This is a genomic window from Mangrovicella endophytica (assembly GCF_002893625.1).
Taxonomy (GTDB): Bacteria; Pseudomonadota; Alphaproteobacteria; order Rhizobiales; family Rhizobiaceae; genus Mangrovicella; species Mangrovicella endophytica.
The window spans coordinates 111,971-168,315 of record NZ_PKMZ01000004.1 but is presented as its reverse complement, the minus strand read 5'-3'; the positions used below and the strand labels follow the sequence as shown (position 1 = coordinate 168,315).

Annotated in this window: 54 protein-coding genes (2 of these 54 running past the window's edge); 30 read left to right on the top strand and 24 right to left on the bottom strand. The window is 67.3% G+C overall.

What is annotated here, in order from left to right; all coding sequences use genetic code 11:
* Positions 1-196, bottom strand: partial view of an acetamidase/formamidase family protein gene (locus tag C0R46_RS12345; RefSeq protein WP_102959942.1) — the 5' end (the start) only. 1,253 nt of this gene lie to the left of the window's left edge; 196 of the gene's 1,449 nt are visible here — the first part of the coding sequence; the start codon lies at positions 194-196; its stop codon lies off the left edge, out of view.
* A gap of 280 nt (positions 197-476) precedes the next feature.
* Between C0R46_RS12345 and C0R46_RS12340 the strand changes: the two genes are divergently transcribed.
* Positions 477-2,840, top strand: coding sequence for an acetamidase/formamidase family protein (locus tag C0R46_RS12340; RefSeq protein WP_245413555.1), 2,364 nt, complete (start codon positions 477-479; stop codon positions 2,838-2,840).
* 134 nt (positions 2,841-2,974) lie between these two features.
* Here the strand turns inward: C0R46_RS12340 and C0R46_RS12335 are convergent, their stop codons facing one another.
* Positions 2,975-3,583, bottom strand: coding sequence for an NAD(P)-dependent oxidoreductase (locus tag C0R46_RS12335; RefSeq protein WP_198598317.1), 609 nt, complete (start codon positions 3,581-3,583; stop codon positions 2,975-2,977).
* Between the two features lie 53 nt (positions 3,584-3,636).
* On the opposite strand from C0R46_RS12335, the gene C0R46_RS12330 reads away from it, so the two are divergent.
* Positions 3,637-4,092, top strand: a complete 456-nt coding sequence (locus C0R46_RS12330; RefSeq protein ID WP_102959939.1) for a winged helix-turn-helix transcriptional regulator — start codon at positions 3,637-3,639, stop codon at positions 4,090-4,092.
* Positions 4,093-4,138: 46 nt separating this feature from the next.
* Here C0R46_RS12330 and C0R46_RS12325 read toward each other — a convergent pair whose 3' ends face one another.
* A complete protein-coding gene (locus C0R46_RS12325) occupies positions 4,139-5,071 on the bottom strand; it encodes a bifunctional helix-turn-helix transcriptional regulator/GNAT family N-acetyltransferase (RefSeq protein WP_102959938.1) in 933 nt (310 codons plus the stop codon).
* Between the two features lie 255 nt (positions 5,072-5,326).
* On the opposite strand from C0R46_RS12325, the gene C0R46_RS12320 reads away from it, so the two are divergent.
* Positions 5,327-6,274 carry a glycine--tRNA ligase subunit alpha gene (locus C0R46_RS12320; RefSeq protein ID WP_102959937.1) on the top strand — a complete coding sequence of 316 codons (948 nt, stop codon included), beginning with the start codon at positions 5,327-5,329 and terminating at the stop codon, positions 6,272-6,274.
* Positions 6,275-6,295: 21 nt separating this feature from the next.
* Here C0R46_RS12320 and C0R46_RS12315 read toward each other — a convergent pair whose 3' ends face one another.
* Both C0R46_RS12315 and C0R46_RS21285 read right to left on the bottom strand, forming a co-directional pair.
* Complete coding sequence (locus tag C0R46_RS12315) at positions 6,296-6,625, bottom strand: DUF5615 family PIN-like protein (RefSeq protein WP_102959936.1); 330 nt, start codon at positions 6,623-6,625, stop codon at positions 6,296-6,298.
* Between the two features lies 1 nt (position 6,626).
* Positions 6,627-6,872, bottom strand: coding sequence for a DUF433 domain-containing protein (locus tag C0R46_RS21285; protein ID WP_102960030.1), 246 nt, complete (start codon positions 6,870-6,872; stop codon positions 6,627-6,629).
* 140 nt (positions 6,873-7,012) lie between these two features.
* On the opposite strand from C0R46_RS21285, the gene ypfJ reads away from it, so the two are divergent.
* The 6 genes from ypfJ to C0R46_RS12280 all read left to right on the top strand — a co-directional run bounded on the left by ypfJ (position 7,013) and on the right by C0R46_RS12280 (position 15,429).
* Positions 7,013-7,900 (top strand): KPN_02809 family neutral zinc metallopeptidase, encoded by an 888-nt coding sequence (gene ypfJ, locus C0R46_RS12305; protein WP_102959935.1) that lies wholly within the window; start codon positions 7,013-7,015, stop codon positions 7,898-7,900.
* A 98-nt stretch (positions 7,901-7,998) separates the two neighbouring features.
* The gene (glyS, locus tag C0R46_RS12300) at positions 7,999-10,116 is read left to right on the top strand and encodes a glycine--tRNA ligase subunit beta (protein ID WP_102959934.1); all 2,118 of its coding nucleotides are present in this window, start codon (positions 7,999-8,001) and stop codon (positions 10,114-10,116) included.
* Between the two features lie 230 nt (positions 10,117-10,346).
* Positions 10,347-11,885, top strand: coding sequence for a glycoside hydrolase family 25 protein (locus tag C0R46_RS12295; protein WP_102959933.1), 1,539 nt, complete (start codon positions 10,347-10,349; stop codon positions 11,883-11,885).
* A gap of 353 nt (positions 11,886-12,238) precedes the next feature.
* The gene (locus C0R46_RS12290; protein WP_102959932.1) at positions 12,239-13,207 is read left to right on the top strand and encodes an L-threonylcarbamoyladenylate synthase; all 969 of its coding nucleotides are present in this window, start codon (positions 12,239-12,241) and stop codon (positions 13,205-13,207) included.
* 45 nt (positions 13,208-13,252) lie between these two features.
* Positions 13,253-14,683 carry an FAD-binding oxidoreductase gene (locus C0R46_RS12285; RefSeq protein ID WP_102959931.1) on the top strand — a complete coding sequence of 477 codons (1,431 nt, stop codon included), beginning with the start codon at positions 13,253-13,255 and terminating at the stop codon, positions 14,681-14,683.
* A 170-nt stretch (positions 14,684-14,853) separates the two neighbouring features.
* Positions 14,854-15,429 (top strand): DUF6101 family protein, encoded by a 576-nt coding sequence (locus C0R46_RS12280; protein WP_102959930.1) that lies wholly within the window; start codon positions 14,854-14,856, stop codon positions 15,427-15,429.
* Between the two features lie 20 nt (positions 15,430-15,449).
* On the opposite strand, the gene ubiA is transcribed toward C0R46_RS12280, so the two are convergent.
* Positions 15,450-16,454 (bottom strand): 4-hydroxybenzoate octaprenyltransferase, encoded by a 1,005-nt coding sequence (gene ubiA, locus C0R46_RS12275; RefSeq protein WP_102959929.1) that lies wholly within the window; start codon positions 16,452-16,454, stop codon positions 15,450-15,452.
* Positions 16,455-16,604: 150 nt separating this feature from the next.
* On the opposite strand from ubiA, the gene purD reads away from it, so the two are divergent.
* The 4 genes from purD to C0R46_RS12255 all read left to right on the top strand — a co-directional run bounded on the left by purD (position 16,605) and on the right by C0R46_RS12255 (position 23,624).
* Positions 16,605-17,867, top strand: a complete 1,263-nt coding sequence (gene purD / locus C0R46_RS12270) for a phosphoribosylamine--glycine ligase (protein WP_198598322.1) — start codon at positions 16,605-16,607, stop codon at positions 17,865-17,867.
* Positions 17,868-17,960: 93 nt separating this feature from the next.
* Positions 17,961-20,225, top strand: coding sequence for an acyl-CoA dehydrogenase (locus tag C0R46_RS12265; RefSeq protein WP_102959927.1), 2,265 nt, complete (start codon positions 17,961-17,963; stop codon positions 20,223-20,225).
* Positions 20,225-21,508 (top strand): acetyl-CoA C-acetyltransferase, encoded by a 1,284-nt coding sequence (locus C0R46_RS12260; protein ID WP_102959926.1) that lies wholly within the window; start codon positions 20,225-20,227, stop codon positions 21,506-21,508. Before C0R46_RS12265 ends, C0R46_RS12260 begins: the two co-directional genes overlap by 1 nt.
* 16 nt (positions 21,509-21,524) lie before the next feature.
* The gene (locus C0R46_RS12255; RefSeq protein ID WP_102959925.1) at positions 21,525-23,624 is read left to right on the top strand and encodes a 3-hydroxyacyl-CoA dehydrogenase NAD-binding domain-containing protein; all 2,100 of its coding nucleotides are present in this window, start codon (positions 21,525-21,527) and stop codon (positions 23,622-23,624) included.
* 71 nt (positions 23,625-23,695) lie between these two features.
* On the opposite strand, the gene C0R46_RS12250 is transcribed toward C0R46_RS12255, so the two are convergent.
* A complete protein-coding gene (locus tag C0R46_RS12250; RefSeq protein WP_342586509.1) occupies positions 23,696-24,352 on the bottom strand; it encodes a fumarylacetoacetate hydrolase family protein in 657 nt (218 codons plus the stop codon).
* A 335-nt stretch (positions 24,353-24,687) separates the two neighbouring features.
* Between C0R46_RS12250 and C0R46_RS12245 the strand changes: the two genes are divergently transcribed.
* On the top strand, positions 24,688-26,487 hold the full coding sequence (locus C0R46_RS12245) for an acyl-CoA dehydrogenase family protein (RefSeq protein WP_102959923.1): 1,800 nt from the start codon (positions 24,688-24,690) through the stop codon (positions 26,485-26,487).
* Positions 26,484-27,230, top strand: coding sequence for a crotonase/enoyl-CoA hydratase family protein (locus C0R46_RS12240; RefSeq protein ID WP_102959922.1), 747 nt, complete (start codon positions 26,484-26,486; stop codon positions 27,228-27,230). The genes C0R46_RS12245 and C0R46_RS12240 overlap by 4 nt, the downstream gene beginning before the upstream one ends.
* 40 nt (positions 27,231-27,270) lie before the next feature.
* Here the strand turns inward: C0R46_RS12240 and C0R46_RS12235 are convergent, their stop codons facing one another.
* From C0R46_RS12235 to C0R46_RS12205, 7 genes are all read right to left on the bottom strand, one after another.
* Complete coding sequence (locus C0R46_RS12235; RefSeq protein ID WP_102959921.1) at positions 27,271-27,921, bottom strand: DedA family protein; 651 nt, start codon at positions 27,919-27,921, stop codon at positions 27,271-27,273.
* Between the two features lie 61 nt (positions 27,922-27,982).
* Positions 27,983-29,212 carry a class I SAM-dependent RNA methyltransferase gene (locus tag C0R46_RS12230; protein ID WP_102959920.1) on the bottom strand — a complete coding sequence of 410 codons (1,230 nt, stop codon included), beginning with the start codon at positions 29,210-29,212 and terminating at the stop codon, positions 27,983-27,985.
* A 17-nt stretch (positions 29,213-29,229) separates the two neighbouring features.
* On the bottom strand, positions 29,230-30,003 hold the full coding sequence (locus C0R46_RS12225) for a TlyA family RNA methyltransferase (protein ID WP_102959919.1): 774 nt from the start codon (positions 30,001-30,003) through the stop codon (positions 29,230-29,232).
* Positions 30,004-30,076: 73 nt separating this feature from the next.
* Positions 30,077-31,993, bottom strand: coding sequence for a 1-deoxy-D-xylulose-5-phosphate synthase (dxs, locus tag C0R46_RS12220; protein WP_102959918.1), 1,917 nt, complete (start codon positions 31,991-31,993; stop codon positions 30,077-30,079).
* Between the two features lie 150 nt (positions 31,994-32,143).
* Entirely contained in the window at positions 32,144-32,416 is a 273-nt protein-coding gene (locus tag C0R46_RS12215) for an exodeoxyribonuclease VII small subunit (RefSeq protein ID WP_198598316.1), read from the bottom strand.
* A 37-nt stretch (positions 32,417-32,453) separates the two neighbouring features.
* A complete protein-coding gene (locus C0R46_RS12210; protein ID WP_102959917.1) occupies positions 32,454-33,380 on the bottom strand; it encodes a histone deacetylase family protein in 927 nt (308 codons plus the stop codon).
* Between the two features lie 113 nt (positions 33,381-33,493).
* Positions 33,494-34,393 carry a LysR family transcriptional regulator gene (locus C0R46_RS12205; RefSeq protein ID WP_102959916.1) on the bottom strand — a complete coding sequence of 300 codons (900 nt, stop codon included), beginning with the start codon at positions 34,391-34,393 and terminating at the stop codon, positions 33,494-33,496.
* A 101-nt stretch (positions 34,394-34,494) separates the two neighbouring features.
* Here C0R46_RS12205 and C0R46_RS12200 point away from each other — a divergent pair, with 101 nt between their 5' ends.
* Positions 34,495-35,598: an aldo/keto reductase gene (locus tag C0R46_RS12200; protein WP_102960028.1), complete on the top strand. Its 1,104-nt coding sequence runs from the start codon at positions 34,495-34,497 to the stop codon at positions 35,596-35,598.
* A 70-nt stretch (positions 35,599-35,668) separates the two neighbouring features.
* Here the strand turns inward: C0R46_RS12200 and C0R46_RS12195 are convergent, their stop codons facing one another.
* Positions 35,669-36,529, bottom strand: a complete 861-nt coding sequence (locus C0R46_RS12195; protein WP_102959915.1) for a DMT family transporter — start codon at positions 36,527-36,529, stop codon at positions 35,669-35,671.
* Positions 36,530-36,634: 105 nt separating this feature from the next.
* Here C0R46_RS12195 and C0R46_RS12190 point away from each other — a divergent pair, with 105 nt between their 5' ends.
* Entirely contained in the window at positions 36,635-38,029 is a 1,395-nt protein-coding gene (locus C0R46_RS12190) for an aminotransferase-like domain-containing protein (protein WP_245413554.1), read from the top strand.
* 67 nt (positions 38,030-38,096) lie between these two features.
* Here the strand turns inward: C0R46_RS12190 and aroC are convergent, their stop codons facing one another.
* Positions 38,097-39,191, bottom strand: coding sequence for a chorismate synthase (aroC, locus tag C0R46_RS12185; protein WP_102959914.1), 1,095 nt, complete (start codon positions 39,189-39,191; stop codon positions 38,097-38,099).
* Positions 39,192-39,440: 249 nt separating this feature from the next.
* On the opposite strand from aroC, the gene C0R46_RS12180 reads away from it, so the two are divergent.
* Positions 39,441-39,701: a DUF1344 domain-containing protein gene (locus C0R46_RS12180; RefSeq protein ID WP_102959913.1), complete on the top strand. Its 261-nt coding sequence runs from the start codon at positions 39,441-39,443 to the stop codon at positions 39,699-39,701.
* A 52-nt stretch (positions 39,702-39,753) separates the two neighbouring features.
* On the opposite strand, the gene C0R46_RS12175 is transcribed toward C0R46_RS12180, so the two are convergent.
* From C0R46_RS12175 to C0R46_RS12160, 4 genes are all read right to left on the bottom strand, one after another.
* Positions 39,754-40,347: a histidine phosphatase family protein gene (locus C0R46_RS12175; RefSeq protein ID WP_102959912.1), complete on the bottom strand. Its 594-nt coding sequence runs from the start codon at positions 40,345-40,347 to the stop codon at positions 39,754-39,756.
* A gap of 13 nt (positions 40,348-40,360) precedes the next feature.
* Entirely contained in the window at positions 40,361-41,179 is an 819-nt protein-coding gene (gene fabI, locus C0R46_RS12170) for an enoyl-ACP reductase FabI (RefSeq protein ID WP_102959910.1), read from the bottom strand.
* A gap of 105 nt (positions 41,180-41,284) precedes the next feature.
* Complete coding sequence (locus C0R46_RS12165) at positions 41,285-42,241, bottom strand: DnaJ C-terminal domain-containing protein (protein ID WP_102959909.1); 957 nt, start codon at positions 42,239-42,241, stop codon at positions 41,285-41,287.
* Between the two features lie 133 nt (positions 42,242-42,374).
* On the bottom strand, positions 42,375-42,707 hold the full coding sequence (locus C0R46_RS12160) for an RT0821/Lpp0805 family surface protein (protein WP_157944637.1): 333 nt from the start codon (positions 42,705-42,707) through the stop codon (positions 42,375-42,377).
* A gap of 148 nt (positions 42,708-42,855) precedes the next feature.
* Between C0R46_RS12160 and pdxH the strand changes: the two genes are divergently transcribed.
* Positions 42,856-43,476, top strand: coding sequence for a pyridoxamine 5'-phosphate oxidase (pdxH, locus tag C0R46_RS12155; RefSeq protein WP_102959907.1), 621 nt, complete (start codon positions 42,856-42,858; stop codon positions 43,474-43,476).
* Positions 43,477-43,529: 53 nt separating this feature from the next.
* Here pdxH and C0R46_RS12150 read toward each other — a convergent pair whose 3' ends face one another.
* The 3 genes from C0R46_RS12150 to C0R46_RS12140 form a co-directional block, all read right to left on the bottom strand.
* Complete coding sequence (locus C0R46_RS12150) at positions 43,530-44,243, bottom strand: YrbL family protein (protein ID WP_102959906.1); 714 nt, start codon at positions 44,241-44,243, stop codon at positions 43,530-43,532.
* Between the two features lie 211 nt (positions 44,244-44,454).
* Complete coding sequence (gene tldD, locus C0R46_RS12145) at positions 44,455-45,870, bottom strand: metalloprotease TldD (protein ID WP_102959905.1); 1,416 nt, start codon at positions 45,868-45,870, stop codon at positions 44,455-44,457.
* Positions 45,871-45,995: 125 nt separating this feature from the next.
* The gene (locus tag C0R46_RS12140) at positions 45,996-46,526 is read right to left on the bottom strand and encodes an invasion associated locus B family protein (protein ID WP_102959904.1); all 531 of its coding nucleotides are present in this window, start codon (positions 46,524-46,526) and stop codon (positions 45,996-45,998) included.
* Positions 46,527-46,898: 372 nt separating this feature from the next.
* Between C0R46_RS12140 and coxB the strand changes: the two genes are divergently transcribed.
* The 11 genes from coxB to rnhA all read left to right on the top strand — a co-directional run bounded on the left by coxB (position 46,899) and on the right by rnhA (position 56,017).
* Positions 46,899-47,804 carry a cytochrome c oxidase subunit II gene (gene coxB, locus C0R46_RS12135; protein ID WP_102959903.1) on the top strand — a complete coding sequence of 302 codons (906 nt, stop codon included), beginning with the start codon at positions 46,899-46,901 and terminating at the stop codon, positions 47,802-47,804.
* A 27-nt stretch (positions 47,805-47,831) separates the two neighbouring features.
* On the top strand, positions 47,832-49,433 hold the full coding sequence (ctaD, locus tag C0R46_RS12130) for a cytochrome c oxidase subunit I (RefSeq protein WP_102959902.1): 1,602 nt from the start codon (positions 47,832-47,834) through the stop codon (positions 49,431-49,433).
* Between the two features lie 124 nt (positions 49,434-49,557).
* Positions 49,558-50,502 (top strand): heme o synthase, encoded by a 945-nt coding sequence (gene cyoE, locus C0R46_RS12125; RefSeq protein WP_425349884.1) that lies wholly within the window; start codon positions 49,558-49,560, stop codon positions 50,500-50,502.
* Position 50,503: 1 nt separating this feature from the next.
* Complete coding sequence (locus C0R46_RS21280) at positions 50,504-50,638, top strand: hypothetical protein (protein ID WP_280953023.1); 135 nt, start codon at positions 50,504-50,506, stop codon at positions 50,636-50,638.
* A gap of 1 nt (position 50,639) precedes the next feature.
* Entirely contained in the window at positions 50,640-51,257 is a 618-nt protein-coding gene (locus C0R46_RS12120; RefSeq protein WP_245413553.1) for a cytochrome c oxidase assembly protein, read from the top strand.
* Between the two features lie 126 nt (positions 51,258-51,383).
* Positions 51,384-52,262 (top strand): cytochrome c oxidase subunit 3, encoded by an 879-nt coding sequence (locus tag C0R46_RS12115; RefSeq protein WP_102959901.1) that lies wholly within the window; start codon positions 51,384-51,386, stop codon positions 52,260-52,262.
* Between the two features lie 87 nt (positions 52,263-52,349).
* The gene (locus C0R46_RS12110) at positions 52,350-52,742 is read left to right on the top strand and encodes a DUF983 domain-containing protein (protein ID WP_102959900.1); all 393 of its coding nucleotides are present in this window, start codon (positions 52,350-52,352) and stop codon (positions 52,740-52,742) included.
* 76 nt (positions 52,743-52,818) lie between these two features.
* Positions 52,819-53,520 (top strand): SURF1 family protein, encoded by a 702-nt coding sequence (locus C0R46_RS12105; RefSeq protein ID WP_245413552.1) that lies wholly within the window; start codon positions 52,819-52,821, stop codon positions 53,518-53,520.
* Between the two features lie 14 nt (positions 53,521-53,534).
* Complete coding sequence (ispH, locus tag C0R46_RS12100) at positions 53,535-54,575, top strand: 4-hydroxy-3-methylbut-2-enyl diphosphate reductase (RefSeq protein WP_102959898.1); 1,041 nt, start codon at positions 53,535-53,537, stop codon at positions 54,573-54,575.
* A gap of 3 nt (positions 54,576-54,578) precedes the next feature.
* Positions 54,579-55,553 carry a homoserine kinase gene (locus C0R46_RS12095; protein ID WP_102959897.1) on the top strand — a complete coding sequence of 325 codons (975 nt, stop codon included), beginning with the start codon at positions 54,579-54,581 and terminating at the stop codon, positions 55,551-55,553.
* Complete coding sequence (gene rnhA / locus C0R46_RS12090) at positions 55,550-56,017, top strand: ribonuclease HI (RefSeq protein WP_102959896.1); 468 nt, start codon at positions 55,550-55,552, stop codon at positions 56,015-56,017. The genes C0R46_RS12095 and rnhA overlap by 4 nt, the downstream gene beginning before the upstream one ends.
* Positions 56,018-56,083: 66 nt before the next feature.
* Here the strand turns inward: rnhA and C0R46_RS12085 are convergent, their stop codons facing one another.
* Positions 56,084-56,345, bottom strand: partial view of a peroxiredoxin gene (locus C0R46_RS12085; protein ID WP_102959895.1) — the 3' portion only. Its footprint extends 224 nt past the window's final position; only the last 262 of its 486 coding nucleotides appear in the window; its start codon lies beyond the right edge, outside the window; its stop codon occupies positions 56,084-56,086.

The window sequence follows — 56,345 nt, the reverse complement described above, 5'->3', positions numbered from 1 at the left end:
CGGGCCGCTTGGCGGCAGAGGCCTGTGCCAGCGCGGGCGTGACCAGCGACAGGCCGCCGGCTGCCAATGCGGCGGCACCGCCGCCGGCGGCGAAGCTCGACTTCAGGAAGCTGCGCCGCTCGACGTTCAGTTCTTCCTTGAACATGCGGTAGTGGAGGCGGAATTCGGGACAGTTGACGTCGTTGCCCTGGCACATGCGGCGGCTCCTTGCTGGCATATCGCCGCAAGAGGCTACGGACGGGATGGTGGACCAGCAACAGGGTGTCTGCTCAATCGATGAGCAATGACAGACCGTGCAAAAGACGTTGGCAACGCCATGACATACGTTAAGGTCGGCACGGCAACGGCTGCAGCCGGAGAGATCGCCGCGGCGCCGAAACGGCTGACACGGCCAGGCAAAATTTTGGCCGTCTGGAAGCAAGTCACTGCGGTGCGGGTCGGTACGGTCGGCGGTGATGAGGTGGGGACAAAGCGCAGTGAAGCAGGGGGCGGCACGCACACTTCTGGACGCCTTCCCAGCGGCGTCGCGCGCTGCCGTCTGGAACGACGCGCTGGCGGGTGCGCTGCTGACTGCACGGGCGGTCGGAGCCTCCCTCGGCTCAGCCGAAGTCGCGGTCCGCCGCTCCGGATCGGGAGCGCGGCTGGCGCGCATCCGCGCTGGCGCCCAGACGCTGGCGCCGCTTGCGGGCCGCACCGTGCCGACGCTCGCCCTGGTCCTCGTACTCTCCGGCCGCGGCCGCATCGAGACCGGCGATCGCGGTACCGAGATCGTCGACAGCGATCTTGTAGTGCTCGACCTGACCGAAGACTGGACGATCGGCTGGCGAGCCGACTTCGATATCCTGCTGCTGCTGTTTCCCGGCCAGCGCCTGTTATCGCGTCTCGGCCGCGCGCCGGTGGCGTTGCCGACCGTGCTCGGCTCCAGCCGCGCCGCGGCGGCCGCGCGGCCGGTGATGCGCATGCTCGGCCCCGATATCGAGGCCGTGGACGATGCCGATCTTGCCAGCATGGAGAATGCACTGGTGGAACTGGTCGTCAGCGCACTGCTGGCGGAGGGACGCCGCGGCGAGGCGCCGGCGAGCAGCGTGCGCACCGCGCATATGCGCCGCGTCACCGCCGCTATCGGCGCAAGGCTCGGCGACGCCGACCTGTCCCTTGCCGACATCGCGCGCCAGGAGAGGCTCTCGGTCCGCTATCTTCAGCGGCTCTTCGAGGAAGCCGGCGAAGCCTTTTCCGACCATCTGCGGCGGCGGCGACTCGAGCGCTGTTGGACCGATCTCTGCGATCCGCGGCATGCGGCCGACGCCATCGCCGAGATCGCCTGGCGCTGGGGCTTTCGCGACCAGGCGCATTTCTCGCGCGCTTTCAGCGCCCAGTACGGTGTGTCGCCCCGCGAGGCGCGCCGGCAGGAGCGGGCGCAGGACGCGGTGCGCCTGAATCGCGGACGGCCGGCACGCACGCCCGCCGGATCGGTCGCGCGGCAGGCTGGGTTGCCCGCCGGTGCCCTATCCCTGCCGCACCCGCCGTCGCCGCTGCGCACTGCCGCGATCCCGCCGCGCGCCAGCGAACCGCCACAGGCTATGCATCATCTGCCCATTTCGCCATCCAGCGTGCATTGGGGATTTCTCAGCCGCAGCCTGCCGCCGGTGCTGCGCATCGGGCCCGGCGAAGCCGTTCGCGTGGAAACGCTGACGCAGCACGGCTGCGACGACTGGGAGCGGCTGATCAGGGGCGATCCTGCCGCGGAGGCCGTGTTCGCCTGGAGCAAGGACGGCAAGCGGATCGAGCGGCGCGGCGCCGGCCCGATGAACGCCTCGATCTTCGGGCGCGGTGCCGGCGAGGGGTTCGGGGTTCACATCCTCACCGGGCCGATCCATGTGGAGGGCGCCGAGCCCGGCGACGTGCTCGAGGTGGAGTTTCTCGATATCGCGCCGCGCCCGTGCGGCAATCCCGCATTTGCCGGCAAGGCCTTTGCCAGCAACGTCTCGGCCTGGTGGGGCTATCAGTATCACGACCCGCTGGAGAGCGGGCGGCGGCGCGAGGTGGTCACCCTCTACGAGATCGACCTCGGCGACCCGCGCGAGGCAAGGCCTCTCTACTCCTATGTCTGGACCCCGCAGACCGACCCCTTCGGCGTCCGGCACGAGACGATCGACTATCCCGGCATTCCCGTCGATCCCGCAACGGTCCAGCCAGTCGATGGCATCCTGAAGGGCGTCTCGGTCCCGGCACGGCCGCATTTCGGCTTCGTCGCCGTCGCACCGCGCGAATCCGAGCTCGTCGACACCATCCCGCCCGGCTACTTCGGCGGCAACATCGACAACTGGCGGGCCAGCGAGGGCTCGCGCCTGTTTCTGCCCGTAGCGGTTCCCGGCGCGCTTCTGTCGCTCGGCGACGGGCATTTCTCGCAAGGCGACGGCGAGATCAACGGGACCGGGCTCGAATGCTCGCTGACGGGGACGATCCGCGTGCGTCTGCACAAACGGAGCGAGGCCGGCAGCGGTGCGCTTGCCGGACTGACGGCGCCGCTGATCGAAACACACGACGCTTTCGTCGTGCAAGGCTTCAGCTACACCAACTATCTGAAGGAGCTCGGCCGCGCTGCGCAGTCGGAGGTCTATAGCCGCTCGACGCTCGATCTCGCCATGCGCAGCGCCTTCCGGCAGGCGCGCCGCTTCCTGATGGACGCCTACGGCCTCGCCGAGGACGAGGCGCTGAGCCTTATGTCCGTGGCTGTGGATTTCGCGGTGACGCAAGTCGCGGACGGCAATTTCGGTGTCCATGCGGTGATCCGCAAGGCGCTGTTCGCGCCTGCACACGGTACCGGGCTGCAAGGCTGAAGTCACCGGCGGCGCAGAAGCCCCGACGTGTCATGTCGAAGCGCTGACGCGCGCCGGCAACGGCGCCGCATCGTGCCGGCCTCCTGCTAGGCGGGGCGGCCGCGCCGCCCGGCAGAGCCGTCCTTCGCTCGTCCTCAGTACGCCGCGGTGAAGCGGGCGCGGCTGTGGCGGCGCTGCTCTAACTCATCGACCATAGCGATGGCGTAGTCGGCGAAGCTGATGCGGCTTTCGCCCTTCTCGTCGGTGACGAGCTGGTCGCCCCCGAGGCGGAACGCGCCGAGCCGCGGGCCCTCGAAGATGAAGGCGGCCGGCGAGAAGAAGGTCCAGTCGATCGCCTCTTCCTTCCGCAGGGCTTCCAGGAAGGTGATGCCGGCGCCGGCGATCTCCTTCCACTCCGCCGGAAACTCCGGCGTGTCGTAGAGGCGCTTGCCCGGCGCGACCTCGAGGCTGGCCGCACCGCCGGTGACGAGCAGGCGGCTGACACCGGCCTGCCGAAGCGCCACGAGCAGCGTCTCGGCCGGGATGTCGAAGTGGAGGGCGCTGATGACAGCGGGGACGCCGCGGATCAGCTCGGCGAGCGCTGCCGGGTCGGAGGCATCGCCCGCGACCTTCGTGACATGGGGCGCGTCCGGGATCGCGTCGGGCTTGCGCGCGATGGCGATGACCTCATGTCCGCGAGACGACAGCTCCTTGACGATTTCCGATCCGGCGCGACCGCTTGCGCCGAGAACCGCGACCTTCATGTGCATTCTCCTTCGGTTTCCGTTAGTGATCAAGTCTATTAAAGGAACTGGGAATGCAAGACGGCACCTTCACCTCACCTCGTCACCTCTGCGAAACTGCCTCGCAGCGCGGTAACGCCTTCTCGGCTGATTGCCCGACGCGGCAGATCCTCGATCGCATCGCCGACAAATGGAGCGTGCTCATCCTCATGATCCTCGGCGATGGCGCTATGCGCTTCAGCGGCCTAAAGCGTCGGATCGACGGCGTATCGCAGAAGATGCTGAGCCAGACCCTGCGCTCCCTGGAGCGCGACGGTCTCGTCTTGCGGCATGTGGAGCCGAGTGTTCCTGTCAGCGTCACCTATTCCATCACGCCGTTGGGGCAGGAGCTCGTCGCTTCGCTGCGGTCGATGATCGACTGGGCCGAGACCAGGATGAGCGACGTCCTCTCGGCACAGCGTGCCTATGACGGGCGCGACGGCGCATCGGAGGGCGGGATGGCGCTTCAGCGGTCTGCTGTCAGCGCCTGAGGAGCGCCGCATGGCAAGCTCCGTCGCCGCGTGAACAGCAGGCGCATCAGCCTAGTCGCAGATCGAGCAACCAGGTCTGGCCCACCAGATCCTTGCCGAAGGAGTGATGCGGCTCTTCTCGCGTCAGCCTGAAGCCGGCCCGTTCGTAGATCCGTCTCGCCGCGGTCAGGTTGCTGTTCGTCCAAAGCTCCAGTGCCTCGTAGCCGATGGCGCGTGCACGCTCTATGCAGGCCGACACAAGCGCCGAGCCGACGCCTTTGCCGCGGGTGTCCGGCTCGACATAAAGCAGCCGAAGCTTGCCGACTGCCGGTCTGTCGCTGCGCACGAGAAAGACCGAGCCGACGACACGCCCGTCGATCTCGGCGATCCATATGGCTTCGCAGGATGGATCGAAGCTCCGGGTGACGTCGGCCAGGATCCGTATAACCAGCACTTCGTAGTCGGCGTTCCAGCCGTGCTCCTCCGCGTACAGGACGGCTTGGCGATGCGTGATCCAGCCGAGATCGCCCGGCTTCGGCTCACGCAGAAGCAGTCCCGCCGTCCCTCCCTCGTCGAAGATCTGCGTGATCGATCTTGCCGCGGCGACGAGGCTCCTCCGCTTGTCCGGCGGCAGTGCCGTCAGCAGGTCGCCCACGGCGTTGTTCGTCTTCCCGACGAGGGCCGCGAAAGCCTGTCGGCCTGCTTCGGTCAGCCCGATGGACCGACGGCGGCCGCCGCCCGGATGCTCCGCCGTCTCGATCAAGTGCCGAGCGGCGAACCGCTTGAGGGTGCGACTGAGCTGCGCCCGGTCGAGATCGAGCGCCCGCATGACGTCCGCCGCCGTCGGCGCGTCGCGATGGGCGAGTTCGTAGAGGATGCGGGCTTCGCTCAGCGTGAACGGGCTGCCATCGAGATGGGCGTTCAAGAGGCCGAGCCGCTGCGTGTAGAGGCGGTTGAAGGCGCGCACGGCGTCGACGTCCGAAGTGGCGGCGTGCGGCATGGCGATCTCGCGGCCGGTTCTGTTGACTGAATCAACATCCTCCCAGGTGTTGTCTGAGTCAACATTATGGTGGCGTGCGGCGTGGATGGATGCCACGGCTGTACGGACTCGGCGGGTCAGGCCACAGGGCCGGGCACGAAATCCCGACGATGTCCCGGCATGCTCTCACCGCTTGACCCTCTTTGCCCCGCCGTGGCACTCGCGGGAGCAACGGGCGGCCGGCATGACGGCGGCCCACGGCCACACGAGACGCCCATGTCCGACATCGCCCCCCACATGGATCCCCGCCGTTCCTTCCAGGCGCTGATCCTGACGCTGCATCGCTACTGGGCCGACTACGGCTGCGTTGTGCTGCAGCCCTACGACATGGAGGTCGGCGCGGGCACCTTCCATCCCGCGACGACGCTGCGGGCGCTCGGTCCGAAGGGCTGGAACGCCGCCTATGTGCAGCCCTCGCGCCGCCCGAAGGACGGGCGCTACGGCGAGAACCCCAACCGCTTGCAGCACTACTATCAGTACCAGGTGATCCTGAAGCCGAACCCGTCGAACCTGCAGGAGCTCTATCTCGGCTCGCTGAAGGCGATCGGCGTCGATCCGCTGCTGCACGACATCCGCTTTGTCGAGGACGACTGGGAAAGCCCGACTCTCGGCGCCTGGGGGCTGGGCTGGGAATGCTGGTGCGACGGCATGGAAGTGTCGCAGTTCACCTACTTCCAGCAGGTCTGCGGCATCGAATGCGCGCCCGTCGCCGGCGAACTGACCTACGGGTTGGAGCGTCTGGCGATGTATGTCCAGAATGTCGACAACGTCTACGACCTCAACTTCAACGGTCGCGAAGGCGCGGAGAAGGTGACCTATGGCGACGTCTTCCTGCAGGCCGAGCAGGAATATTCCCGCCACAACTTCGAATTCGCCAACACCGCCATGCTGCTGAAGCATTTCGAGGACGCCGAGGCCGAGTGCCGGGCGCTGCTGGATGCCGGGGCACCCGGCGACAGAACCTCTCTCCACCGCTGCGTCTTCCCGGCCTATGACCAGACGATCAAGGCGAGCCACGTCTTCAACCTGCTGGATGCCCGCGGCGTCATCTCGGTCACCGAGCGCCAGAGCTACATCCTGCGCGTGCGAACGCTCGCCAAGGCATGCGGCGAGGCGTTCCTGCTGACGGAGGCGGGCGGGGCGGGTCTGTCCAAAGCCGCGTGAGGCGACATAGGCTTAGCGGCGTTATCTGATCTCGATCACCGCCTCGTTGGCTTCGATCGCTGCGGTTAACTCCTCAAGCGCGCAGGAGAAGGCGCGGCGGAGGACGGCGTTCGTAGCATTGCCGATCCGGACCCAGACGATCGGCGTCGGATGCGGGTCGGCTGCCGCGAGCGACAGGAAATCGGCATCCTTGGTGACGATGACCGCACGCACCGACCTGGCGTAAGCGTAAATTTCCGCGTCTGGCGCCTCACCGCGTCCGATGCGCGCCACATGCTCCGCACGGTGGCCTTGCTCTTCCAGGAAGGTCGCGAGTCCCGGTGGCAACTGGGCGTCCACCAGGAAGCGCATGTCAGGCCGCTCTGATCACGCGGTGGCCGACTTCCTTCGCCGCATAAGCCAGCGCGGCGCGGATGTCCGCCTGTGTGAGGTAGTCAAAATCGCCGAGGATGTCCTCCTGTGTGGCGCCATCGGCCAGCATATCGAGGATATCGGCAACCCGCATGCGCGTGCCGCGGATGACAGGACGGCCGCCGCAGACGGCCGGGTCGGAGATGATCCGGTCCGATGTTCCTTGAGGATTTGCGCTGTCGGCCATCATGGCTCCATTCACCAGACGATCATCGTGCGATCGATTGTAGCATAGTGCATAGGCAGACCAACCGAGCCCGCATCTTGCTGCGGCACCAAACGCCTTCGTCTGCGTTAGGCATCCACCAAATCCGGAGGGATGTAAGAATGCAGTGGCGCGGCCGCAGGGAAAGCAGCAACATCGAGGATCAGCGGGGCGGCGGCTTCGGCGGCGGCATGGGCGGCGGCGGCCTGCGCATCCCTGTGCGCGCCGGCGGTGGCGGCGGCATCGGCCTCATCATCCTGGCGCTGGTGCTCTGGCTCGGCTTCGGCATCAACCCGCTGCAGCTGCTCGGCATGGCCGATGGCGGCAGCGGCAGCTATCAGACCGCGCAGCGGCAGGGTCCGGGCGTCGGCCAGACCGCCGACGAGACCGACAACTTCGTCGCCACCGTCCTGGCGGACACCGAGGACGTCTGGACCAAGCGCTTTTCCGATGCCGGCGAAACATACACGGCGCCGCGCCTCGTCCTCTTCAGTGACCGCGTTGGCTCGGCCTGCGGCACGGCGAGCTCGGCCAGCGGCCCGTTCTACTGCCCGAATGACCAGAAGGTGTATCTCGATGTCGCCTTCTTCCGTCAGCTCCGCGATCAGCTGAACTCGCCGGGCGACTTCGCGCAGGCCTATGTGATCGCCCACGAGGTCGGCCACCACGTGCAGAACCTCACCGGCGTGCTGCCGCGCTTCAACGAGGCGCGCGCCTCGGCCAGCGAGAGCGAAGCAAATGCCATGTCGGTGCGCGTCGAGCTGCAGGCGGACTGCTATGCGGGCATCTGGGCGCATGACACGCAGACCGCCGGCTATATCGAGGCCGGCGACATCGACGAGGCGCTGAACGCGGCCGAGCAGATCGGCGACGACCGGCTGCAGGAGCGCTCGCAGGGGCAGGTGGTGCCGGACAGCTTCACCCACGGCTCCTCCGCCGAGCGTCAGCGCTGGTTCCGCCAGGGCTTCGAGAGCGGCGACATGGCCGCCTGCGACACCTCGCGCGGTTGAGTGCGGCAAGCGGCGGCTTGCCGGCCGCCGCTTGCATTCGCCAAGACGGCATGGTGCAAGGCGGCGACCCGACGACAAGCCCCGTGTGACCGCCGCCCATGCCCGACCTCCTTCTCGAACTCCGTTCCGAGGAAATTCCCGCCCGCATGCAGCGCAAGGCGGCGGGCGACCTCAAGAAGCTCGTCACCGACGGCCTCGTCGCCGCGGGCCTCACCTATGAAGGCGCGCGCGAATACTGGACGCCGCGCCGGCTGACGCTCGATATCCGCGGCCTGGAGGCGCGTTCGCGCGACGTGCATGAGGAGCGCAAGGGCCCGCGCACCGATGCGCCGGAAAAGGCCATCGAGGGATTTCTGAAAGGCGCAGGCCTTGCCTCGATAGCCGAGGCGCATGTCCATAGCGACCCGAAGAAGGGCGACTTCTACGTCGCGCATCTGACCAAGCCCGGGCGGCCGACCGAGGCGATCCTCGCCGAGATGATGCCGCAGATCATCCGCGACTTCCCCTGGCCGAAATCGATGCGCTGGGGCGCTGCCTCCAGTGCGCCGGGCAGCTTGCGCTGGGTGCGCCCACTGCAGTCGATCCTCTGCACCTTCGGACCGGAGACCGAGGAGCCGGTGGTCGTCGACTTCGAGGCGGGCGGCATCCGCTCCGGCAACCTCACCTATGGCCACCGCTTCCATGCGCCGGAGGCGATCCGCGTCCGCCGCTTCGACGATTATGTCGAGAAGCTGGAAAAGGCCTTCGTGGTGCTCGATGCCGAGCGGCGCAAGGAGATGATCCGGCACGATGCCGAGAACCTCGCCTTCGCCAAAGGGCTGGAGGTAGTGCCGGACGAGGCGCTGCTGGAGGAGGTGAGCGGCCTCGTGGAGTGGCCCGTCGTCCTGATGGGCGCCTTCGAGGAGGCGTTCCTGGCAATCCCGCCCGAGGTGGTGCAGCTCACCATCCGTGCCAACCAGAAGTGCTTCGTCACCCGCCGCCAGGGCGGGGAGGGCGGGCTGTCCAACAGCTTCATCCTCGTCTCCAACATCGAGGCCAGCGACGGCGGCGCCGAGATCGCGCGCGGCAACGGCAAGGTGGTGCGCGCCCGCCTCTCCGACGCGCTCTATTTTTGGCAGACCGACCAGGGCGACCTGCCGGACCTCGCCGGGCTGAAAGGCTCGGCCGAGTCGCTCGGCCTCGATCTGGCGAGGCCGCTCGACCAGCGCATGGCCAAGCTCGACGCCCTCGGCGTCACCTTCCATGCCAAGCTCGGCACGCAAGGCGAGCGCGTCCGGCGCATAGCCAAGCTCGCGGCCGAGATCGCTCCACGGGTCGGCGCCGATCCGGCGCTCGCGACACGCGCCGCGCTGCTCGCCAAGGCGGACCTCACCACCGAGGCGGTCGGCGAGTTCCCGGAGCTGCAGGGCCTGATGGGCCGCTATTATGCGGCGCTGCAGGGCGAGGATGCCGCGGTCCAGACGGCCATCGAGGAGCATTACAAGCCGCTTGGACCGTCCGACCGCGTGCCCTCCGATCCGGTGGCGATTGCGGTGGCACTCGCCGACAAGCTCGATACGCTGGTCGGCTTCTGGGCGATCGACGAGAAGCCGACGGGGTCGAAGGACCCCTACGCGCTCCGCCGCGCCGCGCTCGGCGTGATCCGGCTGGTGCTGGAGAACAGGCTGCGGCTGAGGCTCGGCCTGATGATGCCGGCGGGTGATCTCCTCGCCTTCTTCCACGATCGCCTGAAGGTGCAGCTGCGCGACTCGGGCGCCCGGCACGACCTCGTCGATGCCGTGCTGACGCCGGAGAGCGACGATCTTCTCGACGTCACCCGCCGTGTCGAGGCGCTGGCCGCGTTCCTCGCCACCGAGGACGGCCAGAACCTTCTCGCCGGTACGCGCCGGGCCGCCAACATCCTGGCCGCGGAGGAGAAGAAGGGCACGCATGTGGCCGTTGCCGTCGATCCCACGCTCCTGACCGAGCCGGAGGAGATCGCGCTAGCCGTGGCCATCGATCAGGCGGAGAGCGAGCTTGCGACGGCACTCGCCTCCGAGTCCTACGCAGCGGCGATGGCGGCGCTGGCGAAGCTGCGCGGCCCCGTCGACGCCTTCTTCGACAAGGTGCTGGTGAATGCCGAAGACGCCGCCGTACGTGCAAACCGTCTGGCGCTTCTGACGCGCATCCGCACTGCCACGGCAAAGGTCGCGGACTTTGCGCGCATAGCCGGCTGACGACTACGGCTGCCTACGGGTTACGGGAGCAAAGACCCTGCACGGCAGACACTGAAGCGAGGCCGTAAGCCCTTAAGGAAGCTTGCCTGAAGCTGCCTGATCACGTTTTTGTGATCGCTGTGCCTGGAACCTGCCCGATTGTGTGTGGATAACCGCCGCCAGCCGAGCGGACAGGGACGGGACCCTCCGCCCGGCGGCTGCTCCACAGCAATTCGAGGGGACACCAGCGAATGACGAAGATGAGCGCCGCGATTGCGGCTGCCCTACGCCTCGCCTGCGCCATTGCGACCGGAGCGGTCGCGCTGACAGCCACGACCGCGTCCGCGGACTGGAAGTCGCCCTGGAAGACCGAGGACAAGGCTCTCGTCGTCGACGCCTACGAGTTCAACCCGATCGACTGGAAGGAGCTGACCTCCGACAAGCGGATCGCCGGCTTCATCAACAAGGCCTCCGATGGCCTTGCGCCGGACTGGAATTGCGCCGGCAAGTCCGGCGACGACGAGAAGCTCTGCAAGAACCGGTGGTGGAAGTATTCCGTCACCAAAGAGCTCTACATGACCCGCCGCGAGATGGCGAAGACGCTCGGCCTCAAGTGGGGCGCCTATCACCTTGGCCGCCCTGGCAATCCGCGCGAACAGGCCGATCATTTCGTCGACTTCGCCGAGCCCGGCCCGGACGATCTGATCGCCCTCGACATCGAGGACAACACCTCCGAGTGGATGTCGCTCGCCGACGCCGAGATCTTTGCCAACCAGATCTTCATCCGCCTCGGCCGCTATCCCGTCCTCTACACCAACGGCTCCACCGCCAAGTGGGTGTCGGACTACAAGGACAAGTACCCGCTGCTCGCCCGCCTGCCGCTCTGGTATGCCCGCTACCGCGACGACATCACCGGCATGTTCCCGGAAGAGACCTGGCCCACCTACGCTCTGTGGCAGTTCTCCTCCATGCATAATTGCGGCGACACGGCCTGCCCGTACCGCGTGAAGGGCGCCCGCAGCGACATCGACGTCAACGTCTCGCCCCTCGGCGTCGCAGAGCTGCAGAAGGCCTGGCCATTCGACAACATGCTGCAGCCGGAGAAGCCGGCGGCAACGACGCTGATCGCCAAGGTCAGTGATACGGCAAAGGCCGAAGTTGCCAAGGTCGTCGCCTCGATCGCCGGCAAGCGCGAGGATGGCGGGAACGCTACCAAGGTGGCCGAAGTCGGCGGCAGCGCCATCGCATCGTCCATGGTCGCCGCCTATGGGCCGTCCGGCCGTCCGAAGATCGACCCGCTGAAGCTTCTGACGCAGGCCGCCTATGAGGAGCGTCATCCAGGTGAGCGTGAGGCCGTTGCCCGCCCGGTTGACGACAACGCGCCGACCCCGCTGGCCGCTGCTGCCGCATCGGCTGTCGCGCAGGTCCCGGCCAAGGATCCGATCGCTGCCGTGCAGGCGATCGTCGAGACCAAGGCTGCGAAGGGCGCCAAGGAGCTGGCGGCTCTGGCCCTCAGCCTTCCGGCTCCCGATGCTGCGGTGAAGGCGCGCCGCGCGGCGGAGATGACCGGCGAGCAGAAGTCGCGCTTCGCATCGATGATGAAGGCCGCCGAGATCCAGAAGGCGGCGGGAACGCTCGGTATGCCCGCCTATGTCCTGTCGCAGGCGCCGGTTGGCTCGTCGAGCCGCGGCCCGCGCCTCAGCACGGCCGCCAAGAAGGAGCCGACGCATCTCGCCGGCCTGACCGTTCTCGATCAGCGCATCGCCGGCGCCTTCGCTGCGACCCGTTGATCGAAACCGTTTCATTTAGAAACTTCTTAAGGCCCGGCAGTAGCTTGCCGGGCCTTTTTGCGTTTTGACGCCGAATTTTTTCGGAGAAGCTCGGAACCTTTCTTTGCGCTGCGGCTTATTGCTTCCGAATGCTGCGATGAACGACCCCCACAGTCGCCAGTTCAGGCCGCTCTCGAGCGTTGAGCCTGACTGACCGACACAGAGGTTCCGGTTTCCCCCTCTCCGGTCCCTCCCGTCCGCGGCTTCAGCATGACCCCCGCTCGGATCCCCTCCCGGGCGAATTAAAGGGCAGCGGTCACCCCCTCGGACCGCTGCCCTTTTTATTTTCGCTCCACGGTTCTAATCGTCGGCGCATGCAAACGAGGCTCATCCACGCCACTGCGCCAGGTGCGATCGACGAGGCCAGCGACTGCCTGGGGAATGGCGGGCTCGTCGGCCTGCCGACGGAGACGGTCTATGGCCTTGGTGCCGACGCGACCAATGGCACGGCCGTCGCCCGCATCTTCGAGGCCAAGGGCCGGCCACGCTTCAACCCGCTGATCTGCCATGTCGCCGATCTCACCATGGCACGCCAGCTCATCTCCTTGAGCCCCGTGGCGAGGAGGCTGGTGGACCGCTTCTGGCCGGGACCGCTGACCATCGTTGCGCCTATTGCCGAGGGCTGTCCGGTGCACCCGCTTAGCTGTGCCGGTCTGCCGACCCTGGCTGTGCGCATGCCGCACGGCGTTGCCAGGGAGGTTATCGCCCGGCTTGGCCGACCGGTGGCCGCGCCGAGCGCCAACCCGTCGGGCCGCGTCAGCCCGACGACCGCCGCAGCCGTCCTCGCCGGTCTGTCGGGTCGGATCGATCTGGTGCTCGATGGCGGGGACTGTGCCGTCGGGCTGGAATCCACCATCGTCCGGCCCCTGGAGGACCGCATCGTTCTGCTCCGTCCGGGCGGCGTTGGTCGCGACGCGCTGGCGGATGCCGCGGGATTGCCGGTCGTTGACCATGATGGCGCCGAGGGTATCGTCGCGCCGGGACAGCTGCGCTCGCACTATGCGCCCGCGGGCGCCGTACGCCTGAACGCCACTTCCGTCGAGCCGGGCGAACATCTCATCAAACTCGGCCCGGCCGAGGTGCCGGGGGAGGCGAGGGCGGTTCAGGTCATCAATCTCAGCCCGTCGGGAAGCCTTGTCGAAGCGGCTGCCAACCTCTTCGCGGCGTTGTCGGCCTTCGACGATCCAGCGATCGCGCGCATCGCAGTCACTGCGGTCCCGAAGACGGGCATCGGCGAGGCGATCAACGATCGTCTGATGCGCGCCGCCGCGCCGCGGGATTGAACGAGCCTCAGGCGGACAGACAGAAGTGACGATCCGGAGATTTGCATGAACGACGTGCCGCCGCTTCCGGATAGCCTCATCGAGCGTTTCGCCGCCATTGTCGGCCCAGCCAATGCCCTCAGCGATCCCGATCTGATCGCGCCCTATCTGACCGAGCCACGCGATCTCTTTGCCGGGCGCTCGCGGCTGGTGCTGCGGCCGGGATCTGTGGACGAGGTCGCCGCCATCCTGCGGCTCGCCAACGAGACGCGGACGCCGATCGTGCCGCAAGGCGGCAATACCGGTCTCGTCGGCGGACAGTCGCCCCGCTCCGATGCCGAGGTGGTACTGGCCCTCGGGAGGCTGAACCGCATCCGCAATGTCGACACCGCCGGCCGGACGCTGACGGCTGAGGCCGGTGTGGTGCTCTCGACCATTCAGGCCGCCGCCGACGACGCCGGCCTGCTCTTCCCGCTTTCGCTGGGGTCGCAAGGCTCCTGTCAGATCGGCGGCAATCTCGCCTCCAATGCCGGCGGCACCGGGGTGCTTGCCTACGGCAATGCGCGCGACCTCTGTCTCGGGCTCGAGGCGGTGCTGCCGTCGGGCGAGATCATCCACGGGCTTCGCCGCCTGAAGAAGGACAACCGCGGCTACGACCTCAAGAACCTGCTGATCGGATCGGAGGGTACGCTCGCCGTCATCACCGCCGCGGTGCTGAAGCTCTTCCCCAAGCCGGCAGGCCGGGAGGTTGCCTATGTCGGCCTGTCGTCGCCGGACGACGCGCTGCGGCTCCTGGCGCTGGCGCAGGACGCCGCCGGACCGCAGCTGACGGCCTTCGAGCTGATGGCGCGGATGGGCATGGAGTTCACCATCCGCCACACGCAGGGCGCCCGCGAGCCGCTGGGCAGCCGTCACCCCTGGTACGTCCTGATGGAGATCGTGTCCGGCCGCTCGGCGGAGGATGCGCGCCAAACGATGGAGAGCGTGCTGGAGGCCGGGCTGTCCGCCGGCATCCTCGACGATGCGACCATTGCCGGATCGCTGGCGGATGCCGCGCGTTTCTGGACGATGCGCGAGGAGATGAGCTGGGCGCAGAAGCCGGAAGGCGGCTCGATCAAGCACGACGTCAGCGTGCCGGTCGCTTCCGTGCCCGCCTTTCTGGCCGCGGCGGATGCCGCCGTCCTGGCGGCGGTGCCGGGCGCGCGCGTCGTTGCCTTTGGCCATCTCGGCGATGGCAATATTCACTACAACATCTCGCAGCCCGTCGGTGCCGATACTGGGACGTTCCTGGCGCGGTGGCGCGAGATCAACGCGATCGTCCATGCAGTCGTGGCAGCGATGGATGGCAGCTTCTCCGCCGAGCATGGCATCGGTCAGCTGAAGCGGGATGAGCTGGCCCAAACCAAGCCCGCAGCCGAGATGGCGCTGCTGTTAGGGATCAAGCAACTCTTCGACCCAAACGGAATCTTAAACCCCGGCAAGCTCGTTCAGAATTGATTCAAATTACCGGTCTACTTACCTTGACTTCAGTGACGTTCACTTAACTGCCTTTCTTAGCCCGACTGCAAGACGCCGGGCTTAGCCTCCAATCATCAAAGGCCGGGATCACATCGGCCACGTTGAGACCGGGCATCCGGCTCTCAGGAGAGGCAAGAGGCGTCACGATCATGAGCACTGCTCACAACCCCGTCCAGATGAAGCCCGAATGGGCCGGTGCTCCCGTCCGGCTCGATCCGCGTCAGTCCGACCGTAAGCAGACTATCGAGATGATGGAGGCCGGCGAGCTGGTGTCCTACCGGGTCGACAGCCGCGGCGCCGTCGTCCGCCGCAAGCTGGAGAAGTCCGGCATGCCGGTGTCGATCGCCCTGCCGGCGCGCGCCTTCAAGGGCGTTGCGGCCCGCGCGATGGAAGATGCCGACGGCGAGGTCACGGTGACCCTGGAACTGCACCACCAGGATCCGCGCCTGACGGTGCCGCTGCTGGTCGCGACCGACCTCTTCGACGTCGCCGCCGACTGGCGCAACTGGTCGGAGCTCTTCGGTCTGCCGATGCTGATGGTGGAATCGGATGGCGCCGTGCGCCCGCTCGAGGACACGCTCGGCCGCGTCCGCTCCGGTGACCCGGCCCCGCGGCGTCGCTCCGCGGCCCGCGGCCGCCGTCCGCGCTTCCTCGCCCGCCGCAAGCCGGGTGGTCTCGGCATGCGCATGGTCATCGCCGGCGACGAGATCATCGCCCGCAACTGATCTGGCTGCGACCCTGCGGGTCAGCCCTGCAGCGGGAAGGACAGCGCCCAGAGCGCCGAGAAGATCAGCCCGAAGAAGATCGTCCAGCCGAACAGGCTGTTCGACTTGAACAGCATCAGGCACTGGTCGGGATCGTCGATATCGAGGGTCCTGATCTGCCAGAGCATCTGCGCCGCGCCGAGCCCAAGGCCGGCATAGGCCGGCCAGAAGGGGCCGCCGCCGGGTGCGTCCGCCGTCGTGGCGAAAGCGAGGGCGAAGAAGACGAGCGCCCCGCCATAGAGGATGGCGAGAGCCGATTTCGTCCGCGTACCGAACAGACGCGCCGTCGAGCGCACGCCCACGAGGACGTCGTCCTCCTTGTCCTGATGGGCGTAGATCGTGTCATAGCCGATCGTCCAGAGGATCGCGCCGACATAAAGAAGCAGCGCCGCGGGCGCCAGCGATCCCCAGTAGCAGGCCCATCCCATCAGCGCGCCCCATGAGAAGGCGAAGCCGAGGCCGAGCTGCGGCCAGTCCGTGACCCGCTTCAGGAACGGGTAGATCGCTACAACAGCGAGCGACGCCACGCCGAGGATGATGGCGAAGAGGTTGAACTGGATCAGCACCAGGAGGCCGACGAGCGCCTGAACGATCAGGAAGAGCTTGGCCTGCCGACGTGTCACCCGGCCCGACGGCAGCGGGCGGGAGCGCGTGCGCGCCACCCGCGCATCGATCCGCTCGTCCACGAGATCATTGTAGGTGCAGCCCGCGCCGCGCATGGCGATCGCGCCGATCAGGAAGAGGATGAGATGGGCGAGGCTCGGCAGGCCGGTGTGAATGGCGGATGGCGGCAGCATCTGCGGCGCCAGCGCCGCAGACCACCAGCAGGGCCAGAGCAGGAGCTGCCAGCCAATCGGCCGGTCCCAGCGCGCGAGCTGCGCGTAGGGCCACACGCCGCGCGGTAGCAGACGGTAGACCCAGCTGTTCGATGGTGCGTCGGCAACGTGGTCGCCTGCGACCGCGATCCCGTGCTTCAGATTCGCCATGGCCGGAGAGTGCGCCGAACGCGCCTCTCGTCAAGAGCTTTCACGTGTGGCCCCGACGCGGCTTGACCCGCCTCCCGTCGCCCCGCTAAGCGCGGGGACGGCGCCGGTCTGGCGTGCTGCCGGACCGGACGAGGCTTTTCGCAGATGACCATCAACATCCTTCTGATCGGCTCCGGCGGCCGCGAGCACGCTCTCGCTTGGAAGCTGGCGCAGTCGCCCGAACTCGGAACGCTGCATGCGGCGCCCGGCAATCCCGGCATCTTCGAGCATGCTCAAGACGCCGGCCTGAACCCCGCCGACAAGCCTTCGGTCGTCGCCTATTGCCGCGAACATGACATCGGCCTCGTCGTGGTCGGGCCCGAGGTGCCGCTCGTCGACGGACTCGCTGATGCGCTGGAAGCCGCTGACATTCTCGTTTTCGGCCCGTCCGCTGCGGCGGCACAGCTGGAGGGCTCCAAGGGCTTCACCAAGGATCTCTGCACCCGCAAGCGGATCCCGACGGCGCGCTATGGCCGCTTCACCGACGCGACCGCGGCCAGGGACTACGTCCAGCGCCACGGGGCACCGATCGTCGTCAAGGCCGATGGCCTCGCCGCCGGCAAGGGCGTCACTGTCGCGATGACGCGTGACGAGGCGCTCGCCGCGATCGATGCCTGCTTCAGCGGCGGTGATGGCGACGAGGTGGTGGTCGAGGAGTTCCTCGAAGGCGAGGAGGCGAGCCTCTTCTGCCTGTGCGACGGCAACCAGGCGCTCGCCTTCGGCACGGCGCAGGATCACAAGCGCGCCTTCGACCGCGACCGTGGGCCAAATACCGGCGGCATGGGCGCCTATTCGCCCGCCCTGCCGATGACGCCCGAGCTGACTCGCCGCGCTATGGCCGAGATCGTCGAGCCGACGCTCGCCGGCATGCGCGAGGTCGGCACGCCATTCAAGGGCGTTCTCTATGCCGGCCTGATGCTGACGGAGAGCGGGCCGAAGCTGATCGAATACAATGTCCGCTTCGGTGATCCGGAAGCCCAAGTTTTGATGCTGCGGCTGGAGAGCGACCTCCTGCCGATCCTCCTGGCCTGTGCGAAGGGGGACCTCTCCGGGGTCGCGCCCCACTGGCGGGACGAGGTGGCGCTGACCGTCGTGCTGGCGGCGAACGGCTATCCCGGCACCTACGCCAAGGGCTCCGAGATCCGCAACCTGCCGCCGGAGCGGCTTGGTATGAAGGTCTTCCAGGCCGGCACGCGCCGCGACGGCGAGCGGCTACTGGCGGATGGTGGCCGCGTCCTCAACGTCTCCGCCACTGGTGCGACTGTCAGGCAGGCGGCGCGCGCCGCCTATGAGGCCGTTGCCGTCATCGACTGGCCGGACGGCTTCTGCCGCTCCGACATCGGGCACCGCGCCATCATGGCCGAGCCTGAGTAGGCGGCGTTTCCTTTTACGTTTACGTCAAGGGTAGGAATTTCGCTGCGATAGGTTACATTGGCTGGCGAGAAGATCGGCAGCCGGAGAAAAGCCATGTCGTTCCGCAGGGAGAGATTGACCCGCCCGATCTTTCGCTGGGCCAAGGGCGTCATGCCGCCGATCTCGCCGACCGAGCAGGAGGCGATCGGCGCCGGCACCGTCTGGTGGGATGGTGAGCTGTTCTCCGGCAATCCTGACTGGAACAAGCTCGTCGCCATGCCGCCGGCGACGCTGACGGCGGAGGAGCAGGCCTTCATCGACGGTCCAGTCTCCGAACTCTGCGCGATGATCGACGACTGGAAGATCGTCTGGGAAGACCGCGATCTGCCGCCGGAGGTCTGGGACTTTCTGAAGCGCAACCGCTTCTTCGGCATGGTCATCCCGAAGCAGTATGGCGGTCTCGGCTTCTCCAACACCGCGCATTCGGAAGTCGTCCGCAAGGTGTCGTCCGCCAGCGTCGTCGCCGGCGTGACGGTGATGGTGCCGAACTCGCTCGGACCCGGCGAGCTGATGCTGCATTTCGGCACGGAAGCCCAGCGTACTTACTGGCTGCCGCGTCTGGCCGATGGGCGGGAGATCCCGTGTTTCGGCCTGACCTCGGTGGAAGCCGGTTCGGACGCCGCGGCGATGACCGACACCGGCGTCGTCGAATACGGCGAGCACGAGGGCCAGCGGGTGCTCGGCATCCGCCTCAACTTCGCCAAGCGCTACATCACGCTAGGCCCCGTCGCCACGGTGATGGGCCTTGCGTTCAAGCTGCTCGATCCCGAGAACCACCTCGGCAAGGGCACCTCGCCGGGTATCACTGTGGCGCTGCTCCCGACGGCGACGCCCGGCGTCACGCATGGCGACCGCCACATCCCGCAATTCACCTTCTTCCAGAACGGCCCGCTCGAAGGACGCGACGTCTTCGTGCCCGTCGACTGGATCCTCGGCGGCGCAGACCAGGTCGGGCAGGGCTGGCGGATGCTGATGACGGCGCTTGCCGCCGGACGCGGCATCTCGCTGCCCTCCCAGTCCGCGGCCTCGGCGGCGGCCTGCGCCCGGACCGCCGGCGCCTATGCCCGCATCCGCACCCAGTTCAACGTGCCGCTCGGCCTCTTCGAGGGCATCCAGCAGCCGCTCGCCGAGATCGCCGCCAATGCCTACGCGATCGATGCGGCGCGCCGGCTGACGGTCGCCGCGCTCGATGAGGGGCATCGTCCCTCCGTCGTCTCGGCCATCATGAAGGCGACCGCGACGCAGCGCATGCGCGAATCCGTCGAGAAGACGATGGATATCCATGGCGGCAAGGGCATCATCGACGGGCCGCGCAACTATATGGGCCTGCAGCACCGCTCCGTGCCGATCGGCATCACCGTCGAAGGCGCCAACATCCTGACGCGCAGCCTGATGATCTTCGGGCAGGGCGCCATCCGCGCCCATCCTTATATGCTGAAGGAGCTGCTCGCTCTCTCCGACAAGGATGAGGAAGCCGGGCTCGACGCCTTTGATCGCCACTTCTGGGGCCATGTGGGCTTCTCCGCGCTGAATGCGCTGCGGGCCTTCGTGCATGGCTGGACCGGCGGCCTCGCCGCGCATGCGCCGGACGGCGCAGCCATGACCAGCCACTGGCGGCAGCTGTCACGCTATTCGTCGGCCTTTGCGCTCCTGGCCGATCTGTCGCTGCTGACACTCGGCGGCACGCTGAAGCGTCGCGAGATGCTGTCGGGGCGCCTGGCGGACATTCTCGCCGAGCTCTACTTCCTGGGCGCGACGCTGAAGCGCTTCGAGAGCGAGGGACGACCCGAAGCCGACCGCCCGCTCGTCGATTACGTGTTCCAGAAGGGCTACGGCCGGCTCGGCGCTGCCTTCCGCGGTGTCCTCCTCAACCTGCCGGCCCGCTGGGCGGCGACGCTGGCGCAGCTGATCGCCTTCCCGCTCGGCGTACCGCAGCCGGAGCCGTCCGACGAGCTGACGAGCGAGGTGGCCGAAATCCTGCTGCGACCGTCCTCGCAGCGCGATCGACTGACGCCGGGGCTTTATCTCGGCGAGGGCCGGCTGGACCACCCGGTCGCCGCCCTCGAACGCGCCTTCTCGATGATCGTCGAGGTGGCGTCGGTGGAGAAGGCGATGCGTGAAGCGCGCATCGCCGATCCCGAAAAGGCGCGCGATGCTGCGATCATCTCGGCCGAGGATTGCGCGCGGCTCCAGGCGGCGCGTGCCGCGGTGACCGAGGTGCTCGTGGTCGACGCCTTTCCAATGGAGGCGGTGTCGCCGCTGGCGGCGCAGCATCGCCCAGCGAACGAAGGTCAGGAACGTCAGGAGGCGGCGGAGTAATGGCGCGGGCAGTCTATCTTGTCGACGGGGCGCGCACGCCCTTCCTGAAGGCGCGTGGCAAGCCGGGGCCGTTCACGCCGGTCGATCTCGCCGTGCAGTGCGGTCGACCGCTCCTCATGCGCCAGAGCTTCGACAAGGACGCGATCGATCTGGTCATCCTCGGCTGCGTCAACGTCATCGCCGACGAGATGAACCCAGCGCGCGTCGCGCTGCTGCGGCTCGGCATTCCCGAGCGCATTCCGGCCTTCACGGTGCAGATCAATTGCGGCTCCGGCATGCAGTCGATCGACACCGCCTTCCGCACGATCGAAGGCGGCCATGCCGACATCGTCCTGGCCGGCGGCACGGACGCGCTCAGCCATTCGCCGCTGGTACTGCGGCGCGGCGCGGTCGACTGGTTCGCCCGCCTCAACGGAGCGCGATCGACGGCCGACAGGCTGAAGGCGCTGACCGGCCTGAGGCCTGACTTCCTCAAGCCCATGCTCGGCCTGGAGCGCGGCCTCACCGATCCGATCACCGAACTCAACATGGGGCAGACGGCGGAGATCCTCGCCCATCTCTTCGACATCAGCCGCGAGGCCGCCGATGCCTACGCCGCGGCGAGCCACGACCGCCTCGACCGTGCAACGAAGGAGGGTTGGCTGAAGGACGAGATGCTGCCGGCCTTCTCGCGCGACGGCGAGGTGTTCGAGCGCGACGATGGCGTCCGGCCCGGCTCCAGCGTCGAATCGCTCGGCAAGCTGAAACCGGTCTTCGAGAAGCCCTATGGCAAGGTCACGGCCGGTAACGCCTCGCAGATCACCGACGGCGCCAGCTGGGTGATCCTGGCCTCCGAGGAGGCTGTCGAGCGGCATGGCATGACGCCGCTCGCCCGCATCGTCGATTCGCATTGGGGCGCGCTCGATCCCTCGATCATGGGCCTTGGCCCTGTCCTGGCCAGTGCGCCCATCCTGAAGCGTCAGGCGATGAGCGTTGCCGATGTCGGCCTGTGGGAGTTGAACGAGGCCTTCGCCGCGCAGGTTCTCGCCTGCCTCGCCGCGCTCGCCGACGAAACGATCTGCCGCGACGTCCTCGATCTCGAGGGTTTGGGAGGCGTCATCCGGCACGAGGACCTCAACGTCGATGGCGGCGCCATCTCGCTGGGTCACCCCGTCGGCACCAGCGGCAACCGCATCACGCTCCATCTCGCCAATGCCATGCGGCGGCTCGGCCGCAAGCGTGGCATCGCGACCGAATGCATCGGCGGCGGCCAGGGCGGCGCCATGTTGCTCGAAGCCGCTTGATCCGGAGAGACGCGCCATGAAGACGATGCTGAACGCGCTGAAGGATCGCCGGCTCGAGCTTGGAGCCGCGGCCGATGCCGCCCCGCAGGGCAACTGGCGGTCGGCGAGGGACGCCGACGGCGTGGTGTGGCTGGTGCTCGACCGGCCCGACAAGTCGGTGAATGTGATCGACCGCGCCGTGCTGGAGGAGCTGAACGCGCATCTGGAGCGCCTTGAAGCCGAGCGTCCGCGCGCGGTGGTGATCCGCTCCGGCAAGTCCGCCGGCTTTGCCGCCGGTGCCGACATCCGCCAGTTCACCGGCGCCTCGATCGAGGACATGCAAAGGCTGCTGACCGAGGGCCATGCCGTCTTCGACCGGCTGGAGAGGCTGTCGTCTCTGACGATCGCGGTGATCCACGGCCACTGTCTCGGCGGCGGTCTGGAACTCGCGCTCGCCTGCAAGCGCCGCATCGCGACCGCCGATGCGACGCTCGGCTTTCCCGAGGTGATGCTGGGGCTGCATCCGGGTCTCGGCGGCACCTTCCGCTCGATCGCGGTAGCCGATCCGGTCGAGGCGATGACCATGATGCTGACCGGCCGATCGCTCCCGGCGCGCAAGGCCAAGTCGATCGGCCTCGTCGATGCGGTGGTGGAGGAGCGCCATGTCGCCGCCGCGGTCCGGGCCGCAGCCGCGGGGCAGCTCGCGGGTGCCAAGGCCGATCTCAAGGACCGGGCGCTATCGCTACGCCCCGCGCGCAGCTTCGCCGCATCGCGGATGAGGAAGACCGCGGCCGAGAAGGCGCCGAAGGAGCATTACCCGGCGCCCTATGCCCTGATCGATCTTTGGGAGGCGCATGGGGGCGACCGCAAGGCGATGCAGGCCGCCGAGATCGACAGCTTTGCCAGACTGATCACCTCGGACACCGCGCAAAGCCTTATCCGTGTCTTCTTCCTGCGCGAGGCGATGAAGGGGCAGAAGCAGGGCAAGTCGGCGATCCGCCATGTCCATGTGGTCGGTGCCGGCGCCATGGGGGGCGACATCGCGGCCTGGGCTGCCAAGGAAGGCTTCGACGTCACGCTGGCGGATGTGGCCAACGCATCCATCGGCAAGGCGGTCAAGGCGGCGACGAAGATGCTGCAGGCGACGCTGAAGGATCCGGTCAAGGTCCGCGATGCGCTCGACCGCCTGGTGCCTGATCCGCAGGGCCATGGCGTGCGCCACGCCGACATCGTCATCGAGGCGGTCCCGGAGAAGCTGGAGCTGAAGCGCTCGATCTACGCGGCCATCGAGCCGCGGCTGAAGGAGGGCGCGCTGCTGGCCACCAACACCTCGGCGATCCCGCTGGACGAGCTGGTCGCTGGCCTCCGCGATCCATCGCGCTTCGTCGGCCTGCACTTCTTCAACCCGGTGTCGCGGATGCAGCTGGTCGAGATCGTCTCGCACGCCGCCATCCATGCCGAGACGCGCCGCCGCGCCATCGCCTTTGCCACCGAGCTGTCACGGCTGCCCGCAGCCGTCGCTTCGGCGCCCGGCTTCCTCGTGAATCGTTCGCTGACGCCTTACATCGCCGAGGCTCTGATCCTCGCCGACGAAGGCATTCCGAAGGAGCGGATCGACCATGCCGCCGAAGCCTTCGGCATGCCGATGGGGCCGATCGAGCTCATCGACCAGGTCGGCATCGACGTCGCCCTCGACGTCGTCGACGGGCTGCGTCCGGTGATGCACGGCTTCCCGCAAGCGCCCGAATGGCTGCGGCAGAAGCGGGCGGACGGCAAACTCGGCCGCAAGAGCGGCGAGGGGCTCTACCGATACGATAGCGAGGGCAAGCCGGCGAAGCAGAGTCTGGATGCGCTGCCGGACAGTGCGCCGAACGATCCCGACATCGCCGATCGGCTGATCCTGCCGATGCTGAACGCGGTTGTCGCATGCCTGCGCGAAGGCGTGGTGGAAGAGGAGGACATCGCTGATGGCGCGATGATCTTCGGCACCGGCTTCGCGCCGTTCCGCGGCGGCCCCATCCACTACGCCCGCCGGCGTGGCATCGCCGAGATCGTCGCGCGGATGGAGGCGCTCGCCGAGCGCCATGGCGAGCGCTTCAAGCCGGATGCCGGCTGGAGCGATCTGGAGGCGCGCTGAGCGCCTCCATGAGCTTCACGCTTGCGAGGGCCGAACGATCGGAAAGCGGACCGGCGATCGGCCGGCCCCTTTCACGAGCTGATGCAGACATAGTCCTGCTGGCCGAGGCCGTCGGCGCCGAGCGTCACGCGGTCGCCGACAGAGAGGAAGCGCGGCGGGTCATAGGAGAGGCCGACGCCGCCCGGCGATCCCGTCAGGATCACGTCGCCCGGCTCGAGACGCGTGAAGCGCGAGATGTAGGAGACGAGATACGGCACCTTGAAGATCATGCCGCTGGTGCTCGCGGACTGCTGGCGCTGGCCGTTGACGTCGAGCCACAGGGTAATGTCGTCGAAGTTGCGCAGCTCGTCCGGCGTGACGAGATAGGGGCCGATCGGCGCGAATGTGTCGTGCGACTTGCCCTTGAACCACTGGCCGCCGCGCTGAAGCTGGAAGTTGCGCTCGGTCAGGTCGTTGGCGAGGGTGAAGCCGGCGACATAGTCCATCGCCTGCTCGACATTGACGTATTTGGCCACGCGCCCGATCACCACGGCGAGCTCGACCCCCCAGTCCACGCGCGTCGCCATGCGCGGAATCTCGATCGGGTCGTTCGGGCCGCTCACGGCGGAAGGCGATTTCATGAAGAGGGTCGGTTCGGGATTGACCTTGAAACCGGCCAGGAGAGCGGCGTCGCGATAGTTCGGCCCGACGCCGATGATCTTGCCGATCCGCTCGACAGGCTTGCACAATCGCGCACCCTCGGGTGCGAGCGGCAGAGTCTCGGGATCGATAGTGCCAAGCTTACGCAATTCGGCCGGGTCTAGAGCTGCCCCGGATAGAGAAGATAAATGGGACGAGAGATCCCGTATCCTGCCCTGCTGATCGAGAATGCCTGGCTTTTCGGAACCTCGATTTCCGAAACGCACAAACCGCATCTACATCCTCCTCTCACTCATCGCTGGAATGGTTGAAACCGCGACGAGTTCCGGACGACCTTTGGCCGATTCCTTAGCCATTGGACAGGCGAATTTATCGATAGGCGGCTATCGGCCGCGGACAGCATCTCGTGAGATAAGGTCTTCCTATGGCTACTCCGCACGACATCGCTTTCACGCTGCTCGAGGTGGCCGGCCTGAGGTCGGACGTCGAAGCCGGACGCTACGGGGACCTCTCCGCCGATCTCGTCGAAGCGGTTCTGTCTGCGGCCGCCGAATTCGCCACCGGCGAGATTGAGCCTCTCGCAGCCAGCGGCGATCGCCAGGGCGCGCGGCTGGAGGATGGCGAAGTGCGGACGCCTGACGGGTGGCCGGAGCTTTACGCCCGCTGGCGCGACGCCGGCTGGAACGGCCTCGCCGCGCCCGCCGAACATGGCGGCCAGGGCCTTCCGGTGGCGCTCTCCGCCGCTGTCTTCGAGATCTGGAACTCCGCGTCCATGGCGTTTGCCATCGGCCCGACGCTGACGGTCGGCGCGATCGAGGCTCTGCTCGCTCATGGCAGCCCGATGCTCAAGGTGCGCTATCTCGAAAAGCTCGTCTCCGGTGCGTGGATGGGAACGATGAATCTGACCGAGCCGCAGTCGGGCTCGGATCTGTCTGGTCTCAGAACACGCGCCGAGCGGCAGGCGGACGGCAGCTACCGTATCTTTGGCCACAAGATCTTCATCACCTATGGCGAGCACGACTGGACGGACAATATCGTCCACCTCGTGCTGGCGCGCCTGCCGGATGCTCCGCCGGGCGTGAAGGGCATCTCGCTCTTCCTCGTGCCGAAGCATCTCATTGAGGAAGACGGCTCGCTCGGCCGGCGCAACGACGTCGTCTGCGCCTCGATCGAGCACAAGCTCGGCATCCACGGCTCGCCGACCTGCACGATGATCTATGGCGAGGGCAGCGCTCCCGGCGAGGCGCCGGGCGCCGTCGGCTGGCTGATCGGCGAGGAAAATCGCGGCCTCGCCTGCATGTTCACGATGATGAACAACGCGCGCCTGCTCGTCGGCGTGCAGGGTCTGGGTGTCGCGGAGGCGGCCTGCCGCAAGGCCGAAGCCTATGCGTCCGAGCGCAGGCAGGGCCGCGCCACCCGTCTCGTTGGCGGCGGAGCGGGAACGGACGAAAGCCCGATTGCCCAGCACCCCGATGTTGCGGCGATGCTGACGACGATGAAGGCTCTCACCGGCGCAGCGCGCGCCATCGTCTATGCCTGCGGCCTTGCCGCCGACCGGGCGCGTGCTGCGCAGCATCCGGCCGAGCAACGGCGCTGGAAGGCGCGCGCTGATCTTCTCACGCCCGTCGCCAAGGCGTTTGCCACCGATGTCGGCGTCGAGGTCGCTTCGCTGGGACTGCAGGTGCATGGCGGCACCGGCTATATCGAGGAGACCGGTGCCGCGCGGCTCCTTCGCGATGCGCGCATCGCGCCGATCTACGAGGGCACCAACGGCATTCAGGCCATCGACCTCGTGACCCGAAAACTCGGCCTCTTCGACGGGGCAGTCTTCGACGACTACCACGAGGAGATGGCGGCGATTGTCGATGCACTCCGCGCCAGCGCAGACGGCGGGTTCGATGAAATGGCAGAACCCCTGACAGGGGCGCTCGATGACTGGAGGCAAGCGACGCGATTCCTGCAGACATGCCTCGCGGGTGGCGAGACCGATACCGCCCTGGCTGGTGCGACTGCCTATCTGCGGCTCTTCGGCCTGACGGCCGGCACGGCCTATCTCGCCAAAGGCGCGCTGGTCGACGCGCCCGGGCGCGGGCATCGTCAGGCGCTGGCCCGCTTCGCGGCGGTGACGCTGCTCGCCGAGGCATCCGGCCTGAAGCGGCGCATCCTGCAGGGGGCGGCGGTGTTGCAGGCGGCGCGATTGGCCGTCGAGGAGGCGCGGCCATGAGCGCGCATATCGAGGTGACCTCCGCCGACGGCGTCGTCACGATCCGGATGAACCGGCCGGACAAAAAGAACGCCATCGATCGCGCCATGTACGGCGCAATGGCGGCCGCGATCGCCGATGCCGGCGAGCATGACGAGGTTGCGGCCATCCTGCTGTGCGGCTTGCCGGGCGTCTTCACCGCCGGCAACGATATCCGCGACTTCCTGGATGCAGTCGCCGAGGACGCCCGGCTCGGTCACGAGGTCGAGGCTTTTCTCCAGGCGCTCGCGACAGCCGAGAAGCCGCTCGTTGCCGCCGTCGATGGCATCGCGATCGGCATCGGCACGACCATGCTGATGCATTGCGACCTCGTCTACGCCTCGCCGCGTGCGTCCTTCCGCACGCCCTTTCTCGATCTCGGCGTGACGCCGGAAGCCGGCTCCAGCCTGCTGGCGCCGCGGCTGATGGGATACCAGCAGGCTTTTGCGCTGCTCGTTCTCGGCGAAACCTTCGATGCCGACGCGGCCAAGGCGGCTGGTCTCGTGACGACGGTGGTTGACGCCGACACGGTGGAGGCCGTGGCGCGGGATACCGCGCTCCGCCTTGCCGGCAAGCCGCGCGAGGCCCTCCAACTCTCCCGCCGCCTCATGCGCGGCGAGCGCAGCGAGGTGCTTCGCCGCATCGCCGAGGAGAACGCCATCTTCGCCGAACGGCTGCGATCCCGCGAGGCCCGCGCCGCCTTCCGCGCCTTCCTGGATCGCTGATCGCCGGCCGGAGCGGCCGAGCGCCAGCGGCCCGCAAGCGTCAGGGGCGGGTGATCTCTTCCACCGGCGGTGGCGGAAGGCTGGGGTCCTCCGCTTCGCCGCCGCGCGCCTCGCGTATGAAACCCCAGATCGTCGTCGCGCTGGCGATCACGAAGATCACCGCGACGCCGGCGAAGACCCAGCGGCCGGCCGAGAGGTAGTGCTCCACCGCCGCACCGAGGAGATAGGCGCCGCCGGCATAGGCGCCGGACCACAGCGCCGCGCCGAGGGCGTTGTAGAACGAGAACCGCCACCACGGCATATGCGCGGTGCCCGCGATGAAGCCGCAGAGCTGGCGCAGGATCAGGATGAAGCGGGCGATCAGGACGATCGGCGGTCCGCGCTTCAGGAAGCGCTGCTCGATCAGGGCAATGCGCGAGCGGGAGAGCCCGATCTTGCCGCCGTAGCGATACACGAACGGGCGGCCGAACTTGTAGCCGAGGAGATAGCCGACATTGTCGCCCAGCGTGCCGCCGATCCACGCCGCGAGAAACACCTCGACAATGCCGATGCGGCCCTGGCTGGCGAGCACGCCGGCGGCGACCAGCATGCTCTCGCCCGGGACGGGCAGGCCCGAGGATTCCACGAAGATCGAGGCGAAGACGACGAGGACGCCGTAGTGCGCGATGAAATCCATGATCCCGTCGAGCATCAGGCCACCCGTCCGCGTCGGTCGGCCGCGCTTTGCCCGGCAGGCACGGTCGAGCTAACGGTCATCGCGACAGCAGTGCCACGGCTTCGACGTGATGCGACCAGAGGAACTGGTCGATCGGCGTGACGCGGTCGAGCCTGTAGCCGCCGGCAACGAGGATCGCGACGTCACGCGCGAGCGTCGTCGGATTGCAGGAGATCGCGGCGACACGCGCGACGCTTGATCCGGCGACCTCCCGCGATTGCGCTTCCGCCCCGGCTCGCGGCGGATCGAAGACGAGGCCGTCGAAGCGCTTCAGCTCGCGGGCGTTGAGCGGCCGGCGGAAAAGGTCGCGCCGTTCTGATGTCAGCGGCTTCAGGCCGCGCGTGTGTCGTTGCGCTGCATCGAGCGCGGCCAGCGCCGGCGCGTCACTTTCGACCGCATGGACGGCGGACTGCCTCGCGAGCCTGAGCGAGAACGTGCCGACGCCGGCAAAGAGGTCCGCCACCTGCCTGGCACCCTTGAGGTGGCCGAGCGCGCGTGTGGCCATCTGCGCCTCGGCGCTGGCGACGGCCTGCAGGAAACCGCCTGGCGGCGGTGAAACGGCGATGCCATCGATGTCGATCACCGGCGGTCGTGATTCCAGCAGCACCTCGCCACCCGACGAGAGCCGCGCCAGCCCGGCCTCGACGGCAAAGCGGACGAGGTTTTGGCGCAGCCGCTCGTTGAGCGGGGCGGCGTCGGCCAGCGCGACATCGAGACCCGAGGCCGTGACGGTGACCGTCAGGCGCAGCGGCCGGCGCCGGTCGACCGCCAGACCTGCGAGCTGCCTCAGGCCCGGCAGCGCCCGCTCGATCTCCGGCAGTGCGATCGGGCAGACCTTGATATCGACGATGCGGTGGCTGAGCGCCTCGTTGTAGCCGAGGAGGACGCCGTTGCCGGCGCGCACGGCGGAGAGCGTGACGCGCCGCCGCGAATGCGGCGGGCAGGGCACGAGATCGTCGACCGGCGCGTCGATCCCGACGCGACGAAACGCTTCCACCACGAGATCGCGCTTGAAGGCATGGTAGACCGCATCCGAGGCATGCTGCAGGTCGCAGCCGCCGCAGATGCCAAAATGCGGGCAGGGCGGCTCCACACGCTCCGGCGAGGGCGTCTCCACCCGTTCGAGCTCGAAGCGCGGACCGCGCCCTGAGGCGAGAACACGCTCGCCCGGCAGCGTGAACGGCACGAAGGCCTGACCGCCATCCGGCAGGCTGCCGATCCCATCGGCCTTTGCGCCGAGTCGGTCGATCGTCAGGGCTTGGGTCATGGGGGACGTCGGGGCGCTCACCGGTTCTTCCGCCCGCCGAGCACGAACTCGGCATTGCCGTCACCACCGAGGATCGGAGAAGGGATCAGTCCTATCGAACGCCAGCCGGGCTGGCTGTCCAGCCACTGCCTACGCTCGGCGGCGATGACGGCCGCGGCGTCCGCTCCGCCGCGCAGAAGGCCGCCGCGCCCGATCGCCTCCCGGCCCGCCTCGAACTGCGGCTTGACCAGAAGCACCGCCTCGGCGCCCGCCGCCGCGAAGGAGAGGGCCGGCGGCAGGGCGAGGGTGAGGGAGATGAAGGATATGTCGGCGACGACGAGGAGCGGCGCTTCACCGCCGATATCGGCGAGCGTCATGTCGCGGGCGTTGAGGCCGTCGACGGCGTGGACGCGCGGGTCGTCCCGCACGGCCGTGTGCATCTGATCGTGGCCGACATCGATGGCGACGACGCGGGCGGCGCCGCGTTCGAGCAGAACCTGCGTGAAGCCGCCGGTGGAGGCTCCGACATCGAGGCAGAGCTTGCCGCTGACATCGAAGCCGAAGGCATCGAGGCCCGCGATGAGCTTCAGCGCCGCGCGTGAGACATAGCCGCCGGCAGGGTCATCGATCGTGATCTCCGCATCGAGCGGGACCGTCAGCGAGGGCCTCGAGACCACCGCGCCGTCGACGCTGACATGCCCGCGCAGGATCGCGTCGCGCGCCCGCGAACGGCTGTCGGCAAGTCCGCGCTCGGCGATCAGCGCGTCGAGGCGCAGGCGCTGCGCGCCGTGATGTCGATCGTTGAGGCTCATGGCGCCGTTCTGCGCGAGCCGGAGAGCGCTGGCAAGCGCGGCGGCAGGACGCGGTTCCTTGTGGTCGCCGGTCCTATGCCTGCATGACCCGCCGGGCGCTGGTGCCGAGTGCCTTGAACACGGCGTCGACGATGCCCGCGCGATCGAGGCCGGACTGGCGGATCATCGCCTCAGGCGCTGCGTGCTCCACGAAGCTGTCCGGCATGGTCAGCGGGCGCACTTTCAGGCCGTGGTCGAGCAGGCCACGGCGGGCGAGCTGCTCCAGCACCTGCGCGGCGAAGCCGCCGGCTGCGCCCTCTTCGAGGAGGATCAGCACCTCGTGCTCTCGGGCGATCCGCGTCACGAGATCGATGTCCAGCGGCTTGGCGAAGCGGGCGTCGGCCACCGTCGTCGACAGGCCGAAGGTTTCCAGCTCCTCGGCGGCACCGAGCGCGTCGGCCAGCCGCGTGCCGAAGGACAGGATCGCGACCTTCGAGCCCTCCTTGACGATGCGGCCCTTGCCGATCGCCAGGATCTCGCCGCGCTCCGGCATGTCGACGCCGACGCCGTTGCCGCGGGGGTAGCGGAACGAGATCGGCCCCTCGTCATAGGCGGCGGCGGTGCGCACCATGTGGCAGAGCTCCGCCTCGTCGGCGGCCGCCATCACCACCATCCCCGGCAGCGGCGCGAGGAAGCCGGTGTCGAAGGAACCGGCATGCGTCGGACCGTCGGCACCGACGAAGCCGGCGCGGTCGATGGCAAAGCGCACCGGCAGCTTCTGGATCGCCACGTCGTGGACGATCTGGTCGTAGGCACGCTGCAGGAAGGTCGAATAGATCGCGCAGAACGGCTTGTAGCCCTCGGCGGCGAGGCCGGCGCTGAAGGTGACGGCATGCTGCTCGGCAATGCCGACATCGAAGGACCGCGCCGGAAAGATCGCTTCGAACTTGTCGAGGCCGGTGCCGCTCGGCATCGCGGCGTTCACCGCGACGATCTTCTCGTCCTCGCGCGCCTCGCGGATCAGCGCGTCGGCGAAGACGGCGGTGTAGCTCGGGGCGTTCGCCTTGGCCTTGGCCTGCGCCCCGGTGATGACGTCGAACTTCGAGACGCCATGATACTTGTCGGCCGAGTTCTCGGCCGGGCCGTAGCCCTTGCCCTTCTTGGTCACGACATGGACGAGGATCGGCCCGCTGCGGCTGTCGCGGACGTTCTTCAGAACGGGAAGGAGATGGTCGAGATCGTGTCCGTCGATGGGCCCGACATAGTAGAAGCCGAGTTCCTCGAAGAGCGTGCCGCCGGTCAGCAGCCCGCGGGTGAACTCCTCGGTGCGGCGCGCGCCCTCGCGCATAAAGTCCGGCAGTCGCCGGGCAAAGCTCTTGGCGCGGTCGCGCAGCGTCCGGTACGCCTTGCCGGAAACGAGCCGCGCCAGATAGGCGCTCATCGCCCCCGTCGGCGGCGCGATCGACATGTCGTTGTCGTTGAGGATGACGATCAGCCGGGCGTCGAGCGCTCCGGCATTGTTCATCGCCTCATAGGCCATGCCGGCGGACATGGCGCCGTCGCCTATCACCGCAATGACGTTGTTTTTACCGCCGGCGAGATCACGCGCCACGGCCATGCCGAGCCCGGCCGAGATCGAGGTGGAGGAGTGGCCGGCGCCGAACGGGTCGTATTCGCTCTCGGCGCGCTTGGCGAAGCCGGAAAGTCCGTTCTCCTGCCGCACCGTGCGCATGCGCTCGCGCCGGCCGGTGAGGATCTTGTGCGGATAGGCCTGGTGCCCGACGTCCCAGATCAGGCGGTCGTTCGGCGTGTCGAAGACATAGTGGAGCGCGACCGTCAGCTCGACGACGCCAAGGCCGGCGCCGAGATGCCCGCCCGTCTTGGAGACGGCCTCGACAAGGTCGGTCCGCAGCTCGTCGGCGAGCTGCTTCAGGTCGCTCTCACGCAGCCGGCGGAGGTCAGCAGGCGAGGAGACCTGATCGAGCAGCGGCGTCGTCGACTGTTCTGACACGGAGGAAGGGCCTTTCGAAACGGGGCTGGGCCGAGGAGATGCGGGGCCAGGCCTGCCTTTACGGCATTCGGTCTAAGATCGGTCTGCCGCCACGACGATCAAGGGGCAGGGCCGGGCGCTGCGCGCCGCCGGCCGCGGCAAATGGCTGCGTCAGGCGGGATCGAGAGGCTCGACGCCGGTCGGCTTGCCGGCGCGCGACAGCTTGATCTTCTCGACGCGGTCCTCCGCTGCCGAGAGCAGCCGCTCGCAATGGTTCTTCAGCTTCTCGCCGCGCTCGTAGATGCGGATCGAGCGGTCGAGCGGCACGTCGCCGCGTTCGAGATCGGCGACGATCCGTTCCAGTGCGCCGAGAGCCTCCTCGAAGCTCATCCGCTTGATGTCGGCGTCGTCGGCCGGAATCTGCGCGTCCGTCATGTCTGACATACTGTTTCTTCCGTTGCGAAGCCGGAGCGGTGGCGGCTCAACCGGTCATCAGGCGCTTGACATGCGCTGCGGACGAAGTCGCCAGAGCCGTCAGGTCATAGCCCCCCTCAAGCACGCTGACCAGTCGCCCGCCCGAATGGCGGTCCGCAACCGCCATCAGCTGTCCGGTCGCCCAGTCGAAATCGCCTTCCGTCAGCCGCAGGCCACCGAGCGGGTCGCGGTGATGAGCGTCGAAGCCGGCGGAGATGATGATCAGCTCCGGCTGGAAACGATCGAGCGCGGGCAGGATGCGGCTCGTGAAGGCTTCGCGGAAATGCTCGCTGCCGTCGCCGGCATGGAGCGGGACATTCAGGATGTTGCCGGCGCCCGTTTCCTGGGCTGCGCCGGTGCCGGGGTAAAGCGGCATCTGGTGCGTCGAGGCGTAGAAGACGGACGGATCGGACCAGAAGATCTCCTGCGTGCCGTTGCCGTGATGGACGTCCCAGTCGACGATGGCGATGCGTCCCAAGCCGTGCTCGGCCTGTGCATGCCTGGCAGCAATGGCCGCCGTGTTGAACAGGCAGAAGCCCATGGCCGTCACCCGCTCGGCATGGTGACCGGGTGGGCGGGCTGCGAGGAAGGCGTTGTCCGCGGTGCCGCTCGCGACGGCGTCGACGGCAGCGCAGGCGCCGCCGACGGCATGAAGTGCGGCGCCGAAGCTCTTCGGGCTCAGCACCGTATCGCCGTCGATGCGCTGCAGCCCTTCGGTCGGGATGGCCATGGCGAGCCGGCGCACATGCGCCTCCGGATGGCAGCGATAGATCGCCTCCAGCGCGCCTTCGCCGGCCTCCTCCCGCTCCAGATGCTGGAATGCCTCGTCCTCCAGAGCGGCGGCCACCGCCTGCATGCGCTCCGGTCGTTCGGGATGACCGGGTCCGGTCAGATGTTCGGCAAAGATTGGATGCTGATAAAGGCGCGTGCGCATGCGGATGAGGTAGGCGGCTCCACGGCAGAGGCAATCCGAGCGGCCTCGAACCGGCTGCTGCCTGCCGCTATGCGGATAGCGGCCGCTCGCCGCGACAGCGACAGAAGGCGCGGTTAGCGATCCTCCAGCACACGCATTGTGTCCACGAAGGCTTGAAAGGCGGCGCTCGGCTGACGCCGGTTCGGATAGTAAAGATGGTTCGGCGGCAGCTGCGGAGCCCAGCCCTTCAGGACCTCAGTCAGGGCGCCCGATGCCACGTGTTCCTCGATGTTGGGGCCGAGGAGGCAGGCGATCCCAAGCCCTTGCAGGGCGGCATCGCGCATGACGTCCACATCGTTGGTCACGAACGAGCCGGGGACCGAACGCTCAACGATCCGGCCGTTCGCTTGAAACTCCCAGGCATGGATCGTTCCGGACGAGGTGTAGCGGTAGCAGAGGCAGCGGTGCCGGCTGAGGTCGTCCGGCGTTTGCGGCACGCCGTGCGACGCGAGGTAGGACGGGGCGGCGACGAAAACGAGAGGAACCGGCCCGCTGATACGCACGGAGATCATGTCGCGCTGAAGTTCGCCCTCATGCCGCACGCCGCAGTCGAACCGTTCCTGAACGATGTCGACGAGGCCGTCGTTGACCACCAGCTCGACCGCGATGTCGGGATAACGTTTCGCGAAGACGCTGAGTCGCGGCAGCACGACATGGACCGCTGCAGGACGATGCGCGTTGATCCGCACGCGTCCCGCGGGCTGCACGCGCTGTGCGTCGAGCCGCGTGAGCGCGGCCTCCACTGACGTTATCGCCGGGCGAAGATGTTCGAGCAGCTCTTCGCCGGCGGCCGTCGCCGCAAGCGAGCGCGTGGTGCGATCGAGCAGCCGGACGCCCAGCCCGGCTTCGAGCGAGCGCATCGTGTGGCTGAGGGCCGAGGCCGACAGGCCAAGCCGGGAAGCGGCCTTGGCGAAGCTGCCGGCCTCGACGATCTCGGCAAAGACGCTCAAGCCCGACCAGAGATCGCGATCCATTCCTGAATTTTCCTCAGCAACCCATGCGTTGCCCGCGGTCTAATCGGGCGTCGCTCAAAGGTCCATCTTCGCCGGATCGATCAGTCAGGAAGATGCCGCTCATGAACCTCCAGACCCTCCGCCCGCTCGGCAGCTCGGGCCTTCTCGTCAGTCCGCTTGCCCTCGGCACCATGACGTTCGGGACGGCGCGCTGGGGCCTGAACGAAGCTGGAAGCCGAGCGATCTTCGATTGCTACGTCGATCTCGGCGGCAACTTCATCGACACGGCCGACGTCTATTCCGGCGGGCGGTCGGAAGAGATGGTTGGGACCTTCGTCGCCGAACGTACGCTGCGCCACCAGGTGATCATCGCCACGAAGTCAGGCTTCGCCACAGGGCGCGGCTCTCACGAAGGCGGCAACAATTCCAGGCACATCCATGCCTCGGTGGAGGCATCGTTGCGGCGGCTTCGGACCGACTTCATCGACCTCTACTGGATCCATATTTGGGATGGGATCACGCCGGCCGAGGAATTGCTGCAAACCATGAGTGTCCTCGTGCGGGCCGGCAAGATCCGCTACTGGGGCGTCTCCAACATGCCAGCCTGGTACACCGCGCAGATCGCGACATTGGCGCGCCAGCACGGTTTGCCGGCCCCAATCGGGCTCCAGTTCTTCTACTCACTCGTCGAACGGGGCGTCGAGGCCGAGCATGTGCCGTTCGCCAAGGCCTTCGGCTTGGGCCTCGTCCCCTGGAGCCCGCTCGCGTACGGTCTTCTCACCGGCAAATACGACAGGGCTGCGGTGGAGGCTGCGGCGCCGCGCAAGGGCGGCGTTCCCAATGAGAGCCGTTCAGCCGATGAAGCACGTCCGGAAGGCGACAAGAGGCTGGACGGCGACAATCCCTTCGGGGATTCGCTCTTCACCGAGCGCAACTGGCGGATCGTCGAAGCAGTCAAGCGTGTCGCCGCTGAGGCCGGACAGACGCCGGCGCAAATCGCTCTCGCCTGGGTGGTGGGGCGGCCGGGTGTCGCGTCGACGCTGATGGGCGTCGGCCGTGCGGAGCAGATGATCAGCAATGTCGATGCCCTGTCGCTGACGATCGCTCCGGAGCATCTGGCGGTGCTGGACGAGGTGAGCGGCGGCGCCAGCCCGTTCCTCTACGGCCTGTTCGCGCCGCCGGTCCGCAACCACATCGTCTTCGGCGGCGCCGACGTTCGCGGCTGAATGAACGGCTCCGGCGAGCGCCCGGGGGGCAGGAGGGCACCGAGCGCCGCAGCCTGCGGCCTCGATGTCCTCACGCGAACCGCTTGGCACCGGCGACGCAGAGCACGACAAGGCCGGTGACCGCTATCATCGTCCACGCTACGGGCTCGCCGAGCAGCAAACCTGCGAGCCCCAGCCCGAAGAAGGGCTGCAGCAGCTGCAGCTGACCGACGCCGGCGATGCCGCCGAGCGCCAGGCCGCGATACCAGAAGACGAAGCCGACCAGCATGCTGAACACCGAGACATAGGCGAGGCCCAGCCAGGCGGGCGCGCCGATGCCGTCCAAGGTGCCCGGCACTGTCGCCACCGCAACGGCTGCCATGACTGGGAAGGCGACGATCAGCGCCCAGGAAATCACCTGCCAGCCGCCGAGGCGGCGGGACAAGGTGGCGCCTTCGGCATAGCCAAGGCCGCAGAGGACGATCGCGGCGATCATCAGGAGATCGCCCGCCAGCGATGCCGGCCCGCTCTGCGTCAGCGCGAAGCCGGCGACGGTGACCGCCCCGAGGACGGAGAAGAGCCAGAAGGCCGGCTTCGGCCGCTCGCCGCCGCGCAGCACACCGAAGATCGCGGTCGACAGCGGCAGAAGCCCGATGAAGACGATCGAGTGCGCCGAGGTGATATGCTGGAGCGCCAGTGCGGTCAGCAGCGGGAAGCCGAGAACGACGCCGACCGCGACGACGGCGAGGGGGAGGAGGTCGCTCGTCGCCGGCCGTCTTTGCCGCAGCGCGAGGAGGAGGCCGCCCGCGAGCAGTGCGGCGATCACCGCGCGCGCCGAGGTCAGGAACAGAGGGGTGAAGCCCGCGACGGCGATGCGCGTCGCCGGCAGCGAGCCGCTGAAGATGAGGACGCCGAGAAAGCCGCTGCCCCATCCGGCCGTTGACCGCTGCATGATGATCTCCGTTACGCCTCAGCCGGGTAGCGCAGGTGCTCTGGTCATCACAGGGGCGGTTCAGTACGGTTTCGTCGAACTGTACCGGAGCGGGAACCGATACGCATGGCATCGGTGGTGGAGAACGAGCGGCGGGGGACGCGGACCTCGGCCGTCATGGATGAGATCCGGCGCCGGATCGCGGACCGCGCTCTCACGAGCGGCGAGAAGCTCCCGTCCATCCGGCGCTTCGCCGCGGCGATGAAGGTCTCTCCGTCGACGGTGGTCGAGGCCTATGACCGGTTGGCCGCGGAGGGGCTGATCCGCGCCCGGCCGGGCTCCGGCTTCTATGTCGCCGGCGCGCAGCCACCACTGGCCTTGGCCGAGCTGCAGCCGCGCCTTGATCGCGCCATCGACCCCTTCTGGGTCTCGCGGCAGTCGCTTGACGCCGGCCCGCAGATGCTGCGGCCGGGATGCGGGTGGCTGCCGCCGGACTGGCTGCCGACGGCTGCGCTCCGCCGCGCCGTACGCGCCCTCGCCAAGGCCGACGATGCCGTGCTGACGGACTATGGATCGACGCGCGGGCAGGGCGGGTTGCGCGCTCTGCTGGCGCGTCAGTTCGCGTCTGAAGGCATCGTGGCCGGGCCCGACCAGATCCTGTTGACGGGCTCGGGGACGCAGGCGATCGATCTCGTCTGCCGCTTCCTCCTGCAGCCCGGCGACACCGTCCTTCTCGACGATCCCTGCTACTTCAACTTCCAGGCACTTCTGCGTGCGCACCGGGCCACGATCGTGAGCGTGCCCTACACCGCGAGCGGGTCGGACGTTGCGCGCTTTGCCGAGGCCGTCGAAACGCACCGCCCGCGCCTCTACGTCACCAACTCGGCCATCCACAACCCGACCGGCGCGTCGCTGTCGCCGCAGACGGCGCACAGGATCCTCACCCTTGCCGCGGCGCATGATCTGATCATCGTCGAGGATGATATCTTCGCCGACTTCGAGCCCGAGCCCTCGCCGCGGCTGGCGGCGCTCGACGGCCTGGCGCGCGTCGTGCGGATCGGCAGCTTTTCCAAGACGCTCTCGGCTTCGGTGCGCTGTGGCTACATCGCCGCGCGGCCTGACTGGATCGAAGGTCTGGTCGATCTGCAGGTGGCGACGAGCTTCGGCGGCCCGAGTCCCGTCGCGGCCGAACTCGTCGCCGGGACGCTTCATGACGGCAGCTACCGCAAGCACCTGGCCGCGCTCCACCTCAAGCTGGCGAAGCGGCGGCGCGACATGACGGCGATGCTGGAGCCGCTCGGCATCCGACCCTTCGTGCAGCCGCGCGGCGGCTACTATCTCTGGTGCAGCCTGCCGGCCGGCCAGGACGCGTCGGTGCTCGCCAAGGCTGCCATGGCGGAGGGTGTGGTGCTGGCGCCCGGCAACGTCTTCAGCGTCGCGGGCACGGCGATGGGGATGATGCGCTTCAACGTCGCCCAGATGGATAGCGACGTTATGGACATTCTCCGCCGCCTGCTCTGAGGCAGCGGGCCGGCCGCCGCGCCTTACGCAGAGGTGTCAGGGCGCGAGGTGGCTGAGGGCGCGCCGGCTACACGCGGCCGGTCTGCCCACGGTGCCGGAGATAGTGGTCGGCGATCGCGCAGGCGACCATCGCCTCGCCGATCGGCACCGCCCGGATGCCGACGCAGGGGTCGTGCCGCCCCTTGGTTATGACGTCTACCTCGTTGCCGTCGGCATCGATCGAGCGCCGGGTGGTCAGGATGGACGAGGTCGGCTTGACGGCGAAGCGGGCGACGATCGGCTGGCCGGTGGAGATGCCGCCGAGGATGCCGCCCGCATGGTTCGACAGGAACACCGGCTGGCCGTCGTTGCCGGCGCGGATCTCGTCGGCATTCTCCTCGCCGGTCAGCGTCGCGGAGGCAAAGCCGTCGCCGATCTCGACGCCCTTCACGGCGTTGATCGACATGAGGTGACTGGCGATATCAGCGTCGAGCTTGCCGTAGATCGGTGCCCCGAGGCCGCCTGGAACACCTTCGGCGACGATCTCGACCACGGCGCCGATCGACGAGCCACGCTTGCGGATCTCGCCGAGATACTCGGCCCAGCGCTCGGCGGTCACGGGATCGGGGCAGAAGAAGTCGTTGCGATCGACCTCGTCCCAGTCCCAGCGCGAACGGTCGATCGCGATATCGCCGATCTGGACGAGCGCGCCGCGGATGGTCACGCCGGGCACGACGAGGCGTGCGATGGCGCCGGCGGCAACGCGCGCCGCGGTCTCGCGGGCCGAGGAGCGTCCGCCGCCGCGATAGTCACGGATGCCGTACTTCATGTCGTAGGTGATGTCGGCATGGCCCGGCCGGTAGCGCTTGGCGATGTCGGAATAGTCCTTCGAGCGCTGGTCGACATTCTCGATCATCATCGAGATCGGCGTGCCCGTGGAGATGTAAGAGCCCTCGCTCTCACCTGGCATCACACCGGAGAGGATCTTCACCGCGTCCGGCTCCTGGCGCTGCGTCGTGAAGCGCGACTGGCCCGGCCGGCGCTTGTCGAGGAAGCCCTGCACGAAGTCGCGGGTGAAGCTGAGGCCCGGCGGCGTTCCGTCGACCACGCAGCCGAGCGCGATCCCGTGGCTCTCGCCCCACGTGGTGACGCGGAAGAGATGGCCGAAGCTGTTGTGCGACATGGGGATAACTCAGGTGGGAGCAGGCTGTGCGGGACGCTCGGACAGGCGTCGTTTACGGCAGCTTAAGCGTAATGGTCAAATGCTACAGACAAGCGCGAAAAGCGCGAAATTCCGGCCGAGAAAAGACACATTCAGGACCGAGTTTCAGGTGCAACGGAGGCCGCGCTTCGCGACCTTTTCAGATGACGACTCGCCGGACGAGAGGGGCTCGGCCGGCGTATCGTTCCGAGAGTATCGGAGGGACTAACCATGCCCAAGAAGATCCTGGCGTTCTTCGCCTGCTCCTTCCTGTCCGTGTCCGTCACCATCCCCGCAAAGGCCGAGGAGTCGGCGGGTACGATCGAGGCCATCGATAAGGATCGCGCCCTGATCACGCTCGATGACGGCAATGTCTACGAGCTCCCCGGCGAGTTCGACTATGCCGCCGTCGAGCCGGGCATGCAGGTCGTCGTGATCTATGACGAAGTCGCCGCCGAGCGCGTCCAACCGACGATGCGCCTCGTCGGCTGATCCCGACGGGCCGATCCGGCCCGCCATCTGCCAATGCACCGCTGCCGGCGCGTCAGACCCAGGCGGCGCGCCCTTCATCGAGCGTCAGGATACGGTCCTGCTCGATTCCGGCCTGCGCGGCATCCGCCGGGCTGACGCCGCAGTAGAGGCGCAGGAAAGCGCGGGAAACGCCGCCATGCGCCACCATGATCGTCGGTCCGTCGAGGCTCTCGAAGACCGGCCGCACGCGGGTCGCGAGCCGCTCGTAACTCTCGGCACCATCGCCAGGCGGCAGGAAGTTCCACTTGTCGCGCCGGCGTGCGGCAATGCCGGCTGAGTCGCGCTCCTTCAGCTCACGCAGCGTCCAGCCCTGCCAGTCGCCGAAATGCAGCTCGACCAGCCGCGGGTCGAGTTCGAAATCAGCGGGATCGAGGCCGATCTCGCGCCGCAGGATCCGCATGGTCTCCTGGGTGCGGCCGAGCGGGCTTGCCACATAGCGAAAGCTTGCGGCAGCGTCGCCGAGCGTTTCCTTGAGATAGCGGCCGTTGCGCGCGGCCTGCGTGCGGCCGAGATCGTTCAGCGGAATGTCCCGCTGGCCCTGGATGCGACCTTCGGCGTTCCAGTCGGTCTGGCCATGACGGCACAGATACAGCGTCGGCAAGCTCATCTGCGACGCGGGATCAGTCCTTCACCACGGAAATATCCGGCGCGTCCACGGCCTTCATGCCGACCACGTGGTAACCGGAATCGACGTGATGCACCTCGCCGGTGACCGAGCGCGACAGGTCGGAGAGGAGATAGAGGCCGGCATCGCCCACCTCGTCGATCGTCACCGTCCGGCGCAGCGGCGCATTGTACTCGTTCCACTTCAGGATGTAGCGGAAATCGCCGATGCCAGATGCCGCCAGCGTCTTGATCGGGCCGGCCGAGATCGCGTTGACCCGGATGGCCTTTGGGCCGAGATCGACGGCGAGATACTTCACGCTCGCCTCGAGCGCGGCCTTGGCGACGCCCATGACGTTATAGTTCGGCATCACCTTCTCGGCGCCGTAATAGGTGAGCGTCAGCATCGAGCCGCCTTCGGTCATCAGCTTCTCGGCGCGCTGGGCGACAGCCGTGAAGGAGTAGACCGAGATCAGCATGGTCTTGGTGAAGTTGCCCTCGGTCGTGTCGACGTAGCGTCCGGTCAGCTCGTCCTTGTCGGAGAAGCCGATGGCGTGGACGAGAAAGTCGATCTTGCCCCACTTGGCCTCGACCGCGGCAAAGCACGCGTCGATCGAGGCGGCGTCCGCAACATCGCAATGGCCGCAGACGAAGGCGCCGAGCTCCTCGGCCAGCGGCTCGACCCGCTTCTTCAGCGCGTCGCCCTGATAGGTGAGGGCGATCTCGGCACCCTGTTCGGACAGCGCCTTGGCAATGCCCCAGGCAATCGAGCGGTTGTTCGCGACACCCATGATGATGCCGCGCTTGCCGTTCATCAGACCGATGGCTGGGGTCATGGATCCGTCTCCGCGCATGCCGACATGTCAAAAAGGTGCGCGGGCGGTATGGCATAGGCCCTTCGCCCCTTCAAGCGCAGGGCCGGAGTGACCGTACCGGTTGCGTCAGGCTGCCGGCTGCGGCTCGGCTTTGGCGCGGAAGAAGGCTTCGAGCTCCGGATCGCGCTCGGCCGGCAGCGTCAGACGGACCGTTGCGAGGATGTCGCCGCGCCCGCCGCCCTTCTTCGGTAGCCCCTTGCCCTTCAAGCGCAGTGTCCGGCCGGCATTGGTCCAGGGCGCCAGCGTCAGCGCTACGCGACCGTCCAGCGTCTCCACCTGCACCTTGGCGCCGAGCACGGCGTCGCGCACCGACACCGGCAGGTCGAGCAAAAGGTCGCCGCCTTCTGCCCGGAAGCGCGGATGCTCGACGATCTCGATCGTCACCAGCGCGTCGCCCGCCGTTCCCCCGGCGAAGGGAGCCGGTTGCCCCTGGCCCTTGAGGCGGATCGTCTGGCCGTTCTCAACGCCGTCGGGCAGGCGGATGGCGAGTCGCTTGCCGGATGGGAAGATCGCCTCGACCTTTTCCTCCGAGACGAGATCCTCCAGCCGGACCTTCAGCGTCGCGCGGATGTCCTCGCCCTTGGCCGATGCGTTGCGCGCTGCCGTGAAGCCGGAGGCGCCGCCGCGGCGACCAGCCCCGCCGCCGCCAAAAGCCTGCTCGAAGAAGTCCGAGAACATGCTCTCGCCGCCGCCGAGATCGTCGCGGCCGCCGGAGCGGAATTCGAAGCCGCCGGTGCCGCGCCGCGCGCCGGCGAAGGGATCGCCGCCGCCGCCGAAGCCCGAGAAGCCCTGGAACTTCGGCTTGCCCTCGCCATCGATCTCGCCGCGGTCGAACTGGGCGCGCTTGTCCTTGTCGCCGAGGATCTCGTAGGCCTGATTGATCTCGTTGAAGCGCGCGCTTGCCTTCGGATCGTTGCCGTTGGCATCGGGGTGATAGGTCTTGGCGAGCTTGCGGAAGGCGGACTTGATGTCCTTCTCGCTCGCGGTTTTTGCGACGCCGAGAGCGGCGTAGGGATCGCGCATGTCGGGATCGGTCCTGATACGGTTTAGGATGGGCAGCCGAACTGGCCGCACTTACCCTCTATATGGCTGATCCCGGTGCCGAATTTAAGGTCTGCGTCCAGACTTCCTAAGGCTTGATTGTGCCGGACGCCGCTCAGCCCTCTTCGTTGAAGCGCGTCAGCGTCCACTGGCCTTCACCCTTGGTGCAGGCTTCGCCGTTGTAGAGCGCGATGCCGTCGAAGCGCTGGCGCGAGGTCTTGAAGGAGCGGCAGATGTTGTTGCCGTCACGCACTTCGCGGATGGCGGTGATGACGCCGCTCGCGCCGGTGTCTGCATTGGCCCAGGCGAGCGAGCCGACATCCGCAAGTGCTGCGGCCGAGACGGCGTTGCGCACGGTCCGCTGGTCCGACAGCTGGTCGGGCGGTGTCTGGTCGGCGGGTGCGCTGATCGACCCGGTCTGGATGCTGTGGTCGACGAGGTCGTCCACGCCTCCTCCCGAGACCATGCAGCCACCAAGGCACGAAAGCAGCATGAAGAGGGGAAGGCTTTGGACGGGGCGCATCGCACTCTTATGTTTCCGCCGGCACCGCCGATTCGCTCGGCGCGGCAGCTTCTGATCGGAGTCGACGGGCAGTATGACCAACGAGAGCTTAACCCTTGGTGAAACGCAGGCCGGCGACGATCCGTTTGCCCTGTTCGGCCGCTGGATGGCGGACGCTACCGCGAGCGAGTTGAACGACCCCAATGCCATGGCTCTGGCGACGGTCGATCCGGATGGGCTGCCCAACGTCCGCATGGTGCTCTTGAAGGACGTCGATTCGAGCGGCTTCGTCTTCTACACCAATTTCGAGAGCGCTAAAGGCCGCGAGCTCCTCGCCTCCCGCAGGGCCGCCCTCTGCCTGCATTGGAAGTCGTTGCGCCGCCAGGTGCGCGTGCGTGGCCCGATCGTTGAGGTGAGCGAGGCGGAGGCGGATCGCTACTACGCCTCGCGGCCCCTCGGCAGCCGGATCGGCGCATGGGCCTCGCAGCAGTCACGGCCGCTCGCATCGCGCGCCGAACTGGAGACGCGCATCGCCGATGTCGAGGCGCGCTTCGGCGGTGAGGACATTCCGCGGCCGCCGCATTGGTCGGGCTTCCGCGTCGCCCCGTCGGAGATCGAGTTCTGGGCGGATGGCGCCTTCCGCCTGCATGATCGTATCGTCTTCCGCCGCAGCGGTCCGGACGAGGCCTGGCGGCGCGAGCGGCTTTATCCTTGAAGGGGCAGGGCGAAAGACCTTGAGCGACGGCCATTGTTCGGCCGTCGCAGTTCTCAGCGCGATGCCGACCCGATGCCGCCGGCCGACATCGTCGGCAGGCGGTAGGATGGCGCTCTCCGGTCACGCTGGAGCGTTGCCGGCGGTTGCGCTGCTTTGGCCAGAACAGCATCGACGCGCTCCAGCAGGCGCGCCACGTCGCGACGCTTGCTGCGGCGGTTGAGCCAGCCGAGCCAGCTCTTCATCGGAATTGCGCCGGTTTCGCCATAGCCGTCGATCATCACGAAGCGTCCGCCGCCGGAAGGATCGTCGACATAGACGAGGTTGCGGGCACGGAGATCATTCAGAACGATGGGGCTCTCGACCACCCAGGCGCAGAAGCGATCGAGTTCCTCGCGCATCGCCGCGTCGAAAGTGCTTGACTTCAGAAGACCGTCGAGGGTTGGCGCCAGCCGGCCATCACGCGTCTCGGCCTTGACGATGAGGCCGATACCGAGGTCGGTCTCCGTCAGCCCGATCAGCGTCTCGAGATGGGCTGAACCGCAGCCGGTCGCGGCTCGCAACGCCACCTGCTCGCGCAACGGGCGAAGGAAGTTCTTCAGGTGGCGATAGCGGCGTTCCGGGCCATAAAAGAAGGCGGACTTTTTGGCGGCACGGGCGACGGCGTGATCGCGCGTCACCTTGATCAGAAGGCTGTCGTCGTTCGGATGCAGGTAGACGTCGTTGATACCGCCCGAAGCCGCCGGCTGCCGTCCTTTCAATATGATCATCTGCGGCGCCCATCCGGGATTGTGAAGAAAGTATGACGGTCATACGTCCTCACGTTCGAAATGGCCAAGCACTAACTGTTACAACGCAAAATGCGCCGGAATACCGTTGCACAACCGCCGCTAACGTTTGTCACGTTTTCGTCATGCCGGCTTGGAGAGCGCTGCTCTTGCGCCGGTGGCTGTTCACCGCAGGCGGTCGAACGGCTTTCGCTCAGGCTTCCGTTCCGCCGACCGTCACCTGATCCATCCTGAGATGCGGTTGGCCGACGCCAACCGGCACGCCCTGGCCGGCCTTGCCGCACATGCCGATGCCGGTATCAAGCGCCATGTCGTTGCCAACCATCGAGACCCGGTGCATCGCCTCCGGACCGTTGCCGATCAGCATGGCGCCCTTCACAGGCTCGGCCACCTTGCCGCCGCGGATCCGATACGCCTCGGTGCAGGCGAAGACGAACTTGCCGGAGGTGATGTCCACCTGGCCGCCGCCGAAGGATACGGCATAGATCCCGTCACCGACGGAGGCGATGATCTCCTCCGGGGTCCGGTCGCCCCCGAGCATGAAGGTATTGGTCATCCGCGGCATCGGCGCATAGGCATAGGACTGGCGGCGCCCGTTGCCGGTGGCGCTCATACCCATCAGCCGGGCGTTCTGCCGGTCCTGCATGTAGCCGACGAGCTTGCCATCCTCGATCAGCACGGTGCGGTTGGTCGGCGTGCCCTCGTCGTCGATCGTCAGCGAGCCGCGCCGCTCCGCGATTGTCCCGTCATCGACCACGGTGACGCCCTTGGCCGCCACCTGCTGCCCGAGGAGGTCCGAGAAGGCCGATGTCTTCTTGCGGTTGAAATCGCCCTCGAGGCCATGACCGACGGCCTCGTGCAGCATGACGCCGGGCCATCCCGCGCCGAGCACGATGTCGAAGACGCCTGCCGGTGCCGGCACGGCTTCGAGGTTGACGCGGGCCTGCCGCAGCGCCTCGTCGGCGATGCGCTGCCAGTTCTCCGTTATCATGAACTCGCCGAATCCGGTGCGGCCGCCGGCGCCGTGGGAGCCGCTCTCCTGCCGGTCGCCGCGGCCTGCTACGACCGAGACGTTGATGCGCACCAGCGGCCGTACGTCCTTCACCAGCTCGCCATCGGCCCGCAGGATCTCGACATTCTGCCACTGCGAGCCGAGCGTCACCGACACCTGCCGAACGTCATCGCCCTTGGCGCGGAGATAGGCGTCGATGTCCTGCAGCAGCTTGACCTTGGCCTCGAAGCTCGGCGCCGGGATCGGGTTCTCCTCGCCATAGAGCTTTTGATTGGTGCGCCGCGGTGCATCGGCATAGCTGCCGCTGCGGCCGCTCTTCACCGCCATGACCGCATCGGATGCGCGCCGCAGCGCCGCCTCCGAAAGGTCGCCGGAATGGGCGAAGCCGATCGCTTCGCCGCTGACGGCGCGCAGGCCAAAGCCCTGGTCGGTGCTGAAATTGCCGGCCTTCAGTCGGCCGTTGTCGAAGACGAGCGACTCCGATTCGCGATATTCGAGAAACAGCTCGCCATCGTCGGCTCCCGTCAGCGCCTCGCCGAGGATCTGGTCGATCGCAGACTTGGAGACATCGAAACGTTCGATCAGCGAAGCGGCCATGGGAGGGTCCGGAAATCTGCGGCGGGGAGCGGAATATGTGCCCGCCGCAGATAGGCGCTCGGCGCTCGCCTGCCAACCGCCGCGGCATCGAACCACGGCTGCCAGATCGCGTTGACCGGTTCGGCCTACTTTAGTGCGGCAAAGCCCTCGCCGAACCCATTGAGGTCGACGGGAATGCCGATGCCCTGTTCGGGCGTCTGGAAGACGATGAAGGTCGCCATCTTGCCGCTGGTCAGGGTGTCGAGAAGCTTCTGCTCGAGGATGACCTCGGCATAGCAGCCGTCCTGGAAGCAGCGCACGAACTGCGCCCGGCCGATGTCCTTGCCGTCGACATAGAGGCCGAGGCCGTTCGGCAGGAGGATGCCGAGCGGCGCGAGGATGCGCAGGATGCGGGCCTTCTGGTCGGCCGTCTTCAGCGCGACCACTGACAGGCCGATTTCCGGCCGATCTTCGGCGACGACGTTCTGGAGGAGGGCGCACTGCTCCGTCGCGGCGCCGGCGGGCTGGTCGCAGACCACCGCCCAGGCGCCATGCTGCGATTTCACGCTGCCGGTCGCGCCGGCTGTCCCGGTCTGCGCCTGGAGTTGCGCAGGTGCGAGGCAGAGGCCGGCCAGGATCAGGGCTGCCGCCAATGCGGTCTGGAGAACGGTTCGCATGGTTCCTTCCGAATCAACGCCTGACCATCTTGCCGAGAACATGGCAAACAAATGGTTAGCGCGCCCGATCCGGAAAGCCGTCCTCGCCGAGGGGGAATGGCCGCACCGGACCGCACCGTCGCTTTTGTTAGAAAGCTTCTGAATTATTGTCGCAGGACTACCCCTCTGAAATCAAAGGGATTATGTTGCCTGCATGGTGCGGCGGCGACAATGATTGCCGTGCGCCGAAATATTGCGGAGCGTCGGGTTTCGTGGTTTGAAGCGCCGGGCCCCCGACAGAACGATCGCCGGACGCATGCCATATCGGCCGCCGGCGTTCGCGCGGCGCGGCGGCAGAGATTGAGCTGACGCGACGGCGACAGGAGAGCGTTTGTGAGAAGATCGACCATTGCCGCCACGGCGCTGCTGGCGCTGACCGCCGGGGCCGCCGCGCAGGAGTCGGTTGCCCATCCTGGTCAGCCGCATAATTGGCAGATCAACCTGCAGGAAGCGCTCTCTCCGATCGAAGAGCAGATCCATTGGTTCAGCAACTACACGCTGGCCTTCATCATCCCGATCACCATCCTCGTCGCGGCTCTGCTGGCATGGTGCATCTACCGCTTTCGTGAGAGCCGGAACCCGGTTCCGTCCCGGACCAGCCACAACACGCTGATCGAAGTGATCTGGACCGTCGCGCCGGTTCTGGTCCTACTCTTTCTCGCCATCCCGTCCTTCCAGCTCCTGACGGCGCAGTACAATCCGCCGCGCGAGCCGGAGCTGACGGTCAAGGCGACCGGCTACCAGTGGTACTGGGGCTATGAATACCAGCCGGCGCAGACGGACGCGGCCAACGCCGCCGAAGCCGTTTCGTTCGAGTCCTATCCGTTGAGTGAAGAGGATCGTCCGGGGTCCGGCAAGGAGGACAAGGCCCTCTATCCGCGTCTCCTGGCTGTCGACAACGAGATGGTGGTGCCGGTGGGCACCGTGATCCGCCTGATCTCCACCTCCGCCGACGTCATCCACTCCTTCGCTCTGCCCTCCATGGGCGTGAAGGTCGACGCCGTGCCGGGGCGCATCAACGAATACTGGTTCGAGCCGCTGAAGGAGGGCATTTTCTACGGTCAGTGCTCCGAGCTCTGCGGCCAGTCACACTACAACATGCCCATCGGCCTGCGCGTCGTCTCCAAGGAGCAGTTCAGCCGCTGGCTTGCTGCGGCCGGCAGCGACCTCGAAGGCGCCAATGCGCAGCTCACCGCCGAGATCAAGGCGTCGGGCAGCGTCGCGGTCGCAGGCAACTAGGCCAGAAGGTTCAAGGGGAAGATCGACATGGCTTATGATGCCGCTCACGTCGCCCATGACGACCACAAGCCGTCCGGCTGGACGCGCTGGGTCTATTCAACCAATCACAAGGACATCGGGACCCTCTACCTGATCTTCGCAGTGTGCGCCGGACTGATCGGCGGTGCGCTCTCCGTCGCCATGCGCATGGAGCTGCAGGAGCCGGGGATGCAGATCTTCGGCGACCCGGCCGTCTATAACGTCTTCACCACCGGCCACGGCCTGATCATGATCTTCTTCATGGTGATGCCGGCGCTGATCGGCGGCTTTGCCAACTGGATGGTGCCGATCATGATCGGCGCGCCGGACATGGCCTTCCCCCGGCTGAACAACATCTCCTTCTGGCTGATCGTCCCGGCGTTCCTGCTCCTCGTCCTTTCCATGTTCGTCGAGGGTGCCGCAGGCTCCAACGGCGCCGGCACCGGCTGGACGATGTATCCGCCGCTGTCGACCGTGGGGCACCCCGGTCCGGCTGTCGACCTTGCGATCTTCGCGCTTCACATTGCGGGTGCTTCGTCGATCCTCGGCGCGATCAACTTCATCACCACCATCCTCAACATGCGCGCGCCGGGCATGACGCTGCACAAGATGCCGCTCTTCGCTTGGTCGGTGCTGGTGACGGCGTTCCTGCTGCTGCTGTCGCTGCCGGTTCTGGCTGGCGCCATCACCATGATGCTGACCGACCGCAACTTCGGCACGACCTTCTTTACGGCGTCGGGCGGCGGTGACCCGATCCTCTACCAGCACCTGTTCTGGTTCTTCGGCCATCCCGAGGTGTACATCCTGATCCTGCCGGCCTTCGGCATCATCAGCCACATCGTCTCGACCTTTTCCCGGAAGCCCGTCTTCGGCTATCTCGGCATGGCCTACGCCATGGTGGCGATCGGCGTCGTCGGCTTCGTGGTGTGGGCCCACCACATGTACACGACCGGCATCTCGCTGAACGCGCAGCGTTACTTCGTCTTCGCGACCATGGTGATCGCGGTGCCGACGGGCATCAAGATCTTCTCCTGGATCGCGACGATGTGGGGCGGCTCGATCTCGTTCCGCACGCCGATGCTTTGGGCGATCGGCTTCATCTTCCTCTTCACGGTCGGCGGCGTTACCGGCGTGAAGCTCGCCAATGCCGGCATGGACCGCGTGCTGCACGACACCTACTATGTCGTCGCTCACTTCCACTACGTGCTGTCGCTGGGCGCCGTCTTCGCGATCTTCGCGGGCTGGTACTACTGGTTCCCGAAGATGAGCGGCTACATGTACAACGAGACCATCGCCAACACGCACTTCTGGCTGATGTTCGTGGGCGTGAACCTCGTCTTCTTCCCGCAGCACTTCCTGGGTGCCGCCGGCATGCCGCGCCGCTATGTCGACTATCCGGACGCCTTCGCCGGCTGGAACTTCGTCTCGTCGATCGGCTCCTACATCTCGGCGGTCGCGGTCTTCGTCTTCCTCTATGGCGTCTATGACGCCTTCGCGAAGAAGCGCCTCGCTGGACCGAACCCCTGGGGTGTCGGCGCGACGACCCTGGAGTGGCAGCTGCCTTCGCCGCCGCCGTTCCACCAGTGGGAGGAGCTGCCGCGCGTCAAGTAAGCGCCGGCCGCACTGAAAGCACAGCCTTACGCGACCCCGCCGAACCTTGGTTGGGGTCGCGTTCTCAACCGGTAAAGGCGCCAGGCGCCGCAGCCGGATTCGTAGTCGAAACTCGAGGTCGACCGTGAGCCTGATCGCCGCAGAAACAGCCGTCCAAGCTCGCCCGGGGATCAGCCTGGCCGAGCCGGGCGACTACCTGCAGCTCCTGAAGCCACGCGTGATGTCGCTGGTCGTCCTGACCGCCGTCACCGGATTCATGCTGGCGCCCGGCTCGATTCATCCGACGCTGGCCGTGATCGCGATCCTGTCGATCGCGATCGGTGCCGGCGCTTCGGGCGCGCTCAACATGTGGTACGACGCCGACATCGATCGGCTGATGGCCCGCACGGCCAAGCGCCCTGTGCCGACCGGCCGCATCGCGCCGGAAAATGCGCTCGCCTTCGGCCTGTCGCTCTCCGTCTTCTCCGTGCTTCTCCTCGGTCTCGCCGTGAACTGGGCGGCCGCCGCGCTGCTCGCCTTCACCATCTTCTTCTATGCCGTGATCTACACGATGGGGCTGAAGCGCTCGACGCCGCAGAACATCGTCATCGGCGGCGCCGCCGGCGCCTTTCCTCCGATGGTCGGCTGGGTCAGCGTCACCGGCAGCATCTCGCTCGAGAGCGTCGTTCTTTTCCTCATCATCTTCCTCTGGACGCCGCCGCACTTCTGGGCGCTGTCCCTGTTCAAGCTCGAGGACTACGCCAAGGCCGGCATTCCGATGCTGCCGAACGTCAAGGGCAAGCCGGCAACCCGCTTTCAGATTCTGGCCTATTCCCTGGTGCTCGTGCCGGTCGGGGTTCTTCCCTACGCCATGGGCTTTGCCGGGCCGGTCTATGGCGTCGCCTCGGCGCTGCTCGGCGCGAACTTCATCCGCCGCGCCTGGGGCGTCTATCGGATGTCGGACGAGGACAGCAGCATGGCTCCGGCGCGCAAGCTGTTCGCCTTCTCGATTCTCTATCTCTTCTCGCTTTTCGCCCTGCTTCTGACCGAAGCGGTGGTGGAAAAGGCGTTCGGCCTGGCGGGGTTCTGAGATGGAGCTGGAGCGCGTCAAGCTGACGGAGGCCGAGGCGCGGGCGCGTCGGCGCCGCTCCGTCGCCATCGGCCTGTTCCTGGTCGGCCTCGTCATCCTGTTCTACGTCGTCACGATCGCCAAGATGGGGGTCTGAGTTGGCCGACGGCACGAACATCGGACATCGGCAGGCGACAGCGCGGCGCCGCGGGATCGCGATCGCCATCGCCTGCGCAGCCTTTGCGCTCGGCATGGTGGGCGCTGCCTATGCGTCCGTTCCGCTTTACCGCCTGTTCTGCCAGGTCACCGGCTACGGTGGCACGACGCAGCGCGCGGAGGGCGCCTTCGGCACCGTTGTCGATCGCGAGGTGACCGTCCGCTTCGATTCGAATGCCGTGCCCGACGTGCCCTGGCAGTTCGCGCCGGAAGAGCGGGACGTCCGGGTCAAGCTCGGTGAGACGCGACAGACCGCCTACCGGGTCCGCAACCTGTCCAATCAACGGGTGACGGCTCAGGCGACCTTCAACGTGACGCCCGATGCGGCCGGCTCCTACTTCAACAAGATCGCTTGCTTCTGCTTCACCGAGCAGACGCTGGAGCCGGGCGAAGAGCGGGAGATGCCGATCGTCTTCTTCGTCGATCCCGCGATTGCCGATCAGGAGGAGCTGAAGGACTTGCCGACCATCACGCTCTCCTACACCTTCTTCCCCGTGAAGTCGGAGCCGGCTTCCGTCGCAGAGAGTGGAAATCGCAACCTTGGTACAGGGCGCCTGTGACGGCTGCCGACCGAGCTTGCACTGTGATGACGTCGGCGGGCAGGGAACGGCGCATCGCCAGATAGAACTCGGCTTCGAATCTCTCTAAGGAGAATCGGGCTGGAACAGGAAGACCAGGAACGGACCATGGCCGAAACCCACGTGAAGCATCACGACTACCACATCATCGATCCGAGCCCGTGGCCGTTCCTCGCCTCCATCGGCGCCTTCATCATGGCGATCGGCGCGGTCGCATGGATGCGCTACATCCAGGGCGGGCAGTTCATCCTGCTCGGCGTCAACCTGGTGACGCCGTGGGTCTTCTTCGCCGGTCTCGCCCTCGTCCTCTATGTGATGTTCGGCTGGTGGTCGGACACCATCAAGGAAGGCCGGGCGGGTGCGCATACGCGCGTCGTCTCGCTGCACCTTCGCTATGGCATGATCATGTTCATCGCCTCGGAGGTGATGTTCTTCGTCGCCTGGTTCTGGGCCTTCTTCGATGCGAGCCTGTTCCCGAACGAGGCGGTACAGGCTGCCCGTGCCACCGTCACGGGCGGTCAGTGGCCGCCGGTCGGCATCGAGGTGCTGGACCCGCTGCATCTGCCGCTCTTCAACACGATCACGCTGCTTCTCTCGGGCACGACGGTCACCTGGGCGCATCACGCGCTGCTGCACAACGACCGCCGCGGCCTGATCACGGGTCTCGTCCTGACGGTGATCCTCGGCGCGATCTTCTCCTATGTGCAGTTCTACGAATATGCGCATGCGCCGTTCGCCTTCTCCGGCTCGATCTACGGCTCGACCTTCTACATGGCCACGGGCTTCCACGGCTTCCACGTCTTCGTCGGCACCATCTTCCTGCTCATCTGCCTGATCCGGGCGGTGCGCGGCGGCTTCACGGCGCAGAAGCATTTCGGCTTCGAGGCGGCGGCCTGGTACTGGCACTTCGTCGACGTGGTCTGGCTCTTCCTCTTCTTCTGCATCTACATCTGGGGCAGCTGGGGGGCGACGTTCCACGGCGAGTGATCGCGGGACCGCCATTCGGGCACTATCTGGGAACAGGAAGGAGGCGGCTTCTCGAAGGCCGCCTTTTTCGCTTGAAGGGAGAATGCGATGAGCGATGCCGAGCGCCCAACGCCATCCGTCGACCCGATCAAGGCGGGCGTCCTCGGTCGCTGCCCACGCTGCGGCAAGGGGCGCCTTTATACGGGCTTCCTCAGCACCGCGCCGCGCTGCAGCAGCTGCGGGCTCGACTACACCTTCATCGACAGCGGTGATGGTCCGGCGGTCTTCGTGATCCTGATCATCGGCTTCATCGTCTGCGGACTGGCGCTCTGGACCGAGGTATCTTTCAACCCGCCGCTCTGGCTCCACCTCGTTCTCTGGGTGCCGCTTACCTTCATCCTGTGCCTGCCGCTGCTGCGGGCGCTGAAAGGGGTGATGATCGCCCTGCAGTTTCGCAACCGCGCGGCGGAAGGCCGGCTGGACGGCGATGGCTCGGTCTGATCCCACCAGCGCCGGCGGGACCCGCCCGGCGGATCCGGGCTCGCGGCCGTTATCGCGACGCGCCCGATGGGTCGCCGTGATCGGCACGCTCGTCGGGATCGCGATCCTCTGCGCCCTCGGAACCTGGCAGGTTGAGCGTCTTACCTGGAAGAACGGGTTGATCGCCGCCATCGGCGAGCGCATCCACGCGGCCCCGCAGAGCCTCGACGCGATCGAACGCCGCTTTGCCGAGACCGGCGACGTCGACTACTGGCCTGTCGAGCTGCGCGGCCGCTTTCTGCATGAGGGCGAGCGGTACTTCCTCTCGACCTTCGACGGTGCGGCCGGCTGGAACGTCTACACGCCGCTGCTGACGACGGATGGGCGCCTCGTCTTCGTCAATCGCGGCTTCGTGCCCTACGAGATGCGCGATCCTGCCCGGCGCCAAGACGGTCAGATCGAGGGCGAGGTGACCATCACCGGCCTTGCCCGCACCGCGCCGACGGAGAAGCCCGGCATGTTCGTGCCGGACAACGAGCCGGCGCAGCGGACCTTCTTCTGGCGCGACGTCGACGCCATGGCCGAGGGGCTCGATCGCCCCGCCGGCGTGCGGCTGGTGCCGTTCCTCGTCGACCAGGCGAAAACGGACGTGCCCGGCGGCTATCCCGTCGGCGGCACCACCGTGATCGACCTGCCCAACGATCACCTGCAATATGCCGTCACCTGGTATGGCTTGGCCGCTGGCCTTGCCGCCGTGACCGCGGCGCTGCTGCTGAAGGACCGGCGCTCGCGGCCTTGACAGGGGCGGGTCCGATGCCTTCATTCGCCGCGAATGACCCGGAGAGCCATTTGTACGCCGCGACCGACAAGCCGCCGCTGACCATCCGCATGTGCGAGCCGCGCGGCTTCTGCGCCGGCGTCGACCGTGCGATCCAGATCGTCGTGCTGGCGCTGAAAAAATATGGAGCGCCGGTCTATGTGCGCCACGAGATCGTCCACAACCGCTATGTCGTGGAAGGCCTGCGCACCATGGGCGCGGTCTTCGTGGAAGAGCTCGATGCCGTGCCGGATGATGGGCAGCCGGTGGTGTTCTCGGCCCATGGCGTGCCGAAGTCCGTCCCCGCGGCGGCCGAGGCGCGCGAGCTTCTGTATCTCGACGCCACCTGTCCGCTGGTGTCCAAGGTCCACAAGCAGGCGATGCGGCACACGCGGCTCGGCCGCCACGTCCTCCTGATCGGTCACAAGGGGCATCCCGAAGTGATCGGCACGATGGGACAGCTGCCCGAGGGCACCGTGACGCTGATCGAAACAGAGGACGATGTCGCAGCCTTCACGCCGGCGGATCCGTCCGCGCTCGGCTTTGTCACGCAGACGACACTCTCCGTGGACGATACCGCCGGGATTATCGCCGCTATAGGTGCGAAGTTTCCTGAGGTGACGCCGCCGTCATCCGAGTCGATCTGCTATGCCACGACGAACCGGCAGGAGGCGGTGCGGGCCGCTGCGCCCGGGGCCGACCTGTTCCTGATCGTCGGTGCGCCGAACTCGTCCAATTCCAAGCGCCTCGTCGAGGTGGCGGAGCGCGCTGGCGCAATGACCGGCGTCCTGGTCCAGCGTGCGAGCGACATCCCGTGGGCCATCGTCGGGGAAGGCGCGACCATCGCCCTGTCCGCCGGTGCGTCGGCTCCGGAACTCCTCGTCGACGAGATCGTCGATGCCTTCCGGCAGCGCTATGACGTGCGCATCGAGCTCGTCCGCACGGCGGAGGAGAACGAGAACTTCCCGGTCATGCGCAGCCTGCGCGACATGCCTCTCACCGAGGCCGACATGGCCTTCGTCAACGGACGGAACTGACGCTTGGCCGTTTACACTGATGTCGCGGAGCCGCAGCTGGCGGAGTTCCTGTCCGCTTACGATCTCGGCCGGCTGCTGAGCTACAAGGGCATCGCCGAGGGGGTGGAGAATTCCAACTTCCTGCTGCGGGCGGAAGGCGGCACCTTCATCCTGACGCTCTACGAGAAGCGGGTGAACCGCTCCGACCTGCCCTTCTTCATCGGGCTGATGGAGCATCTCGCCGGCCGTGGGCTGTCCTGCCCGCTCCCCGTCCGCACGAAAGCCGGCGAGGCGCTCGGCGAACTCGCCGGCCGTCCGGCGGCGCTCTTCACCTTCCTGGAAGGCATGTGGACGCGCCGCCCGGGCGCGGAGCACTGCCGGCAGGTCGGCACCGCGCTGGCGCATCTCCATGCGGCCGCTGCCGACTTCCCGCTGACCCGCCGTAACGGCCTGTCGCTGCCGGACTGGCGGCCTCTCTTCGACCTCTGTCGAGCGAGGGCCGACGAAGTCGAAGCGGGACTGGCTGCCGAGATCAATGCCGAGTTGGGCTTTCTTGAAGCGAACTGGCCGGCCAGCCTGCCGACCGGCGTTATCCACGCCGACCTTTTCCCGGACAACGTCTTCTTCCTCGGCGGCGAGCTGTCGGGGCTGATCGACTTCTATTTCGCCTGCAACGACATCCTTGCCTACGACCTCGTCATCGGTCTGACAGCCTGGTGCTTCGAGCCGGACGGCTCCTACAACGTCACCAAGGGGCGCGGCATGATCGAGGCTTACCGGGCCGTGCGGCCGCTGATGGAGGCCGAGGTCGCGGCGCTGCCGATCCTGGCCCGCGGCGCCTCGATCCGCTTCCTGCTGACGCGCCTCTATGACTGGCTGACCGTGCCGGACGACTCCTTCGTCACCAAGAAGGATCCACGGGAATACCTGCGCAAGCTGCGCTTCCATCGGCACGCAAAGAGCGCCGCCGATTACGGCCTCGACCTGGAGGCGGCATGAGCGAGGCGGCCGAGAAGAAGCGCGTCGAGATCTATACGGACGGCGCTTGTTCGGGGAACCCGGGTCCGGGCGGCTGGGGCGCGATCCTGCGCTTCGACGGCAAGGAGATGGAGCTCTCCGGCGGCGAGCCTCTGACCACCAACAACCGCATGGAGCTTCTGGCGGCGATCGAGGCGCTGGCCGCGCTGAAGCGCGGCTGCGCCGTCGACCTGCACACCGACTCGCAATACCTGCGCGACGGCATCACCAAGTGGATCCACGGCTGGAAGAAGAACGGCTGGCGCACGGCGGCGAAGGCGCCGGTGAAGAATGCCGAGCTGTGGCAGCGCCTGGAGGAGCAGAAGGCGCGCCACGACATCGTCTTCCACTGGGTGCGCGGCCATGCCGGCCACGACATGAACGAGCGCGCCGACGAACTCGCCCGCGCCGGTATGGCGCCCTTCAAGACGAAGGCCGCCCGCTGAAGCGGACGGCCGTCCTGTCCGGGAACCGATGCGATTTCCGTCTGGACGCTGCTTGTCCGGCGCGGCTCAGAGCTGCGCCAGCAGCTTCTCGGCGCTCGACGTGTCGGCCTGACCCGGCGTCTCCTCGATGTTGAGCGTCTTCACCACGCCATCCTCGACCAGCATCGAATAGCGCCTGGAGCGCAGGCCGAGGCCTGCCACCGACAGGTCCTGATCAAGGCCGGCGGCCTTGGTGAACTCGCCATTGCCATCGGCGAGGAACAGGATCTTGCCCTCCGCGCCGGTCGACTGGCACCAGGCGTTCATCACATGCACGTCGTTGACCGCA

Bases quoted from the DNA above. Each gene is read 5' to 3' on its own strand.
- C0R46_RS12335 (WP_198598317.1), bottom strand. From the start codon at position 3,583: ATGAAGGTCGCGGTTCTCGGCGCAAGCGGTCGCGCCGGATCGGAAATC.
- C0R46_RS12330 (WP_102959939.1), top strand. From the start codon at position 3,637: ATGCAAGACGGCACCTTCACCTCACCTCGTCACCTCTGCGAAACTGCC.
- C0R46_RS12325 (WP_102959938.1), bottom strand. From the start codon at position 5,071: ATGCCGCACGCCGCCACTTCGGACGTCGACGCCGTGCGCGCCTTCAAC.
- C0R46_RS12320 (WP_102959937.1), top strand. From the start codon at position 5,327: ATGTCCGACATCGCCCCCCACATGGATCCCCGCCGTTCCTTCCAGGCG.
- C0R46_RS12315 (WP_102959936.1), bottom strand. From the start codon at position 6,625: ATGCGCTTCCTGGTGGACGCCCAGTTGCCACCGGGACTCGCGACCTTC.
- C0R46_RS21285 (WP_102960030.1), bottom strand. From the start codon at position 6,872: ATGGCCGACAGCGCAAATCCTCAAGGAACATCGGACCGGATCATCTCC.
- ypfJ (WP_102959935.1), top strand. From the start codon at position 7,013: ATGCAGTGGCGCGGCCGCAGGGAAAGCAGCAACATCGAGGATCAGCGG.
- glyS (WP_102959934.1), top strand. From the start codon at position 7,999: ATGCCCGACCTCCTTCTCGAACTCCGTTCCGAGGAAATTCCCGCCCGC.
- C0R46_RS12295 (WP_102959933.1), top strand. From the start codon at position 10,347: ATGACGAAGATGAGCGCCGCGATTGCGGCTGCCCTACGCCTCGCCTGC.
- C0R46_RS12290 (WP_102959932.1), top strand. From the start codon at position 12,239: ATGCAAACGAGGCTCATCCACGCCACTGCGCCAGGTGCGATCGACGAG.
- C0R46_RS12285 (WP_102959931.1), top strand. From the start codon at position 13,253: ATGAACGACGTGCCGCCGCTTCCGGATAGCCTCATCGAGCGTTTCGCC.
- C0R46_RS12280 (WP_102959930.1), top strand. From the start codon at position 14,854: ATGAGCACTGCTCACAACCCCGTCCAGATGAAGCCCGAATGGGCCGGT.
- ubiA (WP_102959929.1), bottom strand. From the start codon at position 16,454: ATGGCGAATCTGAAGCACGGGATCGCGGTCGCAGGCGACCACGTTGCC.
- C0R46_RS12265 (WP_102959927.1), top strand. From the start codon at position 17,961: ATGTCGTTCCGCAGGGAGAGATTGACCCGCCCGATCTTTCGCTGGGCC.
- C0R46_RS12260 (WP_102959926.1), top strand. From the start codon at position 20,225: ATGGCGCGGGCAGTCTATCTTGTCGACGGGGCGCGCACGCCCTTCCTG.
- C0R46_RS12255 (WP_102959925.1), top strand. From the start codon at position 21,525: ATGAAGACGATGCTGAACGCGCTGAAGGATCGCCGGCTCGAGCTTGGA.
- C0R46_RS12245 (WP_102959923.1), top strand. From the start codon at position 24,688: ATGGCTACTCCGCACGACATCGCTTTCACGCTGCTCGAGGTGGCCGGC.
- C0R46_RS12240 (WP_102959922.1), top strand. From the start codon at position 26,484: ATGAGCGCGCATATCGAGGTGACCTCCGCCGACGGCGTCGTCACGATC.
- C0R46_RS12235 (WP_102959921.1), bottom strand. From the start codon at position 27,921: ATGCTCGACGGGATCATGGATTTCATCGCGCACTACGGCGTCCTCGTC.
- C0R46_RS12230 (WP_102959920.1), bottom strand. From the start codon at position 29,212: ATGACCCAAGCCCTGACGATCGACCGACTCGGCGCAAAGGCCGATGGG.
- C0R46_RS12225 (WP_102959919.1), bottom strand. From the start codon at position 30,003: ATGAGCCTCAACGATCGACATCACGGCGCGCAGCGCCTGCGCCTCGAC.
- C0R46_RS12215 (WP_198598316.1), bottom strand. From the start codon at position 32,416: ATGTCAGACATGACGGACGCGCAGATTCCGGCCGACGACGCCGACATC.
- C0R46_RS12210 (WP_102959917.1), bottom strand. From the start codon at position 33,380: ATGCGCACGCGCCTTTATCAGCATCCAATCTTTGCCGAACATCTGACC.
- C0R46_RS12205 (WP_102959916.1), bottom strand. From the start codon at position 34,393: ATGGATCGCGATCTCTGGTCGGGCTTGAGCGTCTTTGCCGAGATCGTC.
- C0R46_RS12200 (WP_102960028.1), top strand. From the start codon at position 34,495: ATGAACCTCCAGACCCTCCGCCCGCTCGGCAGCTCGGGCCTTCTCGTC.
- C0R46_RS12195 (WP_102959915.1), bottom strand. From the start codon at position 36,529: ATGCAGCGGTCAACGGCCGGATGGGGCAGCGGCTTTCTCGGCGTCCTC.
- C0R46_RS12190 (WP_245413554.1), top strand. From the start codon at position 36,635: ATGGCATCGGTGGTGGAGAACGAGCGGCGGGGGACGCGGACCTCGGCC.
- aroC (WP_102959914.1), bottom strand. From the start codon at position 39,191: ATGTCGCACAACAGCTTCGGCCATCTCTTCCGCGTCACCACGTGGGGC.
- C0R46_RS12180 (WP_102959913.1), top strand. From the start codon at position 39,441: ATGCCCAAGAAGATCCTGGCGTTCTTCGCCTGCTCCTTCCTGTCCGTG.
- C0R46_RS12175 (WP_102959912.1), bottom strand. From the start codon at position 40,347: ATGAGCTTGCCGACGCTGTATCTGTGCCGTCATGGCCAGACCGACTGG.
- fabI (WP_102959910.1), bottom strand. From the start codon at position 41,179: ATGACCCCAGCCATCGGTCTGATGAACGGCAAGCGCGGCATCATCATG.
- C0R46_RS12165 (WP_102959909.1), bottom strand. From the start codon at position 42,241: ATGCGCGATCCCTACGCCGCTCTCGGCGTCGCAAAAACCGCGAGCGAG.
- pdxH (WP_102959907.1), top strand. From the start codon at position 42,856: ATGACCAACGAGAGCTTAACCCTTGGTGAAACGCAGGCCGGCGACGAT.
- C0R46_RS12150 (WP_102959906.1), bottom strand. From the start codon at position 44,243: ATGATCATATTGAAAGGACGGCAGCCGGCGGCTTCGGGCGGTATCAAC.
- tldD (WP_102959905.1), bottom strand. From the start codon at position 45,870: ATGGCCGCTTCGCTGATCGAACGTTTCGATGTCTCCAAGTCTGCGATC.
- C0R46_RS12140 (WP_102959904.1), bottom strand. From the start codon at position 46,526: ATGCGAACCGTTCTCCAGACCGCATTGGCGGCAGCCCTGATCCTGGCC.
- ctaD (WP_102959902.1), top strand. From the start codon at position 47,832: ATGGCTTATGATGCCGCTCACGTCGCCCATGACGACCACAAGCCGTCC.
- C0R46_RS21280 (WP_280953023.1), top strand. From the start codon at position 50,504: ATGGAGCTGGAGCGCGTCAAGCTGACGGAGGCCGAGGCGCGGGCGCGT.
- C0R46_RS12115 (WP_102959901.1), top strand. From the start codon at position 51,384: ATGGCCGAAACCCACGTGAAGCATCACGACTACCACATCATCGATCCG.
- C0R46_RS12110 (WP_102959900.1), top strand. From the start codon at position 52,350: ATGAGCGATGCCGAGCGCCCAACGCCATCCGTCGACCCGATCAAGGCG.
- ispH (WP_102959898.1), top strand. From the start codon at position 53,535: ATGCCTTCATTCGCCGCGAATGACCCGGAGAGCCATTTGTACGCCGCG.
- rnhA (WP_102959896.1), top strand. From the start codon at position 55,550: ATGAGCGAGGCGGCCGAGAAGAAGCGCGTCGAGATCTATACGGACGGC.